We start from the raw sequence: 54,677 nt of genomic DNA, 5'->3' as shown, positions 1-54,677 counted from the left end.
AGCACCTGGGACCGGACCGATGGCTACGGGCAGTGGTTCGTGCCTGCATCCGAGGACGAGGTCGTCACACCGCTCGGCGTCACCAGGCCGGGCTGCGCCGTCCGAGACGTCGACGCCATCAGCGAGGTGAACGCCAAGGTCCTGTGCCGCGACGGTCAGCTGCTCGGCACCAACGACGTCGGTGAGACGTGGATCCTGCTCGGCGCGCTCGACGGTGCCAGCGACATCGCCTTCACCACGATCAGCGAGGGCGTTGCCCTCGCTCCGGCCGAGGGCTGCGAGTCCGCCGTCCACGGCTCCGTGGACGGCGGCGAGACCTGGGAGGTGCGGGGGTGCGCCGACGAGTCCGTCGCCGCCGGGAGCCTGCTGCGTCGCGGGGCACTATTGCTGCTGAGCCTCGAGGCAGGCGGCATCGTCGTCAGCGACGACGACGGCCGGACGTGGGACGTCGCCGGAGCCGAAGAAGCCACGTCCGGCGACGAGGACTCCTAGCGGTCGCTTCTTGCTGCCGTCAGACGTCTCGGCGACGACGGGTGCGCGGCGTACCTGCCGGCACCTGCCGGTTGCGCTGGACGGGCGACGATCCGGTGTCGTCACTCGAGGTGTCACGTGGATGACTCGGGACCTCGTCGACGGGCTGCGCCCGCAACGGTGCCCGGCGAAGCGCGCGGGACCGGTCATCTGAGGACTGCGGGTCCCGTCCGCCTCGACCGGTGGAGTGGCCCGCGGGTTCGTCCACCGGCGGGACGCGCTCGCCGGTCGGGCGAGCTCCGTCCTCCGGTACATCGTCAGTCTCGGTCAGCTGGTCCCACTCAGGCGCCGCCGCGGGCGTGCGACGCGAGCGTCGGCCCCCAGGCGTCACAGCTCCCCGCGCCTCCAGCAGGTTCGCACCCGAGCCCGAGCCCGACCCGTAGCCGTACCCGTACCCGTACCCGTAGCGCGACCCCTTCTTCGCCGGCGGCGTCATCGTCGTGATGGTTCCGAGCAGAGCCGCGCCCACGGAGGCGAGGCGATCTGCCGATCCACGCACCTGGTCGGTCGTGGTGCTGTTGTGCCGGACCGTCAGCAACGCACCGTCGGCCTGCGCTGCCAGCAAGGCGGCGTCCGCCACCGGCAACAGCGGCGGAGCGTCGATCAGGACGATGTCGTAGGCCTGGCGCACGTCGGCCAGCAGCGTCGACATCGCCTCGGACTGCAGCAGCTCGGCGGGGTTGGGCGGGGTGGCGCCCGCCGCGAGGACGTCGCAGCCCCAGGGGGTCTGCTGCACCGCGTCACGCCAGGTGATCTTGCGCAGCAGGACGGTGGTGACGCCCACGGTGCCCACGACGTCGAGGTAGGAGCTGGCCTTGGGCTTGCGAAGGTCGGCCTCGATGAGCAAGGTCCGGTAGCCGGCGTTCGCGAGCGAGACCGCCAGGTTGGCCGCCGTCACCGACTTTCCCTCGGACGGCATCGAGCTGGTGACGACGAGGACGCGGCTCTCGGCGTCGACGTTCACGTACTGCACGTTCGTACGCAGGACGCGGTAGGACTCCGCGCGCGCCGAGTGCGTGTCGTCGGCGGGCGCGATCGGCTGGCCGGACACCTTCTTGTCGAACTCCGTGTGTCCGAGGGCAGGCGCTCCACCGGCGGCCTCCGCGAGGTCGGCCGGAGTCTTGATGCGGGTGTCGAGGACGTCGCGCAGGACCGCCAGACCGACGCCGAGCAGCAGACCGAGCACGAGCGCCAAGCCGACGTTGCGCACCGGTTGCGGTGAGACCGGGGAGGTGGAGACGGTCGCCGGGTCGGTGATGGAGGCCTTGACCGGAGCAGCGGTGCGTCCCGGGGGGGTCTCGAGCTCTGCGATGTACTCGGTGAACACCTCGGCGGTGGTCTGCGCGATCTGTTGCGCCCGTTCCGGAGACGGATCGGTCGCCGAGACCGCGAGCACCACGGTCTCCGGCTCCACCGTCGCGCTGATCTGCTCGGCCAGAGACCGCGCGCCGGAGCCGGGCTCGCCCAGCTCGTCCAGGACCCGCCGGGCCATCTCCTCACCGGTGATGAGACTCGCGTACGACGTCACGCGCTGCTGTGTGAACAACCCGCCCTGGTAGGCGTCGGAGCTGTTGGACTCCGGCGTCGAGATGAACATCCGCGCCGTGCTCTGGTACTGCGGGGTGCTCGTCAGCGTGAGCGCAGTCGCCGCGCCGAGGGCGACGAGCGCGACGGCGGTGATGAGGATCCAGCGCTGTCGCAGGATCCTCAGGTAGTCGCTCAGCTCCATGGTGGTGCCCTCGATTCATCGGTGTGGCGTCGGGTCAGCGTAGAACAACGGTGCCGCAGTCGTGGGGCACCGCTGGACCGGCGGGTCAGTCGACCTGGTCCGAGGGAGGCAGCAGCACGTCCGGGTTGTCGGCCAGGAACGCCGACAGGTTGCCTGCCGCCACTGCGTCGTACAGGCGCTGCCCCTCGACGTCGTCGAGCCGCACGATGCTCCCGGCGGTCGGATCGGTGTCGGTGCCGATGACCGGCACGGTCATGAACGTGATGTCCGACGGACGGATCGACCGCATCGAGAACGCCAAGGAGCGGATCTCTCCGTTCGACCACTCCTCGTCGACCGCGACGCTCTCGCTCACCGCGTCCACCGTGCTGCGCAGCTTCAACGGGTTGGACAGGGTGCCGCGACTCAACGTCTGCGCGACGATCGCGCGGAGGAAGTTCTGCTGGCGCTGGATGCGGCCGAAGTCGCCACCGGCGACGGAGTAACGCTCCCGGACGTAGTCGAGCGCCTCGTCGCCGTCGAGGGTGCTCGTTCCCTCCGGTGTCGGCACCGTGACGCCGCCAAGGGCGTCGGTGATGTCGCGGAACCCGTCCCAGTCGAGCATCGTGACGTGGTCGACCCGAAGGCCCGTCAGGTTCTCCACCGTGGAGACGGCGCCCGACGGCCCATGCAGGGACAGGGCGGCGTTGATCTTGTCCGGCCCCGTCAGGTCGCCGCGCTCGTCGTAGATCGGGACGTAGCTGTCGCGCGGGATCGACATCACCACGGCACCGTCGCGGTCGGCCGGCACGTGCACCAGCATCGTCGTGTCGCTGCGGTACTTGCCTGTCGGCCAGTCGCCCGACGCCGCGTCCTCGAGGATGCCGCGGCCGTCGGAGTTGCGCTCGCTGCCGGCGTCCGTACCCAGCAGCAGGATGTTCAGGTCCTCGCCCTGGCCGGCCGGCGGGCGGTCCTGCTCGTCGAGCGTCACCTGCAGGCGGTCGATGTTGCCCAGGCTGCTGTTCAGCCACAGGGCGAACGCGAGCACCACCACCAGCAGGAGCAGGAACAGCCCCATCACCGATGACAGCGCCGGATGGCGGCGCACGAACCCCCGGCGCTCGTCGTCGGTGGGGGCGACGTCGCGTCGACTCATGTCACTCTTCTCCTGGCCGACGGTGACGGGTTCGGGGACGAGCTCGGCCTGGCCGCCCCGGTCGATGGTACGTGGGCGTGGCGCGACGCGGTTGCCGCTCCGCCCGGTTGCGGCCCCGTCTCATCAATTGGGACGGGTGTCCATGCAGCGAGACACATCCGGTCGTGCCGCGCTCGCCGAACTACGGTGAGCACGTGCTCATGACGACGCATCTGACGCGACGCCGCGCGGTGGACCACTGCCGCACGCGATCGTCGCTGTGTCCGGCTCCCTGAGCCGACCGTCCGCGCCGCCCGGCGCCATCCCCAGGAGCCCTCGCATGTCCCAGCCCGACCGCGTCGACCCGCGCGCCCTGCGCTTCAACGCCGCCCTCACGTCCGTCGTGCTCGCCGCTGCCCTCCTGGCGCCCGAGCCGGTGGCGCTCACGCTGCTGACCGCCCAGGCGCTGGTCTTCGCGCTCTCGGCGTTCGTCGACCTGCGACTCTCGCCGTACTCCCTGCTGTTCCGCGCCCTCGTGGCCCGGCGCCTGGATGCGCCGGCCGAGCTCGAGGACTCCCGGCCGCCGCGCTTCGCGCAGGTCGTCGGACTCGTCTTCGCCGTCGCGGGTCTTGTCGGCCTGCTCGCCGGCGTCGGCGCCCTGTTCTACGTGGCGACGGCGTTCGCGCTCGTCGCCGCCCTGCTCAACGCGACCGTCGGCCTGTGCCTCGGTTGCGAGATGTACCTGCTCGTCCGGCGTCTCCAGCCGGCACGCAGCTGAACCACCCACCCACCCACCGCCCCCTCGGGGGCTGATCACGGAGGTCACCCATGAGCCGCGAATCCGCGCTCGTCACCGCAGACTGGGTCGAGGAGCACCTCGACGACCCGTCGGTCGTCCTCGTCGAGGTCGACGAGGACACCGAGGCCTACGACCGGGGCCACATCCCCGGCGCCATCACGCTCGACTGGAAGAAGGACCTCCAGGACGGCGTCCGTTACGACTTCGTCACCAAGGAGCAGCTCGAGAAGCTGCTCGGTGACAAGGGCGTCGGCAACGACGACACCCTCGTCTTCTACGGCGGCAACAACAACTGGTTCGCCGCCTACGCGTACTGGTACCTCAAGTACTACGGCCACCAGAACCTGCGCCTGCTCGACGGCGGCCGCAAGAAGTGGGAGCTCGACGCCCGCGAGCTGACCTCCGAGGTCCCCTCGCGCGAGGCCACCACCTACACCGCGTCGGAGCCCGACGACTCCATCCGCGCCTTCCGCGACGAGGTCGTCGAGGCCATCGGCGTCAAGAACCTCATCGACGTGCGCAGCCCCGACGAGTACGCCGGTCGCCTTCTCGCCCCGGCGCACCTGCCGCAGGAGGCCGCGCAGATCGCCGGTCACATCCCCACCGCCGGCAACGTGCCGTGGAGCAAGGCCGCCAACGACGACGGCACCTTCCGCTCCGACGACGAGCTCAAGGAGCTCTACGCAGAGGTCGGCTACGACGAGGCCAAGGACACCATCGCCTACTGCCGCATCGGTGAGCGCAGCTCGCACACGTGGTTCGTCCTGCACGAGATCCTCGGACACCAGAACGTCAAGAACTACGACGGCTCCTGGAGCGAGTACGGGTCGCTGCGCGGCGTCCCGGTCGCTTTGGGCGACGAGCGCGGGGAGGCCTGACATGTGCGGAGCGATCAAGGGAGGCCCGAGCCTCGAGGGCGTCGACGTCGCCCACCAGGCCGTCATCCAGGGCGTCGTCGTCCGCGGTGACGACCCCGTGCCCAACGCCTACGTGCGCCTGCTGGACCGCAACGGTGAGTTCACCGCCGAGGTCCCGACGTCGGCCACCGGCCAGTTCCGGTTCTTCGCCGGAGCGGGGGAGTGGACGCTGCGCACCCTCGCGCCGCGCTCGGAGGCCGTCGACACCACCGTGACGGCAGCCATCGGAGTCGTCGCGGAGGCCGTCGTCGACCTGCAGAAGGTCAGCGTCCACGCCTGAGCGTCGACCACAGCAGGGGCCCGCCGGAGGATCGGCGGGCCCCTGCTGCGTCCGCGACGACCCCGTGGCACCGTCGCCCAGATTCCTCGCCGTCGGGCCATGGCCTTTGCCGGGCACACCCGTTGGAATGGATGACACGGGTGGTCCGCCGACCGCGCAGACCGCCAGGTCGACAGCAGCGTGCGGACACGGTCCGCGATCACGATCAGGAGCTCGGACATGAAGAAGCACACCCTGGGGGTCGTCTCCGCCCTCCTCGCCGCCATGGTGGTGCTCCTGCCGGGCCACGGTGCCCACGCCGCCCAGGATCCGTACCAGGACGCCATCTGCTCCGTCGGCCTCAGCGCACCCCGCGTCGTCAGCGGGCAGAGCTTCACCGTCACCGTCACGGCCGACCGGCCGGCCGACCTGAGCGTCACCTTCAGGGGCGAGACGCGCAGCCGGGCGAACGCCGCGCCGGGGCAGGACGGGCGTCCGGTGCTGACGACGACCCCCGGGATCGCACCGGCCGTCAACGACGTCCGCTCGCCCAGCGCGTGCCGGTGAGCGGTCGGCGGTCAGCCGATCTGGTCCTCGTCGGCCAGGGTGTCCTCGGGATACCGCTCGATGTAGTCGCGCACGCGATCGCGCGCGACCGCCTCGAACAGCTCCGCCGACCGGGCCTCGTCCAGCCGGACGACGTTGCCCAGCCCCGGGACGTCCTCCGTCGCCGCGACCGGTGCCGTGAGGAACGAGACGTCCTCGGCGCGCGTGCCGCGCAGCGCGAGCGCGAGGGCGCGCATGTCGGCGGTGCTCCAGTCCTGGTCGACCGTGAGGTTGCGCGTCACGGCGCCCAGGGTGCGCGTGAGACGGACGGGATTGCTCGTCGTGCCGCTGGCGAGCATCTCGTTCATGAGCGAGCGCATGAAGTTCTGCTGGCGGGCGATGCGGTCGATGTCGCCGCGCAGCAGGCCGTACCGCGTGCGGACGTAGGCGAGGGCCTGCTCACCCTCGAGCACCTGCTCCCCGGCCTCCCAGCTGACGCCCTGCTGCGGGTCGCGGAACGACTCGGGGATGGTGACCGGGACGCCCCCCACGGCCGAGGACAGGTCCTTGAACCCGTCCCAGTCGATGATCGCCAGGTGTGCCATGTCCAGGCCGGTCAGTGCCTCGACGGTCGTGATGGCGCCGTTCGGCCCGTACTCGGAGAAGGCGGCGTTGACCTTCTGCTCCGAGGTCGGCTCGCCGTTCTCGTCGTAGATCATCGTGAGCGTGTCCCGCGGGATCGAGACGATCTGCACGCTGCGACGGTCGGCGGCGACGTGGACGACCATGATCGTGTCGCTGCGGTACTTGCCGCTCGGCCACTCCGCGGCGGCGGTGTCCTCGGCGATGCTGGTGCCGCGCTGGTCCCGCGACTGCGGCTCGCCCGCGTCGGAACCGAGCAGGAGGATGTTGATCGCCTCGCCGGCGTCAGGATCCGGCCGGTCCAGCAGCGATCCGGTGTCGACCCTGTCGACGTCGCCGAGCTGGGAGTTCAACCAGTACGCGTAGCCGGTCACGACGGCCAGGAGCAGGGCGAGCGTCGTCCCGACGGTGACGACGGCGCGGCGGTGCCGACGGTGGAAGGGCGGACCACCGGCACGGCGCTTGCCCGCGACCTGCCGGTGCGCGCGTGACGGTCGCGCCATGGATCTCCCGATGGTGAAGGGCGTCTCCGCCGTAACCCACCCATCGTAGGGCGAGAACCTGAGGGCCCGTCTCAGGTCTCGACGATCAGCGTGACGGGCCCGTCGTTGACCAGGTGCACCGCCATGTCGGCCCCGAAGACCCCTTCCGCCACCTCGACGCCCTCGCCGCGCAGGGCCGCGCAGAAGGTGTCGTAGAGCGGCTCGGCGACCGGGCCGGGGGCCGCGGCACCCCACGACGGTCGCCGTCCCTTGCGGGTGTCGCCGTAGAGCGTGAACTGGCTGACGACGAGCACCGCGGCCCCGGTCGTCGCGACCGATGCCTCGTCCCGCAGGATGCGCAGGCCGTGGATCTTCGCGGCCAGCGCCCGGGCACGGGCCTCGGTGTCGTCGTGCGTGACGCCGAGCAGCACGACGAGCCCGACATCGATCGAGCCGACCGTCTGCTGCTCCGCCTCGACGCGAGCACTGCTGACTCGTTGGACCACGGCGCGCACTGCCGCAGCCTACTGGTCGGCGCGGCTTCGGCCTGTGGATACGATCGAGTCCATGGCCTTCGAGATCCCCGACGACCTCCACCCGGACGCTCGTCCGCTGGCCTGGCTGCTCGGCACGTGGCACGGCAGCGGCCGCGGCGAGTACCCGACGATCGAGGCCTTCTCCTACGAGCAGGACGTCGCCATCGCGCACGACGGCCGGCCCTTCCTGCACTACTTCAGCCAGACCTGGATCACCGGCGACGACGGAGAGCGTCTGCGTCCGGGGGCTCTCGAGACCGGGTTCCTGCGCCCCGCCGGAGACCCGCCGGAGGGAGAGGGCACGGCCGTCGAGCTCGTCCTCGCCCATGCCACCGGCTACGCCGAGATCTGGTACGGCGTCGTGGACGGGCCCCGGCTCACCCTCGCGACCGACATCATCGCTCGCACCGAGACGGCCAAGGAGTACACCGCGGGCCAGCGGATGTACGGGTTGGTCGAGGGGCACCTGATGTACGCCTACGACATGGCCGCGGAAGGTCAACCGATGCAGTCGCACCTGTGGGGGAAGCTCGCCCGTGCCTGATGATGTGAGCGCTGCATGGCGCAGCCCCCTGCTCGACCTCGACGGCGCGGTCGAGGCCGATCCGCCCGACGCCGGCGTCGCCGCGCACTACGGTGGCATCGCCCGCGAGCAGCGACGCCTCGAGGCGGGGGAAGGCTTCGTCGACCTCTCCCACCGCGACGTCGTCACGATCCACGGTCCCGACCGTCTCACGTGGCTGCACTCGCTCACCACGCAGCACCTCGTCGACCTCGCCCCTGGCGTGCCCACCGAGGTCCTGCTGCTGAGCCCGCAGGGACGCATCGAGCACGGGTTCGCCGGGATCGACGACGGTGAGACCTTCCGCGCGCACACCGAGCCCGGTGCCGGAGCAGCGCTCGTGGCCTTCCTGGACTCGATGCGGTTCATGATGCGGGTCGAGGTGGCCCTCGCCCCAGATCTGGCAGTCGTCGGCCTGCCCGGCCTGCAGTGGCGTCTCGTCGAGCGCGACGCCCTCGGGGGTCTCGTGGACGAGCTCGGCGCCCCCTCGGGAACCTGGGCCTGGGAGGCCTTGCGGATCGCCGACGGACGCGCTCGCGTCGGCCTCGACACCGACGACCGCACCATCCCGAACGAGGCGGGCCTGCTCGAGCGCGCCGTGCACCTCGACAAGGGGTGCTACCGCGGTCAGGAGACCGTCGCGCGCGTCCACACCCTGGGCCGTCCGCCGCGACGCCTCGTGCTCCTGCACCTCGACGGCTCGGCCGAGCACCTGCCGTCCGCGGGCACGGAGGTGTTGCTCGGTGAGAAGGTCGTGGGGTCCGTCGGCAGCTCGGCTCGCCACCACGAGCTCGGACCGATCGCGTTGGCGCTGGTCAAGCGCAACGTCGACGTCGCCGCGACGCTCCTGGCCGACGGGGTCGCCGCGAGCCAGGAGCCCGTCGTGGACCCCGAGGTCGGGTTGCACGTGCGTGCGCGGTTGGACGGATGAGGCAGCGCTTCGCGATCCTCGTGGTCTGCACCGCCAACATCTGCCGCTCGCCCCTCGCCGAGCTGCTCCTCACCGACCGGCTCGACCCACGACGCTTCGAGGTCGCGAGTGCCGGGGTCCGCGGGTGGCGGGATCACCCGATGGACGACGCGGTCCAGCAGGAGGCGCGTCGTCTCGGGCTCGACCCCACCGAGTTCCGGTCGCGCCCGCTGCGGGCCGAGCACATCGCCTCGGCCGACCTCGTGCTCACCGCCACCAAGGAGCACCGCGCGGGTGTCCTCGAGCTCGTCCCCACGGCGCTGCGCCGGACGTACACGCTGCGGGAGTTCGCCGCCGTCGGGTGCGAGGTGCCCGTCGCGGCGCCCGAGGAGGTCGTCGCAGCCGTCTCGCGCAACCGCAGCCATGCCGGACCCGACATCGACGTCCCCGACCCCTTCCGGGGTGACGCCGCCGCCCACCGGCTGGCCGCCGACCTCATCGACGCGGCCACCGACGGCGTCGTGGAGGCGTTGGACGGGTGACCTCGTCGCCGTAACCTTCGCCCCGGCCTCCCGTTGGTCCCAGCAGACCCTCGCAGGGTCCGAAGGGAGCACGAGGTGAGCCAAGGACTGGGCGACCGGGCACCGGTCCAGGCCGCGCGCGCCCCCTCACCCTTGCCCCACGAGATCGAGCGGCTGCCACGGAGGCCACGCGTGCTCCCCGCGCTGGAGCTCCCCGACCCGTCCGTCCCGGCTCCGCCGCCACGCACCGTGACGGGCGGACGGCGACGCTGGCAGCGCAAGCTGGCGCGTTCGATGGCCGTGACCGACGCCCTGTCGGTCCTCGTCGCGGTCTCGACGGCTTTCGTGGTCGTGATCCTGCCGCAGGCAGGCACGGTCGTCCCGCCCGCGGGCGACTACGTTCTGATCAGCATCGGCCTGGTCGCGGCCTGGTTGCTCGCCACGTCGCTGTACCGGACGCGCGACCACAAGCTTCTCGGCGCCGGCCCCGCCGAGTACCAGGCGCTCGCACGAGCCACCTTCTTGGTCTTCGGGTGGACGGCGATCGCCTCGCTCGTCTTCACGTGGAGCCTCTCGCGCGGCTTCCTGGTCATCGCCCTCGGGCTCGGCTTCGCGCTGTTGCTCCTGACCCGCAAGGCGTGGCGGCTGTGGCTGCGGTCGCGGCGCAGCCACCACCGCCTCGTTGCCCGCACCCTCGTCATCGGCGGCGTCCGCAGCGCCCGCACGATGGCGTCGCGGTTCTCCGCCGACCCTGCGAACGAGTTCGCGGTCGTCGGCCTCTGGGTCCCGGACCGCACCGCCGTCCCCGGTGAGGCCATCCACGTCGAGGAGACCGAGATCCCGGTCCAGGGCATGGAGACCCCTCTGCCGGCCATCCTCGACTGCGGTGGCGTCGACACCGTCGTCGTCACCGACACCGAGCACCTCGGCAGCGACGGCATCAGCGAGCTCGCCTGGGAGCTCGAGGGTCGCGACATCGACCTGCTCGTCGCTCCGAACATCGCCGACGTCGCCGGTCCTCGCATCCACGTCGACGCCCACAGTGCGATGCCGCTGATCTACCTCTCCCGGCCCACCTACTCCGCCGCAAGGACGCTGCGCAAGGCCGCCTTCGACCGTGCGATCGCCCTCGGCGTCCTCCTGGTCAGCCTGCCGGTGCTCGTCGTCGCCGCCCTGGCCGTGCGGCTGTCCGGAGCGGGCCCGATCTTCTACCGGTCCGAGCGCATCGGCGCCGGCGGTGTGCCCTTCCAGATGATGAAGCTGCGCACCATGGTCGACGGTGCGGACCGCATGCGCGCCGCGCTCGAGGTGGACCACGACGGTGCCGGTCCGCTCTTCAAGAAGGTCGACGACCCCCGGGTCACGCCCGTCGGACGGTTCCTGCGTCGCTACAGCATCGACGAGCTGCCCCAGTTCATCAACGTGCTGCGCGGGGAGATGAGCGTCGTCGGGCCGCGTCCGCCGCTGCGCTCGGAGGTCGACCTCTACGACGACACCGTTCGTCGTCGGCTCCTCGTCAAGCAGGGCATCACCGGCCTGTGGCCGGTCAGCGGCCGCTCGGACCTGTCGTGGGAGGACTCGGTGCGGCTCGACCTCACCTACGTCGAGAACTGGTCCATGCTGCGCGACCTGCACATCATGGCCAGGACGGCGAAGGCCGTGCTGTTCGCGCGCGGCGCCTACTGACCGAGCGCGGCACCCGTCCCCACCGGTGGGCCGGTCGGGACGATGGGCGAGAATGGGCGTGGCTCGTCGACCTCGCGAGTGCCGAGCACAGGAGTGAACCGACCATGACCTCATCCGACGACGCCCCCCACCAGCCGGAGGACACGGCGCAGCCCGAGGGTCCCGACTTCGCCGGTCTCGGCCTGTCCGAGGACATCGTCCGCGTCCTCGGGTCGCTGGGCTACGAGCGCCCCACCCCGATCCAGGCGGCGGCGGTGCCCGTCCTGCTCGAGGGTCGCGACGTCGTCGGACTCGCCCAGACCGGCACCGGGAAGACCGCAGCGTTCGCCCTTCCGATGCTGCAGCGCCTCGACGTCTCACGGCGCTCCACCCAGGCCCTGGTGCTCGCCCCGACGCGTGAGCTCGCGCTGCAGGTCTGCGACGCGCTGACCTCCTACGCAGCCGCCCTCCCGGGCCTCCGGGTGCTTCCCGTCTACGGTGGCCAGGGCTACGGTGCCCAGCTCGCCGGCCTGGAGCGCGGCGCGCACGTCGTCGTCGGCACGCCGGGCCGTGTCATCGACCACCTCGAGCGCGGCAGCCTCGACCTCACCGGTCTCGACGTCCTCGTGCTGGACGAGGCCGACGAGATGCTCGCCATGGGCTTCGCCGAGGACGTCGAGCGGATCCTGCGCGACACGCCCGAGTACAAGCAGGTCGCCCTGTTCTCGGCCACGATGCCGGCGCAGATCCGCCGGCTCGCCAAGCGGTACCTGCACGAGCCGGCGGACATCTCCACCCCGGCCGCGACCACGACCACCTCGACGGTCCGCCAGCGGTGGATCCAGGTCTCCCACCACGCCAAGCTCGACTGCCTGACGCGCGTGCTGGAGGTCGAGTCCGGTGGAGCGATGATCGTGTTCGTCCGGACCAAGCAGGCCACCGAGGAGGTCGCTGCGTCGCTGCGGTCGCGCGGATTCGCTGCCGCGGCCATCAACGGCGACCTCGTGCAGGCCCAGCGTGAACGCACCATCGGCGCCCTGCGCTCCGGCGAGCTCGACCTGCTCGTCGCCACCGACGTCGCCGCGCGAGGGCTGGACGTCGAGCGCATCACCCACGTCGTCAACTACGACATCCCGCACGACACCGAGGCCTACGTCCACCGCATCGGCCGCACCGGTCGCGCGGGCCGCAGCGGCGAGGCCATCTTGTTCGTCACGCCGCGGGAGCGTCGCATGCTCTCGGCGATCGAGAAGACGTCCGGCCGTCCGATCGAGCAGATGCCGGTACCCACGGTCGACGAGGTCAACGCGCGCCGCACCGAACGGTTCGCCACCGCGATCACCGAGGCCATGGGGTCCTCGCAGTTCCACGTCTTCCGCGGCCTGATCGATGAGTACGCCTTCACGCACGACGTCCCGATGATCGACGTCGCCGCGGCACTCGCAGTGATGGGCAACGACGACAAGGAGTTCTTCCTGCGACCGGACCCGCCGCGACGCGAGCGGCGAGAGCGTCCCGAGCGCCAGGGCGGGGGCGGCCGTCCCGATGGCGGTGGTCGGTCGCGGCACTCCTCGGAGGGGATGGCGCCGTACCGCATCGCGGTCGGCAAGCGGCACAAGATCGGTCCGTCGGCCATCGTCGGCGCCCTCGCCAACGAGGGCGGCCTGCGCCGCGCGGACTTCGGCAAGATCACGATCGGTGGAGCCCACTCGGTCGTCGAGCTGCCCGCCGACCTGCCGCAGAGCGTGTTCGACGCCCTGCGCGACACGCGGATCTCCGGTCGTCGCATCGACCTGCAGCCCGACGACGGACCCCCCGCTGCGCACCGCAAGGGTGGCAGGCCCCATGCGAAGCCGAGTGGCAAGGGCGCACCTCAGCGCGCGGCCCGCAAGCCACGCCACTAGCTCCCAAGGCGTCGTAGGCTGACGCCGTGGAGAGCACCGCATGAGGCGCCTGCAGAACCCTCGCCGCAGCTACGACTGGGGATCGCTCCTGGCGATCCCGCGCTTCCTCGGCGAACCGATCTCCGCCGACTCCGTCGCCGAGATCTGGATGGGCACCCACCCGATCGCTCCGTCGCGCGTGGACGACGACAGCACGCTGCGCGAGCTGGTCGGCGACCTGCCCTTCATGCTGAAGATCCTCGCCGCCGACCGGCCCCTGTCGCTGCAGGTCCATCCGGACGCCAAGCTCGCCGAGGTGGGGTACGCCGAGGAGGAGCGCGCGGGCGTGCCGCTCGATGCTCCGCACCGCGTCTTCAAGGACCCCCGACCCAAGCCGGAGATGGTGCTCGCCCTGACCACCTTCGACACGCTCGTCGGCTTCCGGCCCACTGCCGAGATCCTGCGCATCCTCGGCGCGCTGCCGACGGACCTGACGCGCTCGCTCGCCGAGCAGCTCCGCGCGAGGCCGGGCTTCGCGGGCATCGTCGCCCTCGTCGAGCGGCTCGTCACCGACCCGCCCGCCGCCGAGCAGGTCGCGGAGGTCGTGCGCTGGTGCATCGTCGGGCTCGACCAGCGGCTCGACGTGAAGCGCGCCTACCAGACCGCCGTGGAGGTCAACGAGCACCATCGCGGGGACGTCGGCGTCATCGTCTCCCTGCTGCTGAACCGCCTCACCCTGCAACCGGGGGAGGCGGCCTACCTCGCGACGGGCATCATCCACGCCCACCTGCGAGGGATGTGCCTGGAGGTGATGGTCTCCTCCGACAACGTCCTGCGGGCCGGCCTGACGAGCAAGCACCTCGATCCGCAGGGCCTCATCCGGTGCCTGTCGGAGGGCATGTCCAAGGTGGCACGGGTCGAGCCGGTCCAGTTCGGGGAGTCGACCGACCTGTTCGTCCCCGGTCTTCGGGAGTTCGCGCTGGCGATGACGCAGGTCTCGGCCGCCGAGACCGACGGCGTCGTCCTGCCCGACGAGGGGCGTCGCATCCTCGTGTGCACCGGGGGCGAGGTCGAGCTGGTGAACGACGACGGCGAGCGCGTACTGCTGCACCGCGGCGACGCGGTCTTCGCCGACGCGGGTGACGGCACGATCCGCGCCGTCGGGACCGGCGAGGTGGCGCAGGCCTACACGCCCACGGCGGCGGACCGCGCGACCCCGCTCGTCCCGCTCGTCTGAGCGAGACGCGATGTCCCTCAGAGCAGGTCGGGCCGGCCGCGCTCGACCCAGGCGGCCGGTGCCTTCTTGACGTCCTGCGCGTCCTCGATCGAGGTGACGAGCACCGCGTCGGCGGTGTGCACCACGACGACGTCGCGCAGCCCGACCACGGTGATCGCGGTGCCCTCGGTGCTGACCGCGAAGCCGTCGGCGTCGATCCACACGGAGTCGTCGTCGGGCTCCCGGAGGCCGGCCAGGGCGGCGAAGTCGCCGACGTCGTCCCAGTCGAACGTGCCGGGCACGACGGCGATGCCACCCTGCAGCGAGACCGGCTCGGCGACGGCGTGGTCGATGGCGATCCTGGTCAGCGTCGGCCAGGTCTCGCGCAGCACCTGCTCCCGCTCGTCCGCCGGCGCGGCCGCGATCCGGCGCAGGCCGTCGTGGAGGGAGGGCTGCAGGAGGGCGAGATGGTCGAGCAGGACGTCGGCGCGGGTCACGAACATGCCGGCGTTCCAGCTGAAGGACCCGTCCTCGACGTACTCGCGGGCCGTCACCTCGTCGGGCTTCTCGACGAACCTCAGCACGCTGCGGGCGTCGGGGGCCTCGGGCACGCCGAGGCCCTCGCCGGCCTGGACGTAGCCGAACGCGGTCGAGGCCGACCGGGGCGTGATGCCGATCGTCACGACCTTGCCGGTCCGCGCGGCGCCGACGGCCTGGCGCACGCTGGCGCCGAACGCCCGCTCGTCGGCGATCACGTGGTCCGCGGCGAAGGAGGCGACGACCGCGTCCGGGTGCTGCTCGGCGACGACGGCGGTTGCGAGACCGATCGCGGGCATGGAGTCCCGTGGGGACGGCTCGACGTGCAGGTGCCGCAGCTGTGGCAGCTGGTCGGCGACGGCTGCGGCATGGGCCGGGCCGGTGACGACGTGGACCCGTTCGCCGGGGACGAGGGCCGCGAGGCGGTCCCACGTCTGCTGGAGCAGGGTGCGGCCCGAGCCCGTCAGGTCGAGCAGGAACTTCGGGTGGGACGCGCGCGACAGCGGCCACAGCCGGGTCCCGGCTCCACCGGCGGGGATCACGACGTGCAGGTCGTCCAGGTCCATCGAGGATCCTTCAGGTCGGCGTCCGGGCTTCCCCGGATCCTAGTCGCGCTCGACCGGAGCCGCGGCGATCCGCGGCTCGCTGCCGACGCGTCGACGACGGTCCTAGGGTGGGCGTCATGGACGTCGTGGTGGAGGTCGTGCGGTCCGGTCTGGTGGAGAGCGAGCACCGGGGGAGCGCGGTGCTCGTCGATCCCGGGGGCCGGCCGCTCTGGACGATCGGCGACCCGTCGCGGGTGATCTTCCCGCGGTCGGCGAACAAGCCGTTCCAGGCCGTGGGGATGGTGCGCGCCGGACTTCCGCTCGAGAGCCGGCTGCTCGCGCTGGCGGCCGCGAGCCACTCGGCCGAACCGGTGCACCTGGCCGGCGTCCGCGAGATCCTGGCTGGCGTCGGTCTGGACGAGAGCGCTCTGCAGACTCCGGCCTCGTACCCGCTGGACCCGCACGAGCACGCCGCCGTGATCCGCGCCGGAGAGGGCCGAGCGCCCATCCGCATGGACTGCTCCGGCAAGCATGCCGCGATGCTCGCCACGTGCGTGCATCGCGGCTGGGACGTCACCTCCTACCTCCGAGCGGACCACCCGCTGCAGGTGCAGGTGCGCGAGACGTTCGCCGAGCTCGTCGGCGAACCGGTGGTGACGGGCGTCGACGGATGCGGTGCACCGCTGTTCTCGGCGCGGCTGACCGATCTCGCCCGCGCAGTGGCACGCTTGACGTCCGCTGCCGCGGGCAGTGCCGAGCGTCGGGTCGTCGAGGCGATGGTGGCCCACCCCGAGCTCGTCAGCGGCACGCGCCGTGACGACCTCGCGCTCGCGCGTGCGGTCCCCGGCAGCCTCGTGAAGTCCGGGGCCGAGGGCGTCCTCGTGGTGGGTCTGCCGGACGGTCGAGCCCTCGGAGTCAAGGTCGACGACGGTTCCGAGCGAGCGCTCTTCGTCGTCGCCCGCAGGGCGCTCGAGCTGGCCGGCCTCGACGACCCGTGGCTGCACGAGCGGCCGGCCGTCCTGGGCGGCGGGGAGCGCGTGGGCGAGATCCGCCCGGCGTTCTGACGCCGGCGGACGCATCGGCGGGATGTGAGCGACCTCGCATGCTCGCCTGCTTGCAGATGCTTGCAAGAGCAAGCATGATGGAGACATGGCCAAGCTGAACGTCCAGGACACCATGGGGAACCTCGGTGACTACCTGCGCGAGCAGCGACGCCAGGCGCAGATGTCCTTGCGACAGCTGGCCGAGGTCTCGGAGGTCTCCAACCCCTACCTCAGCCAGATCGAGCGAGGCGTGCGTCGTCCCTCGGCAGAGGTCCTCGGGCAGATCGCCCGGGCATTGCGCATCTCCGCCGAGTCGCTCTACGTCAGGGCCGGGATCCTCGACATCGACGAGACCGGCACCCGGATGGTCGAGGATGCGATTGCTCTCGACACTCGCCTGACCGAGCGGCAGAAGACCGCTCTGCTGGACATCTACCGCTCGTTCGTCGGTCCCGAGCACGTGGCGGACGACCAGCTCGCCACCACGGTCACCGAAGCCAACCAGGAGGAGAACTCATGAGCATCACCGATCAGATCAACGCCCAGGTCAAGTCCCTGGTCGACGAGGTCAAGAACCTCGCCGACACCCTCAAGGGCCTCGACGTCGACGAGCTGCGCACGCAGGCCAACGACGCCGTCGCCACCTCGAGCACCGTCGCCAAGGCCCGCTACGAGGAGCTCATCGCCAAGGGCGAGGAGCTCGTCGCCGAGGCTCGCTCCCTGCGGCTCGAGGACGTCCAGAAGCGCGCCGAGAAGTTCGTCGAGAGCCTGCGCAAGGACGCCTCCAAGAACATCAAGGACGTCCGCAAGGCCGCGGAGGAGACCGCCGCCGACGTCCAGAAGCGTGCCGAGGACATCGTGTCCGAGGCGCAGGCGACCGTGTCCAAGGTGACCGGCCGCGGTACCTCGAAGGCTTCCTCGGCCGCCAAGAGCGCCCCGGCCAAGACCAGCGCCGCTGCGCGCTCCGTCGCCGACTCGGCGTCGAAGACCGCCGACACCGCGGCCAAGAAGGCCCCGGCGAAGAAGAGCACCGCCAAGAAGTCCAGCTCCTCGACCGCGGCCAAGAAGAGCCCGACGAAGAAGAGCACCGCCACCAAGAGCACCGCCAAGAAGAGCACGGCCAAGAAGAGCGCCTCGTCCTCGAGCAGCGCGTCGACGGCCAAGAAGAGCCCGGCGAAGAAGACCACCGCCAAGAAGTCCAGCTCCTCGACCGCGGCCAAGACGACCACCGCCACGAAGGCGCCGGCCAAGAAGAGCACGTCCTCCGGATCCTGATCCCCGCGACCAGCGCCGGACCGCAGGGCCCCTCCCGCTCGGGAGGGGCCCTGCGGCGTGCTGGGCGACCGGTAGCCTTGCCGCGTGCTCGAGATCCAGTCCGCCCTGTCCCTGGCCATCACCGTCGGGCTGTTCGTCGTCAAGGTCTTCGCGCTGATCGACTGCGTCCGTCGGCCGCGGATCGACTTCGAGATCCGTCAGACGCTGGAGAAGAACGCCTGGCTGGTCATCCTGGGGCTCACGGTCGCCGCGCACCTCATCTTCTGGTCCCCGCTCGGCCTGCTCAACCTCATCGGCACCGTCGCCGCCCTGGTCTACCTGGCGCAGCTGCGCAGCCCCGCTGCCTGAGCCCCCGGGAGGGTTCAGAGCGCCTCGCGCAGCCCTGTCTCCAGCGGGTCGACAGGGTCGAGCCGGCCCGGGTGCAGCCAGCGCGTCACGATGACGCGCAGGGTGCTGAGCGTGTCGTCGGAGCGTGACTCCGCCGGCTGCAGGGCGTGCAGGCTGTGCACGAGAGTCGCGAGCCACCGCCCGCAGTCGGCCGGGTCCAGCTCACGGTCGGCCATGCCGTCGGCCATCGCCGCGGCGACCCGCGCGGTGAGCTCCTCGGCCAGGTCCGCCGAGAGCGGCTCCGGCGAGCAGGCCAGGTCGTCCAGTCGGTCCAGCAGACGGTCCCAGGGGCTCACGACGAGGAGTCTCCCACGCCGGCGTCGTCCGGTTCCTCCGGTGGGTCCTCGCGGGCCCGGATCTGGGTGGGGTCGATCCATGGATCACGTGATCGACGTCCAGGGTCTGGTGAAGCGCTTCGGTGCCACCACCGCGCTCGACGGGCTCGACCTGGAGGTCCGGACCGGTGAGGTGCACGGGTTCCTCGGCCCGAACGGATCGGGCAAGTCCACGACCATCAGCATCCTCCTCGGTCTCATGCGCGCCGACGGTGGTCGCGCGAGGCTGTTCGGTGAGGACCCCTGGCGCGACGCCGTCCGATGCTCGCGACCGTCCCGGTGGAGCCGGTCGCGGTCGTGCCCGTCGCGTCCCTGCTGGCCGTCGCCGCCGGACTCGTCGCAGCCGCGGCGTGGCGGTTCGAGCGACGCGACCTCGCCACGACCTGATGCGATAGAACATGCGTTCGACATCGCGTACGATCGGGACATGTACTTCCAGGGCTCGCTGCTCGACGGTGGTGCCGGCGCCACCGTCGGTCCGCTCGATCGCGGGTTGCAGCGGCGCGAGCTCGCCGGCGGCGCCTGGGTCGACGTGCGGCCCGGATGGGTCGGCGGGGCCGATGGGCTGTTCCTGAGGCTCCAGACCGAGCTGCCGTGGCGGGCCGAGCGGCGCGAGATGTACGACAGCACGGTCGACGTCCCGCGCCTGCTGTGCTCGTACGGCGTCCGCGACCCGTTGCCGGACCCTGTCCTCCAGGTCGCCCGGGACGCCCTCGACGACCACTACGGACCCGACCTCGGGGAGCCCTTCGTCACCGCCGGGCTGTGCCTGTACCGCGACGGTCGCGACAGCGTCGCCTGGCACGGGGACCGCATCGGCCGGGGTCGCAGCCAGGACACGATGGTCGCGATCGTCTCGCTCGGCGCTCCACGCCGGCTGAGCCTGCGTCCGCGTCCGGGCGGCCCGGCCGACGTGCCGGGGGAGCGGTCCATCGGTTTCGTCGTCGGTCATGGCGACCTCCTCGTCATGGGCGGCTCGTGCCAGCGCACGTGGGACCACGCCGTCCTCAAGACCACCAAGCCCGTGGGTCCACGCATCAGCGTGCAGTTCCGGCCGGCGGGGGTGCTGTGAGGCCTGCGACCCCCGTTCCGCGCGTAGGCTCGGTGAGGTGAGCAGGATCTTCACGATGCCGGTCGCATCGGTCTACCCCCTCTACGTCGCCAAGCTCGAGCGCAAGGGGCGGACGCGCGAGGAGCTCGACGAGGTCATCGCCTGGCTCACCGGCTTCGACGACGCCGAGATCGCCCAGCACCTGGAGTCCGAGGCGACGTTCGAGGAGTTCTTCGCCGCCGCGCGTCTCAACCCGGCCGTCTCGCAGATCACCGGCGTCGTCTGCGGGGTGCGGGTCGAGGACGTCGAGGACCCGCTCATGCAGCGGATCCGCTACCTCGACAAGCTCGTCGACGAGCTCGCCCGCGGCAAGGCGATGGAGAAGGTCCTGCGGTCCTGACGCTGGATCCGCGGGTGTGATCTGCGCCGGATGCCCTGCGCGGCGACGGCCTCGGTTCGACCATGGACTCGTGAGCACGTCGCTGGATCCCCACGGACCGCCCCTGGTGGGTCCGCGGCTCATGCGGCAGACGTGGTCGGACCTGACCTTCCTGCACTGGGCGGTCGAGCCCGAGCGCGTGGCGCCGCTGCTACCACGAGGTGTGCGACCCGACGTCCACGACGGCGCGACCTACGTCGGGCTGATCCCGTTCGCGATGCGCCGGGCCGGGTTCGGGCGCGGTCCCGCGATCCCGTTCGTCGGCGACTTCCTCGAGACGAACGTGCGCCTGTACTCCGTCGACGACGAGGGCCGCCACGGCGTCGTCTTCCGGTCGTTGGAGTCCGACCGCCTGGCCGTGAGCCTCGGCGCACGCCTCGCGTTCGCGACGCCCTACACGTGGGCGCGGATGTCGATGCGTCACGACGGCGACGTCTGGGACTACGCGACGCGCCGCCGCTGGCCGTCGCCTCGCGGTGCCGGGGGCCGGATCGTCGTGCGCAAGGGTGCGCCGCTCGCCGAGCCCGACGACCTCTCGGTCTTCCTCACCGCCCGGTTCGGCCTGCACACCCGCCACCTCGGCCGCACCTGGTGGGTGCCGAACACGCACGTACCGTGGGGTCTGAACGCCGGTGAGCTCCTGCACCTCGAGGACGACCTCGTCGCGGCAGCCGGCCTGCCGGGCGTCGTCGACGAGCCACCCGTCTCGGTCCTCGTCGCCGATCCGGTCCACACGACCTTCGGTCTCCCGACGCTCCTCGGGGGTGCGTGATGGGGCCTGAGCAGGCACTGCTGGTCGTCACGGCAGCCCACCTCGGGTTCCAGCTGACCGTCTCGGCCGTTGTGTACCCGGCGCTGGCCGACGTCGCCGACGACCTCTGGCCGCGAGCACACGCCGCGCACTCGCGAAGGATCGCAGCGCTCGTGGTGCTCGTCTACGGCGCGCTGCTGCTGGTGCTCGGGTGGGCGCTGGTCGTCCTGCCGCTCGGCACGGGGCTGGTGCTCGCGGTCTGCGGCAGTGGATCGTCGCTGCTGACGACGGTCGCGGTCGCGGCTCCGACGCACGGCCGGCTCGGCGGGGGACGGACCCCGGAGCTCGTCCGGCGTCTCCTGCGGGCCGACAGGGTCCGCACCGTCGGAGCGACGGTGGCGCTCGTCGGCGCGCTCCTCGTGTGAGGGAGGAGAGCTCAGGGCTGCCCGGCGACGATGGCGAGCCCGGTGGCGTCCGAGGCCTGCTGGAGGCCGCCGGCATCCGTGAGGTCGGTGAACCCGAGTCCCTCCATGCGCTCCACGGCGTCGGCCGAACGGATCCCGCTGCGGCAGTAGACGACGACCTGGGCGTCGGTGTCGAGCTGCGTGACCCTCTCGTCGAAGTCGTCGGCGCTCACGTCGATGTTCTGCGCGCCCGCCAGGTGCCCCTCGACGAACTCCTCGGGCGTGCGGACGTCGAGGATCACGGTCTCGTCGGTGACGTCGACGGACTCCCCCGAGCACGCCGTGAGTGCCCCGACGGCCACGAGCGTGGCGAGGACGAGGACCACGGGTCGACGAAGGACGGGACGGGGCGAACGGTTCGGCACGGTCAGGCTCCTCGGGACGTCGTCTCGACGGGTCGGGCACCAGCCTAGGCAACCGCACCACGAGCGGACCGGTGGACACCTAGACTGCGGGCGTCGTCGGCGAGGCCGGCAGGAGGAGGGGCGCCGTGGGCGGCTACGTGGTGACCGGGGCAGCAGGGTTCATCGGACGGACGCTCGTGGCGCGCCTGCGGGCTGCGGGGCACGACGTCCGGGGAGTCGACGTCCGCGCCGACGTCGCCCTCGGGGTCGAGGCCGGCGACATCACCGACCCGGGGTCGTGGGCGCACCTGATCCGCAGCGGTGACGTCGTCGTGCACACCGCAGCACTCGTCTCCAACCTGCCGACGCTGGAGGAGGCGTGGCGGGTCAACACCCTCGGCACGCGTCGGGTGATCGAGGCGGCGATGGCGGCAGGGGCGTCGAGGGTGGTCTACCTGTCGTCCGTGCGCGCCTTCTCCGACACGGGCTTTCCCGACGGGGTCAGCGAGGACCACCCGGTCCGCCCCGACGGGAACCCGTACGTCGACACCCGGATCGCGGCGGAGCAGGTGACGCTCGCTGCGCACGCGTCGGGACAGATGGAGACCGTCGTCGTCCGCCCGGGCGACGTCTACGGTCCCGGGTCGCGGCCGTGGACCGTGCTTCCGGTGCAGATGATGCAGGCGCGGCAGTTCCTCCTGCCCGCGTTCGGGCGCGGTGTCTTCAGCCCGGTGTACGTCGACGACCTCGTCGAGGGTCTCGTGCTCGCCGCGGACCGTCCGGAGGCGGCTGGCCAGGTATTCACGCTCGCGGGCGGTGTCGGGGTCTCGTGTCGGGAGTTCTTCGGTCACTACCAGCGGATGGTGGGGCGTCGAGCGGTGCTGCTGCCGACGTGGGTCGCACTCGGTCTCGCCTGGGCCAAGAGCGTCCTGGTCCGCGTCCGCGGGCTCGACGACGAGACCAACACGACCGCCGTGCGCTACCTGTGCCGTACCGGCACGTACTCCATCGAGAAGGCCCGCCGGATGCTCGGCTACGAACCGCAGGTGGGGCTCGAGGAGGGGATGCGGCGGACCGCAGAGTGGCTGCGTGAGGAGGAGCTGGTGTGTCGACCACCGGGGACCTGCACGTGAGCGACGCCGAGATCCACGTGTGGGCGGCTGACCCCTCGAGCGCTCCCGACACGTAGTCAGTGCGGTCCCACAGGGCCGTCATCGCTGCCTCATTCAACCCCGCCAGCGCGCTCAGTGGGCTGTCGGTGGTCGCACGTATGTTTGATTCATGGAGATCGGGGAAAGCACGAGCGACGAGGCCATGGTCTCCGCGACTCGTGCTGTGGCGCGGGCCGAGGCGGCTCAATTCTCGGCGATGCTCGCGTTCCGCGACGCCGAAGAGGCGCGCATCAGTCGGCTCGACGGCTCGATGCGTCAGCTCGTGGAGCGGTCGGCGATCCCGATGTCGATCGGGCAGGCGATGGGCCTGTCGGAAAATCAGGTCTGGTCCCGCCTCGCGACCGCGGACCGGATGGTCGCCCACGCACCTGCCTGCTGGGCCGCGTTCACCGAGGGCCTGATCGACGCCGCCCGCGTCCGGGAGATCTCTGCGGGGCTGGACCGGCTCGAGCGGGAGTCCTCGTGGGCGCTGCTCGACTCCAAGGCCCTCGCCTACGCCACCACCCACACCACCGCTGAGCTCCGCTCGTGGATCAAGCGATTCGTCACCCGCATCGAGCCCGACGAGGCCCTCGATCGGGCCGAGAAGGCCCGCGAGCAGCGGCACGTGTCCCTGCACCACCTCGAGGACGGCATGTCCTGGCTCTCGGCCTACCTGCCGTCCCACCAGGCAGCCGCGGTGATGAAGCGCCTCGACCGCGCAGCCCGCCAGCCTGTCAACGATTCCGACGACCGGACGCTGCCGCAGCGCACCGCCGACCTGTACGTCTCCTGGCTCACCCACGGCCAGACCACCGACCTCCCGACCGTGACCGGTGACGTCGCCGTCACCATCGAGGCCGACGTCCTCACCGGACTCACCGACGGACACGCCGAGTCCAGTGATGGCGAATGGTCCGTCCCCGCCTCGTGGATCCTGACCGACGTCGACGCAGATGACACCTTCTGGCACCGCATCATCACCGACCCGGTGAGCGACAACATCCTGGCTCACGACTACGTCGGACGCTTCGCCCCCGAGACCCTCGCCAAGGCCATCAGATTCAGAGACGCCGTCTGCCGAGCACCCGGATGCCGGGTACCTGCCGAACGGTGCGACCTCGACCACCGAGAACCCTGGCCCACCGGGGCGACCAACGGATCGAACATGTGGGCACTGTGCAGGAGACACCACTCCATGAAGGGCCACGACGTCCTGCGATGGATCCTGCCCACTGGACGCGAGGTCCCCATCGAAGCCGCCCTCACCGGCTGATCCTCATCTACCCCTGCACTCGCGCAGACGTCGACACCGAGGGATGTTCGGTTGAGCGGGCCGTTCCTGCGGGCGATCAGCGACGCTGCTTGGCGGCCCGCATGCGCTCGGAGGCGTTGAGGATGACCTTGCGGATCCGCACGTGGTTCGGGGTCACCTCGACGCACTCGTCCTCGCGGCAGAACTCCAGGCACTGCTCGAGCGAGAGCTTCTTCGGGGGGATGACCTTCTCGAAGTTGTCCGACGTCGCCGAGCGGATGTTGGTCTGCTTCTTCTCCTTGGTGATGTTGACGTCCATGTCGTCGTCACGGGAGTTCTCGCCGACGATCATGCCCTCGTAGACCTCGGTGGAGGGCTCGACGAACAGCACGCCGCGCTCCTGCAGGTTGGTCATCGCGAACGACGTGACGGCACCGGAGCGGTCGGCCACGAGAGAGCCTGACGGGCGGGTCGAGATCTCGCCGAACCACGGCTCGTAGCCCTCGGAGATGTGGTGGGCGATGCCGGTGCCGCGCGTGTCGGTGAGGAACTCGGTGCGGAAGCCGATCAGCCCGCGGGCCGGCACCAGGAACTCCATGCGCACCCAGCCGGTGCCGTGGTTGACCATCTGCTCCATGCGACCCTTGCGGACGGCGAGCAGCTGGGTGATGGTGCCGAGGTACTCCTCGGGCGCGTCGATCGTGAGGCGCTCGACGGGCTCGTGGACCTTCCCGTCGATCTCCTTGGTGACCACCTGCGGCTTGCCGACGGTCAGCTCGTACCCCTCGCGGCGCATCTGCTCGACGAGGATGGCCAGGGCCAGCTCGCCACGTCCCTGGACCTCCCACGCGTCGGGGCGGTCGGTGGGCAGGACGCGGATCGAGACGTTGCCGATGAGCTCGGCGTCGAGACGGTCCTTGACCAGGCGCGCCGTCACCTTGGTGCCCTTCTCGCGACCCGCGAGGGGGGACGTGTTCGTGCCGATCGTCATGGAGATCGCCGGCTCGTCGACGTGGATGAGCGGCAGGGCCACCGGGTTCTCCGGGTCGGCGAGGGTCTCGCCGATGTTGATGCTCGCCATGCCCGCGATGGCGACGATGTCGCCCGGGCCGGCGGACTCGCCGGGCTTGCGCTCGAGCGCCTCGGTCACGAGCAGCTCGGTGACCTTGACCCGCTCGACGGACCCGTCGCGCTTCATCCACGCGACCTGCTGGCCCTTCTTGAGGGTGCCCTCCTTGACGCGCACGAGCGCGAGGCGTCCGAGGAAGGGGGACGAGTCGAGGTTCGTGACGTGCGCCTGCAGGGGTGCGCCCTCGGTGTACTCGGGGGCGGGGACCGTGTCGAGGATGGTCTGGAACAGCGGGACGAGGTCCTCGTTGTCGGGCAGGCCGCCGTCGGCCGGCTTCTCCAGCGACGCGCGACCGGCCTTGGCCGAGGCGTAGACGACCGGGAAGTCGAGGGCGTCGTCGCCGGCGTCCTCGGGCAGCAGGTCCATGAACAGCTCGTAGGACTCGTCGACGACCTCGGCGATGCGCGAGTCCGGACGGTCGACCTTGTTGACCACGAGGATGACCGGCATCTTGGCCGCGAGGGCCTTGCGCAGGACGAAGCGCGTCTGGGGCAGCGGTCCCTCGGAGGCGTCGACGAGCAGCACGACGGCGTCGACCATGGACAGGCCGCGCTCGACCTCGCCACCGAAGTCCGCGTGGCCGGGGGTGTCGATGATGTTGATGGTGACGCCGCCCTCGGGAGCACCGGGTCCGGCGTAGCGGACGGCGGTGTTCTTGGCGAGGATCGTGATGCCCTTCTCGCGCTCGAGGTCGCCGGAGTCCATGACCCGGTCGGTGACCTCCTGGTGCTCGGCGTACGCACCCTGCTGCTGCAGCATGGCGTCGACGAGGGTGGTCTTTCCGTGGTCGACGTGGGCGACGATCGCGACGTTGCGCAGATCGGAACGGGTGGGCATGCCAGGATTCCTTGCTTCGAGAGACGGGGCGGCAGCAGGCGGATCGGCCCGGCAGCCTCTCGCAGTGTAGTGCCGCCCGGCGAGATTCCCGACCGCGCGGGGGCGCTCGCGTCCCGATCCGGTGTGACCTTGCGAACAGTTCTTGCCTGCAACAGTTGCACTGGCGTTAGTATCTGGTTGTGGACAGCAACCGAACCAGCCTGCACGAGAGACTGGAGCTCTTCGTCCAGCTGCTCATGAGCCGCGTCCACGCGCAGGGACTCGACCAGCTCGTCGACCTCGACCTGTCCCTGTCCCAGGCGCGCACCCTGTTCGCCGTCGCCCAGCAGGCGCGTCCGCTGCCCATCGCCGAGGTCGCCGCGGCCATCGGCCTCTCGCCGGCAGCGGCGGGCCGCACCGTCGACTCCCTCGTTCGGCTCGGCGCCCTCGAACGTCGGGAGAGCTCGGACGACCGCAGGGTGAAGCTCGTCCAGGTCACCCCTCGCGGGTTCGACTTCGTCGACGCGCAGTTCGAGCACAAGCGACGCGCCCTGCGTGACGTCGCCGACCGCCTCAGTCCCTCCGACGCCGAACGCCTCGACGAGGTGCTCGGCCACATCCTCGCCGGCGACGCGCTGGCCGTGCCCCACCACCAGGAAGAGCAGTCATGACCGACTCCACCCCACCGGCGGCGACCACCGACGTCACCGCCCCCGTCCCCGACGACGACCGCATCACCGCCGACATCCTCAAGGTCGCCGGCGTGGTCGTGCTCGGTGCCATCATGTCGATCCTCGACGTCACGGTCGTGAACGTCGCGCTGCCGACCTTCCAGACCGAGCTCGCCTCGGGCAACGAGCCGCTGGCCTACTCGACCGTCGCCTGGACCGCGACCGCTTACATGCTCGCGCTCGCCGCCGTCATCCCGCTCACCGGCTGGGCCGCGGACCGGTTCGGCACGAAGCGTCTCTACATGACGGCGATCGGCCTGTTCACCCTCGGCTCGGTGCTGTGCGCCGTGGCCTGGAACATCGAGACGCTCATCGCCTTCCGCGTGGTGCAGGGGCTCGGTGGCGGCATGCTGATGCCGCTCGGCATGACGATCATGACCCGCGCCGCCGGCCCGCACCGCATGGGCCGGCTCATGGCGATCCTCGGCATCCCGATGCTGCTCGGCCCGATCATGGGCCCCATCCTCGGAGGCGTCATCATCGACTCCGCATCCTGGCACTGGATCTTCCTGATCAACCTGCCGATCGGTCTCGCGGCGCTCGTCTACGCCGGCCGCGTCCTGCCGCGCGACCACGCCGAGCCCAGCGAGCGGCTCGACGTCCGCGGCATGCTGATGATGTCGCCGGGCCTGGCGCTCCTGCTGTTCGGCGTCTCGAGCATCCCCGAGACCGGCACCGTGGCGGCCGTCCGGGTGCTGGTTCCCGGCATCTGCGGCGTGCTGCTGATCGTCGCGTTCGTGCTCTACTCCTTCCGCCCGGAGCACCCGCTGCTCGACCTCCGCCTGTTCGCGAACCGCAACCTGGCCGTCGCCACGATCACGATGTTCCTGTTCGCGGGGGCGTTCTTCGGTGCCCTGCTGCTCGTGCCCACCTACTTCCAGCAGGTGCGCGGGGAGAGCGTCCTGATGGCCGGCCTCCTCGTCGCGCCGCAGGGGCTCGGCGCGATGCTGACGATGCCGATCGCCGGCACCCTCGTCGACCGGATGCCGGTCGGACGGATCGTGCCGTTCGGACTGTCCGGCATCCTCGTCGGGCTCGGCGGCCTGTCGCTCAGCACCGACCCGTCGACCTCGTACTGGCAGATCTGCGGGTTCCTGTTCGTCATGGGTCTCGGCATGGGTGCCACGATGATGCCCATCTTCACGTCGGCCCTGAAGACGCTGCGCGCACCGGACGTCGCCCGCGGCTCGACGCTCATCAACGTCGTGCAGCAGGTGGCGAGCGCGACCGGCATCGCGACGATCTCGGTCGTGCTCACGAACGCGATGCGCTCCGGGGCGGTCCTGCCCGGCTCCGAGCAGCTGCCTGGCGTCGACGGCGGACTCACCGCCGCCCAGCTCGCAGCCAGCGCCCAGACCAGCCAGGGCGAGCAGCTCGTGGCGGCGCTGCGGGTGCCGGCCGAGGTGCTGCAGCAGGGCGTCGTCGACCTCGCCGACGCCTTCCAGCGCTCGTTCTGGGTCGCGCTCGCCGTCCTCGTGGTCACGATCGTGCCGGTCGCGTTCCTGCCCCGCCGACGCGAGGCCGCGCGCCTCGCCGAGGACGAGGGACGCCCGCCGGTCGTCGTGCACTGAGGAACGAGAGACGCCCCGGTCGACGACCTCTCGGTCGTCGGCCGGGGCGCGCTCGTGGTGGGCGCTAGCCGCGGTCTCCCCAGCGCTTGCCGCCCTTGCCCCTGCCGTTCTTCAGGGCGTGGTCGATCCGCTCGTCGACGGGGTCGGCCAGGTGCTCCTCGAAGTTGTCGACGAGCTCCTCGGCGACCTGCCCGGACAGCTCACGCTGCCACTCGCGCTCGCGGGCTCGTCGCGCCAGGCGCACGATCTCGCGGTGCTCGTGGCTCAGGGCACGGTAGGTCGCAATCGCCATGAGGATCATCACGACGCTGAACGGCACCGCCGTGAGGATCGCTCCCGTCTGCAGGGCCTGCAGACCACCGGCCAGGAGGAGGCCGATGGCGACCGCGCCGGTGAGCACGGCCCACATGATGCGGCTCCAGCGCGGCGGGTCCTGGCGGCCGCCGGAGGCGAGCATGTCGACCACGAGCGAGCCGGAGTCGGCCGAGGTGATGAAGAAGATCGTCACCAGGATGATCGCGATGCCGGCGAGCAGCTCGCTCGCGGGCAACGTGTACAGGAGGTCGAACAGCACGTTCTCGCTCGTGATCGAGCCGTCGTCGTTGAGCAGGTCTGCGTCGCTCATCTGGCGCATGATGGCCGTGCCACCGAGGACGGTGAACCACAGTGCGGTCACGAGGGTGGGCACCAGCAGCACGCCGGCGACGAACTCGCGGATGGTCCGCCCGCGCGAGATGCGGGCGATGAAGACGCCGACGAACGGCGCCCAGCTCATCCACCAGCCCCAGTAGAACGTGGTCCAGAAGCCCTGCCACTCGACGCCCTCCGGCCCCTGGAGGGCGGAGGTGTTGAAGCTCAGCGAGACGATCGACGCCAGGTAGTTGCCGATGTTCTGGACGAAGTCGCGCAGCAGGAACAGCGTCGGACCGAGCGCGAGGACCAGGACCAGGAACACGCCCGCGAGAATGAGGTTGGCGTTCGACAGCCACTTGATGCCGCGCGCGACGCCGGAGACGGCCGAGACGATCACGATCACGGTGATGGCGACGATCACGCCGACGCGCAGGCCGTCCGTCGGCTGGTCGACGACCCCGATGCGTGCGAGACCGGCGGTGATCTGCTGGACGCCGAGCCCGAGGGACGTGGCCACGCCCGCGACGGTGCCGACGACGGCGATGACGTCGACGGCGTCACCGAGCCGGCCCTTGGCCCGTTCGCCGACGAGCGGCTCGATCGTCCAGCGCAGCGAGACCGAACGTCCCTTGCGGTGGATGGCGTAGGCCATGGCGAGTCCGACGACCACGTAGATCGACCAGGCGTGGAAGCCCCAGTGCAGGAAGACCTGCGTCATGGCGCTGTTGGCGAGCTCGGCGCTGTCGCCGGTGGTCCCGGGCTTGGGATCGACGAAGAAGGTCAGCGGCTCGGCCGCGCCCCAGAACACCAGGCCGATGCCCATGCCGGCGGCGAACAGCATCGCGAACCAGGCGGGGAGGCTGAACTCCGGCTTCTCGTCGTCCTTGCCCAGGGTGATGTCGCCGAAGCGGCTCAGCCCCATGATGATCGCGAAGACCACGAACCCGCTCACGAGCAGGACGTAGTACCAGCCGATCCCCGCGATGACCGAGCCCTGTGCCGCGTCGAGGGCGTTCTGGGTGGCCTGCGGAGCGGCGATCGAGACGATGACGACCGCCGCGATGATGACGACGGACGGGACGAACACGGCCGGCGCGATCGTGGAGAAGAAGGGTTTCTTGCCGCCTTCGGTCTCGGCTGGTCGCTCCTGGGTCGTGGACATGACGGGTCCTTCCGAACGGCAAAGGGGGGCGACATGACCATTCCAGCGGTCTGTTGACCTGTCAAACGCTGCGGCGGGCCACCTTGTGCGGAGCGGCCTGGTCGAGGGGCTTGACGACCACCAGGTCGACGTTGACGTGGGGTGGCCGCGTCGCGGTCCAACAGATGACGTCGGCGACGTCCTCGGCCGTCAAGGGCGTCACGCCCTCGTACACCGCCTCCGCGCGCTCGGCGTCGCCGCGGAAGCGCGTGAGCGAGAACTCCTCGGTCCGCACCATGCCGGGCGCCACCTCGCACACCCGGACCGGGCGGCCGTTGAGCTCCAGGCGCAGGGTCTCGGTCATGACGGCGAGGGCGTGCTTGGCCGCGGTGTACCCGCCGCCGCCCTCGTAGGCCAACCGGCCCGCGATCGACCCGACGTTCACGACCGTGCCCCCGCCGTCGGCCTCCAGCGCGGGCAGCAGGGCGCGCGTCGTCTGCAACGTGGCGACGACGTTGACCTCGAACATGCGGCGCCAGTCGTCGGGGTCGCCGTGCTCGACCGGCTCGAGCCCGATGGCGCCTCCGGCGTTGTTGACCAGGAGGTCGAGCCGGTCGCCGACCGCGCCGGCCATGCGGGCCACCGCGTCGGCGTCGGTCAGGTCGCACGTGACGGCGCGTCCGTCGATCTCGCGGGCGAGGGACTCGATGCGGTCGGTGCGCCGCGCCACGCACACCACCTCGTGGCCCGCGGCGGCGAGCGACCGGGCGGTGGCGGCACCGATCCCCGAGCTCGCTCCGGTCACGACGGCGAGAGGACGAGAGGTCATGACGTCATCGTGGCAGAGCACGCGTGCCGGGCCCACGTCCCAGGCCCACGTCATGGGGGAGACGTGCGCTCTCGGAGCAGCCTGAGACGATGGAGGTCCGTGTTCGTGAGGGAGATGTCGATGACCCAGCAGGTCGGACCGCTGTCCGGACCCCGTCGCGTGGCCCTGCTGTCCGCCCACACCTCGCCGCTCGAGCAGCCGGGGACCGGCGACGCCGGCGGGATGAACGTCTACGTCCTCGAGCTGTCGCGCCGACTGGCCGAGCGCGGGGTCGCGGTCGACGTGTTCACCCGGTCCACGTCGCGCCACCAGCCCGAGCGGATCGACGCGGCGCCGGGCGTCACCGTCCACCACGTCTCCGCGGGACCGTTCGACGGCCTCGGCAAGGAGGACCTGCCGGCGCAGCTGTGCGGGTTCGTGCGCGACGTCCTGCGCGAGGAGGTCGAGCGCGGCCCGGGTCGGTTCGACCTCGTGCATAGCCACTACTGGCTCTCGGGGCAGGTCGGCACCGTCGCCGCCGAGCGCTGGGACGTCCCGCTCGTGCACTCGATGCACACCATGGCCAAGGTCAAGAACGCGCGCCTCGCCGAGGGTGACCGGGCCGAGCCCGCGGGTCGCATCGCGGGGGAGGAGGAGATCGTCCGCCTCGCCGACACCCTCGTCGCGAACACCGAGGACGAACGGTCCGAGCTCATTCACCTCTACGGGGCACGCCCCGACCAGGTCGAGGTCGTGCACCCCGGTGTCGACGTCGAGGTGTTCCGGCCCGGACGACGCGAGGAGGCCAGGGCCCGGCTCGGGGTCGCCCCGGCCGCCCACGTGCTGCTCTTCGCCGGCCGCATCCAGCCGCTCAAGGCCCCCGACGTCCTGGTCGAGGCGGCGGCGGAGCTGCTCGCTCGCGACCCCGCCCAGCGCGACCGTCTCGAGGTCGTCATCGTCGGGGGAGCGTCCGGCTCCGGTCTGGAACGACCGTCGGCGCTGCAGGACCTCGTCGAGCGCCGCGGCCTGGGCGACGTCGTGCGGTTCGTGCCGCCGGTCGACCAGGCCACCTTGGCCGACTGGTACGCGGCCGCCACGGTGGTCTGCGTGCCGTCGTACAACGAGTCCTTCGGTCTCGTCGCCCTCGAGGCGCAGGCGTGCGGCACGCCGGTGGTCGCCTCGCGTGTCGGGGGTCTCGTGACGGCGGTCGCCGACGGGGTGACGGGCCTGCTCGTCGACGGCCACGACCCGCGCGACTACGCCGAGACGTTCGGTCGGCTGCTGCGCGACGAGCAGCTGCGCGCCGACCTCGGCGCGAAGGCCGTCGCGCACGCTGCCGCGTTCGGCTGGGACGTGACCGCCGAACGGACGCTCGAGACCTACCGCCGCGCCATGCACCGGCACGGTGCGCGGACCACCACCCCAGGGAGGCCGTGATGTCGACAGCCCGCGAGACGATCCTCGAGACCCTCTCCGCAGCGGAGCTGGAGTTCACCGAGCACCGGCCCGGCGTCTTCGACGTCGACCTCCCGGGGGAGCGCAAGCTCAAGACGACCGTTCGTCTCGAGGTCGGCCAGCACTCCCTCGGGGTCCACGCGTTCGTGGCGCGCAAGCCCGACGAGAACCACGAGGCCGTGTACCGATGGCTCCTGGAGAAGAACCTCAAGCTGTTCGGGGTCGCCTTCGCCGTCGACGCCGCCGGCGACATCTACCTCGACGGTCGCCTGCCGTTGTCGTCGGTCACCCCCGACGAGCTCGACCGCCTCCTGGGGTCGGTGCTCTCCTACGCCGACGAGTCGTTCAACTCGATCCTCGAGCTCGGCTTCGCGTCGTCCATCCGCAAGGAGTGGCAGTGGCGAGAGCTGCGCGGAGAGCCGACCCACAACCTCGAGGCGTTCCGGCACCTGCGCCCGAAGGACTGAGGCGGGCTCAGACCACCCGTGCGCCGTTGGCGGCGAGGACCTGGGCGAGCTCGCGTGCGTACGTCGGTTCGCGCAGGGACTTGAGGGTGTTGCGGGAGTACCTGTTGACGTGCTCGCGGCTGACGGTCATCCGTAGCTCGCCTGCTGGCGTCCAGAGAGTGACCGTCGCACGGCTGTGCGCCCCGTGGGTGCGGACGGCGACGTCGGCACATCGGTAGGACCAGGCGGGCATGATGGCGCCGTCCTGGAGCAGGCTGAGCGAGCCGTGCTCGACGACCACGACGCCGCCGGTGGACCCGAGCGTCCCACCGAGGACGGCCAGCGGGCCGTCGAGGAGCAGCGCGTTCCACCGTCCCTCGGTGGCGGAGCGGGGTCCGAGGCCGGGCTGCGGGCGGGCCCGTCCGGCCAGCACGATGATGCCGATCACGAGTGCGAACACGGCAGGGACGCCGATCATCAGGCCGACGGCGATGACCAGCGTCGTCTGGTCGACGCTCTCGAGCATGGCTCGACACTAGGGGACCCGTAGCGTGGAGCCATGCAGGTCTCCGTCTTCTGCGACGTCACCGATCCCTGGTCCTACGTCGGGGTCACCCGGTTGAACCGCGGGGCAGCGGTCTTCACGCTCATGACCGGCGAACCCGTCGTGGTCTCGCTGCGCGCCCACCTGCTCGCCCCCGACGAGCCGAACGACGCGCGACCCCTCCTCGAGGCCAAGGCCGACGAGCTGGGCGGGCTGGACCGGGCGCACACGTTCTTCGAGCAGGTGACGGCGGCCGCGAAGATCACGGGCATCGAGCTGAACCTCACCGACGCGGTCCGGGCGAGCTCCTTCGACGCCTGGCGGCTGCTGTCGTGGGCCGAGGAGCAGGGGCCCGGCGTGCAGCAGGACCTCGCCCAGCAGCTGTGGCGCGGGCACTTCCTCGAGGGCGCGGACATCGGCGACCCGATGGCGCTCGCGTCGCGGGCGGCGCTCGTCGGTCTCGACCTGGAGCGGGCCGACGCGATCCTCGCCGGCGACGACTACGTCGACGTCGTGCGGACCCAGCACGAGACGGCGGAGGCGCTGCACGTCACCCAGCACCCGTTCGTCGTGGCGGAGTCACGCTGGACGCTGGCCGGACCGCAGTCCCAGGACGACTACGTGCAGGGCCTGCAGCAGATGTACGCCCAGTGGCGCGACGAGCTCGGCTCGTCCTGAGCACCGTTAGGCTCGACCCATGACCTACACCCTCGTCCTGCTGCGCCACGGGCACAGCGAGTGGAACGCCAAGAACCTGTTCACCGGCTGGGTCGACGTCGACCTCAACGAGCAGGGCGTGGAGGAGGCCGGACGCGGTGCGCAGCTGTTGTCCGAGGCCGGTATCACGCCCGACGTCTCGCACACGTCGCTGCTGCGTCGTGCCATCCGCACGTCGCAGATCGTGCTCGACGGCATCGACCGGCACTGGATCCCGGTCAAGCGCTCCTGGCGTCTCAACGAGCGCCACTACGGCGCCCTGCAGGGCAAGGACAAGAAGGCCACCCTCGAGGAGTTCGGCGAGGAGCAGTTCATGACCTGGCGCCGCTCCTACGACACCCCGCCCCCGGCACTCGCCGACGACGCGGAGTTCAGCCAGGCCGCCGACCCGCGCTACGCCGACCTGCCCGACGAGCTGCTGCCGCGCACCGAGTGCCTGGCCGACGTGCTCGACCGGATGCTGCCCTACTGGTACGACGCGATCGTGCCGGACCTGCTCGGTGGCAAGACGGTGCTCGTCACCGCGCACGGCAACTCCCTGCGCGCCCTGGTCAAGCACCTCGACGGACTCGGTGAGGACGAGGTCGTCGGTCTCAACATCCCCACCGGCATCCCGCTGGTCTACGAGCTCGACGCCGACCTGCGCCCGGTAACGAACGGCGGGCAGTACCTGGACCCCGACGCCGCGGCCGATGCGATCGCGGCCGTGGCGAACCAAGGTCGCTGAATTCGCCGAACCAAGGACGGGGCGGGCCTCGGCGGACGACGATGGGGGCGTGAGCAAGCGACCCCCGGTGAAGCCTCGTCGGCCCGGCGTTGTTCGGCGCAAGCCGGGACGCGTGGCCCGGGGCGCTGCGCTCGGCACGCTGGCGGTCTCGCCGATCGTGCTGGGCGCGATCGCCCTCTCGGCGATCTTCGGCGGGCGACCGGTGGCCGGTCGCACGTCGGTGGAGCTGCGGGCGTTCGCCCGTGACGCGAGTGGCGCGACGGGCTTCCCCGCCGAGGGCGCCGCGGTCCGGAGCACGTCGGTCGTGACCGTCGACGTCGACGACGGCCGCATCGACGCCGCCTACCACCTCGGTTCGAACCTGGTGCACGGGCTGGCCGCGCTGCTGGTCGTCCTCGCCGTCGTCACGGCCGTCGGGGTGCTGCGACGTCGTCCGGTGGGCCTGGCGAGCGTCGTCGTCGCCGGCTTCATCGCGGCGTACTGCGCCGTTGCTGCGTTCGCCGTCCCGTGGGCGCGTGGCTGGGCGGTCGACCGGGTCATCGCGGACTACGGGCTGCCGGTGTCCGTCGAGCAGGCCCAGGCGCTCGGCGTCGGCTTCCACGTCGCCGCGCCGCAGGTCAGCTCGTTCGCGTGGACGGCGGGTCTGCTCGGATGCGCCGTCGTCGCGCTCGGCGCGGTGCTGTGGGCCCTGCACCTGCGGCGGCTGCTCGGCCGACGCTGAGCGGACCTCTCAGGCGTCGAGCTTGTAGCCCAGGCCCCGGACGGTCGTGAGGGTGATCGGGTTGCCCGGGTCGGGCTCGATCTTGGCGCGCAGGCGCTTGACGTGGACGTCGAGGGTCTTGGTGTCGCCCACGTAGTCCGCGCCCCACACGCGGTCGATCAGCTGGCCGCGGGTGAGGACACGCCCGGGGTTGCGCAGGAAGAACTCGAGCAGCTCGAACTCCTTCAGCGGCAGGCGCACCGTCTCCCCGCCGACGGAGACCAGGTGGCGCTCGACGTCCATCCGGACCCGACCGGCCTCGAGCACCGCGTCCTCGTCGACCTCCTCGGTGACACCGCGGCGCAGCACCGCCCGGATGCGGGCCACCAGCTCGCGGGGGGAGTACGGCTTGGTGACGTAGTCGTCGGCGCCGAGCTCCAGGCCGACGACCTTGTCGACCTCGGTGTCCTTCGCGCTGACCATGATGATCGGCACCTGCGAGGACTGCCGCAGCTGGCGGCACACCTCGGTGCCGGGCAGGCCGGGGAGCATGAGGTCGAGCAGCACGATGTCGGCGCCCCCGCGCTCGAACTCGTCGAGCGCGTCGGGACCGGTCTCCGCGACGACGACGTCGAAGCCCTCCTTGCGGAGCACGTACGACAACGCCTCGCTGTAGGACGTCTCGTCCTCGACCACCAGAACGCGTGTCACGCGATCTCCTCTTCCATGTCGAGCCGGTGCTGCGGCAGCACCAGCGTGAAGGTGGACCCGGCGCCCGGCTCGCTCCAGACCTCGACGCTGCCGTTGTTGCTGGCCGCGACGTGCTTGACGATGGACAGTCCGAGGCCGGTCCCCCCGGTGGCGCGGGCCCGGGCGGGGTCCACGCGGTAGAACCGCTCGAAGATGCGCTCCAGCTCGGTCTCGGGGATCCCGATGCCGTTGTCGGCGACGGTGATCCGCACCGCGCCGTCGCCGAGGCGGGCCGTCACGGCCACGCGCGAGCCCTCCGGGCTGTACGCGACGGCGTTCTCGACGAGGTTGCTGACGGCGGCGTGCAGCTGACCGCGGTCGCCGTGGACGAGCAGGTCCGGCTCGACGTCGCGCACGATCGCGATGCCCTTGCTCTCGGACTCGGTCAACGAGTGCTCGCACGCCTCGGAGACCAGCTCGTCGACCTTGACGACGACGGCGTTCTCGCTGATCTGGTCGTTCTGGAGTCGGGCGAGGTCGATGATCTGCTGCACGAGCCGGTTGAGCCGCTCGCTCTCGCTCTGCATGCGTGCGGCGAAGCGGACGACCGCCTCGGGCTCGTCGCGTGCCTCCGAGACCGCCTCGGCGAGCAGGTTGATCGCGCCGACCGGCGTCTTCAGCTCGTGGCTGACGTTCGCGACGAAGTCGCGGCGGATCGCCTCCACCTGACGCTCGCGGGTCTGGTCGAGCGCGAGGATGAGCATGAAGCGCGACGTCAGTGGCCCGATGCGCACCCGCACGTGGGCGGTGGAGCCACGTCGGGGCTGCAGGTCGAGGTCGAGCTCGCGGACCTGCCCGTCGCGGCGCACCCGCCGGACGAGGTCGAGGATCTCGGCGTTCTCCACCCGCCCGTCGTGCACGATGCCGAGTGCGACGGCGGGGGCCGATGCCTTGACGACCTCCTCGGAGGAGTCGAGGACGACGGCCGAGGACGACAGCACCGACAGGACGGCGTCGACGCCGTCCGGCACCGCCGGGGCGGGCGGCGCGGCCGGCACGGGCTCCTCCTGGCGCCGGCCCCTCCAGGCGAGGGTCGCGACCACGCCGAGCAGGACGCCGACCAGCACGGCGGCGAGCAGACCAACGGCGTTCTCCACGCCTGTGATGGTACGACCCCCGAGCGGGTGGACCCGGCCGCGAAGCCCGTCCAGGCCTGTCCTTTCGGGCGCTGTTCACCGCTGGTTCACCGTGGGTCGCGCCCCGTTCACCGATTCGGCATAGGTTGGGGTCCATGCGCGATCAGTACTACGAACAGCTCGACTCCATCGTCGACGACCTCGTGACCCTCACCGGAACCGTCCGCAAGGCCGTCGCTGCGGCCACCGCGGCCCTGCTGAACGCCGACGGCCCGCTGGCCGAGTCGGTGATCGCCGGCGATCGGGAGGTCGAGGAGACCGTGGAGGCGATCGAGGAGCGCACGCTGCTGCTGCTCGCCACGCAGCAGCCGGTCGCCAGCGACCTGCGCCAGCTCGTCGCGACGCTGCGCATGCTCACCGACCTGCAGCGCATGGGTGCCCTGTCGGTGCACGTGGCCAAGGTCGCGCGGCTGCGCATCCCCGACGTCGCGGTGCCCACGGCCATGCAGCCGACCATCATGGCGATGGCGTCCACGGCCGACCAGATGATCCACGCCGCCTCGCGCATCGTCGCCGAGCGCGACGTCGACGCCGCGACGCGCCTGGAGGACACCGACGACGAGATGGACCGCCTGCGCAAGCAGCTGTTCCGCACCCTGCTCGGCGGGAACTGGGAGCACGGCATCGAGCCGGCCATCGACCTCGCGCTGCTGGGCCGTTACTACGAGCGCCTCGGCGACCACGCCGTCTCGATGGCGCGGCGGGTCGTCTACCTCGTCACCGGCGAGATGCAGTCCTCCTGACCTGACGCCGAACGACGAGGCCCCCGACCGGACCGGTCGGGGGCCTCGTCGTTCGGCGGGGGACCGTCAGGGCACTGGGACGAGCTCGGCCTGCTCGTCCTCGCTCGGCTCGACCTCCAGCGGGGCCTCGTCCTCGGGGGAGGACTCGGGAATCTCGGCGTAGCGGGCCGCGCGGTTCACGACCGGGGCGTTGATGACGACGTCGCCGACGCCGTCGAACGTCAGCGTGATGGTGGCGAACCGGCCCTCGCCGAGGCCGTCGACCTCGAAGCCGGCGAACTCGCCCGCGGGACCGAGCGTGTACAGGCCACCGGCCGGCACGGAGACGTCCACGGCCGGCTCGAGCTCGGACAGGGCGCCCTCCTCCGACAGCGGGACGAAGGTCGCTCCCGTGAGCTCCTGGTCAGTGTCGGTGGTGTTGACGATGCCGACGCTCAGGGAGAAGGTCCCGTCGGTGTTCTGCACCAGCAGCGTGTTGTAGAGGCGGACGTCGCCCTCGCGCTGGTTCGTGCCGACAGCGGGCTGGTACTGCTGGCTCGTGGCGGCGTCGAAGCCGGTGCCGCAGGCGGCCAGCCCGAGGGATGCGGCGAGAAGGATGGAGGCGGCCGCAAGGCGGCGGGGACGGTCCGTGGTCACCGGATTCCTGCTTCCCGTCGAGGAGGGGCGTGAACGCGCACATCGTATCGGAGGGCGGCGCTGGACAGGTGACCGGCCGGGTGCTATGGGCGCTCTGCCCACTGATCGCAGGAAATTGCCGTCCGACGCCCGTGTTAAACTGGTCACCTAGGAAAGGTGCGCCTTATATGACTTTCACTGTCGGAGAGACGGTTGTGTACCCCAACCACGGGGCCGCAGTCATCGAAGACATCGAGACCAGGACCATCAAGGGGGAGGAGCGCGAGTACCTCGTTCTCCGGATCGTCGCACAGAACGATCTGGTCGTCCGCGTCCCAGCGTGCAACGTCGATCTGGTCGGTGTCCGCGACGTCGTGGACCAGGCCGGGCTCGAGAAGGTGTTCGGGGTCCTGCGGGCCGAGCACGTCGAGGAACCGACCAACTGGTCGCGTCGCTACAAGGCCAACCTGGAGAAGCTGCACTCCGGCGACGTGCTCAAGGTGGCCGAGGTCGTCCGTGACCTCTGGCGCCGCGACCACGAGCGCGGCCTGTCGGCCGGTGAGAAGCGGATGCTGGCGAAGGCTCGCCAGATCCTCGTCTCCGAGCTGGCGCTGGCCGAGAAGACCAACGAGGACAAGGCCGAGATCCGTCTCGACGAGGTCCTCGCCTCCTGAGAACGCCTTCAGCCCCTCGACGACCCCGGTCGTCGAGGGGCTGAGTCGTTCCCGGGGTGGCCTCAGGGCGCGGTGAGCAGGGCGGTCGCCACCGCGGCCACGCCCTCGCCGCGTCCGGTGAGGCCGAGACCGTCGGTCGTCGTCGCCGAGACCGACACGGGGGCGCCCAGCACGTCGCTCAGCACCGCCGCGGCCTCGTCGCGTCGTGGACCGAGGCGCGGGGCGTTGCCGATGACCTGCACGGCGACGTTCGCGACCTCCCAGCCGTCCGCGCGCACGAGGCGTGTGGTCTCGGCGAGGAACTCCGTCCCCGCGGCGCCGGACCACCGCGGGTCGGCCGTCCCGAACCGCGAGCCGATGTCACCGAGGCCGGCGGCCGACAGCAGGGCGTCGACGATCGCGTGGCAGGCCGCGTCGCCGTCGGAGTGTCCCTCCAGGCCCGCCGGCTCGTCGGGCCAGTGCAGGCCCGCCAGGTGCATCGGCCTGCCGGCCACGAGGCGGTGGACGTCGGTGCCGATCCCGGTACGCAGGCGCATGCCCTCATCCTGCCGGAACGGTGTGGCCTACCAGCGCAGCGTGTCCGCGGGCAGGGCCGTGCCGGGGGCCCTCACGACGTAGGTGATGCCACCGCTGCCGCGCAACCACGCACGTTCGAGCTGGGCACGGTCGTAGGCGCGTCGGACCGCGGAGTTCGTCGCCCCGGCCGGGTCGTTGGCGATGACCCGGCCGTCCTTGGTGAAGCCGCGGATGACGAGCAGGTGCCCGTTCGTCGAGGAGATCGGCGCGCCGGAGAGCTCGCCGCGACCGAACCGCACCGAGACCACCAGCGGGATGCCGGCCCTGATGAACGCCTCGGCGTCGCGCAGGTCGCTCAGGCGCGTCACGAAGGCGTCGGCACCGTGGTGCGCGGCGTAGGCCGTCGAGAAGCCCCAGTTGCCGGTGCCGCGATAGCGGTGGTCGTAGGAGTAGCGGGCCGCGTGGTCGACCTGGCCGTCGGTGCCGGCCCACTGGTACTTCGAGGCTGCGGGACCACGGCCCGCGTAGCGCAGGACCATCGCGATCGATGTCGGGGAGCACCACGCCTCCCCGCCGCCACCCCACTGCGGGAAGTGGCCGCGGTGGGTCATCTGCGAGAACGACGGGACCCGGAGCTCCCGGGTCGCGGTCATGGTCGTGCGGCTCGTCGCGACCGAGCGGGTGCCGTAGGAGGACACGGCCGCGCTCACCGAGCGCAGGCGCGGCGTCGCGCTCGATCCTGGCTTGCGCAGCAGCTCGACCCGCACCTGCCACGAGGAGAAGCGCTTGTTCGGGTTGGCGCGCACGGTGTCGACGGCGACCTTGGCGAGGTCGTCGGTCTGGGCGAGGCCGGAGGCGCGGTTGATGCTGTTCGGTCCGTACGCCCACTCCCCGACGACGTCCCAGCTGCCGGTGCTGGAGCCTCGCTTGACGCGCACCAGCACGCGCAGCCAGGTGCCGTGCGGCATCGTCGCGCCCCACGACGGCACCAGGTGGTTGGCCTGGGTGCCGGAGGAGGTCCATGGCGAGGTCCACGACCCGTAGCTCCAGCGCACCGGCTTCTTCGCCCCGAAGGGGTCGGTGTGGGTACGCGTCCGCGTGGGGGAGGACAGGACGACGGCGTTGCCGTCGAGCCGGACGCCGTCGAACGCACCGGCGGCGAGCCGGGCGGGGGTCTCCCACCGGACGGTGCGGGTGTGGTCGGCGACCGCCTGGGCGGAGGAGACCGTGAGCAGGGGCATGAGCAGGACCGCGGCCACCAGCCAGACCGCGAGCCGGGGAAGGCGGCACATGCGGTCATCGTAGGGCTTTTCGGGCCGGTAGGGTTGCGGAGTGAGTCTTCGCCTGTACGACACCGCGACGCGCCAGGTGCGCGAGCTCGACCCGGTCGTCCCCGGGCACGTCGGCATCTACCACTGCGGGCTCACCGTGCAGGGGCCGCCGCACATCGGACACATCCGCAAGGAGGTCGTCTTCGACGTCCTGCGTCGCTGGCTCGAGCGCGACGGCTACGACGTCACCGTCGTCGCCAACGTCACCGACATCGACGACAAGATCCTCACCAAGGCGCTCGAGCAGGACCGTCCGTGGTTCGCCGTCGCCTACGAGAACGAGCGCGCCCTGCACGCGGCCTACGAGGTGCTCGGGTGCCGACCGCCCACGTACGAGCCTCGTGCCACGGGCGTCGTGCCGGAGATGATCGAGATGATGGCCGAGCTCATCGAGCGTGGCCACGCCTACCCGGCCACCGACGACTCCGGCGACGTGTACTTCGACGTGCGCTCGTGGCCGCAGTACGGCGAGCTCAGCAACCAGCGCGTCGAGGACATGCAGGACGCGCCCGACGCGCCGCCGGACGGCAAGCGCGACCCACGCGACTTCGCGCTGTGGAAGGGCAGCAAGGCCGACGACCCCGAGTCGGCGTCCTGGCCCACCCCCTGGGGTCGTGGTCGGCCCGGCTGGCACCTGGAGTGCTCGGCGATGGCCGGCAAGTACCTGGGCGCGGAGTTCGACATCCACGGCGGGGGTCTCGACCTGCGCTTCCCGCACCACGAGAACGAGCTCGCGCAGTCCCGTGCCGCAGGGCGGCCGTTCGCGCGGCTGTGGATGCACAACGCGATGCTCAACCTCAGCGGCGCCAAGATGTCCAAGAGCGTCGGCAACACACTCATGGTCAGCGAGGTCGTCAAGCGGGTCCCGGCCATCGCGCTGCGCTACTACCTCGTCGCGTCGCACTACCGCTCGATCGTGGAGTTCACCGAGGAGTCGCTCGCCGAGGCGGCCGTGGCGTTCGAGCGCATCGAGGGGTTCGTGCGGCGCGCGGCCCAGCGGGTCGGTGCCGGCGAGCCGGGCGACGTGACCCCGGCGTTCGTGGCGGCGATGGACGACGACCTGGCGGTCCCGGCGGCGCTCGCGGAGGTCCAACGCGTCATCAGCGCGGGCAACAGCGCGCTCTCCGGCGACGACGACGCCACGACCGGCGAGGCCCTGGCGCAGGTGCGGGCGATGCTCGACGTCCTCGGCGTCGACCCGCTCGCCGAGCAGTGGCAGGCGCAGGGTGCCGACGACAGCTCCCGACGTGCGCTGGAGCCGCTCGTGCAGGGTCTGCTCGAGCAGCGCCAGGAGGCGCGCGCGACCAAGGACTTCGCCACCGCCGACCGCGTGCGCGACCAGCTGGCCGCGGCCGGCATCGAGATCGAGGACACGCCGCACGGCCCGCGGTGGTCCGTGAGGAGCAGCTGATGGCCGGCAACAGCAACCGTCGAGGCGCGATCAAGAAGTCCGGCAAGGGCAACCCGACCGCCGGGTCGGGAGGGCGCCGACGCAAGGGGCTGGAGGGCAAGGGGCCCACGCCCCGCGCCGAGGAGCGCCCGAACCACAAGGCCTACAAGATGGCGCGTGCGGCCGACAAGCGCGAGGCCGCGCGACCCAAGCGCAAGAGCGACGGCGGGCCCGAGTGGGTGGCCGGGCGCAACAGTGTCCTCGAGCTGCTGCGGGCCACGGTCCCGGTCATGGGGTTGTACATCGCCGAGGGCCTCGACCGCGACGACCGGGTCCGCGAGATCTTCAAGCTCGCCGCCGAGCAGCACGTCTCGCTGCTGGAGGTGGGCCGGGTCGAGCTCGACAAGCTCACCGGCGGCGCCGTGCACCAGGGTGTGGCCGCCAAGCTCGACGCCTACGACTACGCCGACGCCGACGCCGTCGTCGCCCAGGCGATCGCCGACGGGGAGGTGCCGCTCATGGTGGTCCTCGACGGCATCACCGACCCCCGCAACCTCGGTGCCATCGTCCGGTCCGCGTCCGGGTTCGGCGCGCACGGCGTCGTCGTGCCCGAGCGTCGCGCCGCGCAGATGACGGCTGCTGCGTGGAAGACCTCCGCCGGTGCCGCCGCTCGCGTCCCGGTGTGCCGGGCGACGAACCTGACCCGGCAGATCACGTCGTTCAAGAAGGCCGGGCTCATGGTGGTCGGGCTCGCCGCCGACGGCGACGTCGACCTGCCCGACCTCGACCTCGCCGACGGGCCGCTCGCCATCGTCATCGGCTCGGAGGGCAAGGGCATCTCCCGCCTCGTGGGGGAGAACTGCGACGCGACGGTGTCCATCCCGATGGCGTCGGGACTGGAGTCGCTCAACGCCGGCGTCGCCGCCGGCATCTCCCTCTACGCGGTCGCTCAACGCCGCCGCTGAACGCCCCGGTCGGGCTGGGCCTCGGTGGTTGAGTAGAGACGAGGGCGACGGAGGAGCGTCTCGGCTCGTATCGAAACCACGGCTGGGGGTCGTGGGTCGGCTGTATCGCGGGTGGTGGGCCTGGTCTCGATATGCGGGGTCCTGCTCCTTCGTCGCGGTCCCCGCTACTCGACCACCGAGAGATGGTCCAGTTCTCGGTGGTTGAGTGGAGACGAGGGTGACGGAGGAGCGCCTCGGCTCGTATCGAAACCACGCCCCGCCCCGACGCCTGCTCAGCCGTCGTAGCCGTTCGGGTTCTGCGACTGCCACCTCCAGGTGTCGCGGCACATGTCGTCGACCGAGCGGGTGGTCGTCCAGCCGAGCTCACGCTCGGCCTTGCCCGGGTCGGCCCAGAAGGCGGGGAGGTCGCCGTCGCGTCGCTCGACGACGTCGTAGGGGATCGCGCGGCCGCTGGCCCGCTCGAACGCGCCGATCATCTCCAGCACGGACGTTCCGGTGCCGCTGCCGAGGTTCCAGGCGTGCACGCCGGCCTCCCCGGCCGCGATGGCGTCGAGGGCCACGACGTGCCCGTCGGCGACGTCCTGCACGTGGATGTAGTCGCGCTCGCAGGTGCCGTCGGACGTCGGGTAGTCACCCCCGAAGACCGAGAGCCGCTCGCGCCGGCCGACCGCGACCTGGGCGATGAAGGGGACGAGGTTGTTCGGGACGCCCCGGGGGTCCTCGCCGATGCGCCCGGACGGGTGCGCACCGACCGGGTTGAAGTACCGCAGCAGCGCGATGCGCCAGGTGGGATCGGCTGCGGCGACGTCGGTGAGGATGCGTTCGGTCATCACCTTGGTCTGGCCGTAGGTGCTGGCGGAGTCCAGTGGCTCGAAGTCCTCCACGTACGGGACCGGGGCGGCCGCGCCGTAGACGGTGGCCGAGGAGGAGAAGACGATCGTCGTCACACCCGCGTCGCGCATCGCCGCGAGCAGGGTGAGCGTCGCCCCCATGTTGTTGGCGTAGTACTCCAGCGGCTTCTGCGTGCTCTCCCCGACGGCCTTGAGGGCAGCGAAGTGGATGACGGCGTCGAAGCGGCCCTCCTCGAGCACGCGCCGGGTCGCTGCGTCGTTGCGCAGGTCGACGACGTGGAGCGGGACCGACGTGCCGGTGAGCTCCTCGACCCGTCGGACGGCCTCGGCCTTGCCGTTGACGAGGTTGTCGACCACCTCGACCTCGTGCCCGGACTCGACGAGCCGCACGACGGTGTGGGATCCGATGTAGCCGGCTCCGCCGGTGACCAGGACGCGCATGGCGCCACTCTAGGCAAGGATGGACCCATGGCATGGTTCGAGGCGAGCAGGGAGTCGACGGCGGTGGTCGACGCGACCCCCCAGCAGGTGTGGGAAATGCTCGCCGATCCCGACCAGGTCGTCGCGATGACGCCGTTCCTGCAGCGCATCACCGAGGACGGCGACCACTGGCACTGGGAGATGATCTCGATGTCGCGCATGGGGATGTCGTTCAGCCCGGCGTTCACCGTGCGGATGCACCTCGACGAGCCGCGCTGCATCGAGTTCGAGCACGACCCGCCGGACGGGGTGCGCGAGCGGGCGGGCGCCGACGGCTGGTACCGACTGCGCGAGGTCGACGCCGGGACGGAGCTGTCGATCGCGTTGACGGTCAAGGTCGACCTGCCGCTGCCGCGTCACGCGAAGCCGGCGGTGCGCACGGCGATGAAGGGCGTGCTGGCCGAGATGGGACGCCGCTTCGGGGCGAACCTCGAGACGCACCTCGCGGCCCAGAGGTAGGTGCAGCGGTAGACCGGGTCAGCGGCCGAACAGGCGGCTCATGAAGCCCGGCTTCGGTGCCTCAGGGTGCTTCCCGTCGCACCAGTTGGACGCGGGCACCATCGACCTGACCTGGGCGACGTGCTGGCCGCAGCCGGCCCAGGTGGTCTTGCCGCAGGTCCTGCAGGTGGTGGGTCGACACATGGTGGTCCTCCGTGGTCAGGCCGGCTGCTCGCCGGCGTCGTGGGCGTCGGCGAACTCGCAGAACGCGTCGTAGGCGCGGGGGCCGTGGATGGTGGCCGGTCCGCCCTTCATGAGGAAGGTGACGCCGATGGCCTCGGCGGCCTCCTGGCGCGTGGCGCCGGCGCGGACGGCGGCCTGGGCGTGGGAGGCGATGCAGCCGTCGCACCCCTCGGCGACGCCGAGGGCCAGGGCGATGAGCTCCTTGGTGCGGACGTCGAGGGCGCCGTCGGCGAAGGCGGCGGAGTGCAGCTCGCCGAACCCGCGGTAGACGTCGGGGACGGCCTTGCGGAGGCGGCGGTGTTGGGGGGACAGCTCGGTCAGGACGGACTTTCCGTGCGACATGAGACTCCTTTCGATTATCCCCCGGGGGGGATCGAGGTCGACGCTACCACAGAACCCCCTGGGGGGATATGATGTGGTGATGCACCTGGAACCTGAGGACACCGCCGCGATCACCCGTCGCATGAAGCGCGCGCACGGCCACCTGGCCAGCGTCATCCGCATGCTGGAGGAGGGTGCGGACTGCGAGGCCGCCCTCACCCAGCTCGCCGCCGTGAACAAGGCGATCAGCCGCAGCGGCTATGCCCTCGTCTCCACCGGTCTGCAGAAGTGCCTCGTCGAGGGCGACGAGGTCGACCAGGCCAAGCTGGAAAAGGTGTTCCTGGCGCTGGCCTGAGGGCCCGCGGGGGCGGCTACTCCCCGACCTGGCCGTCGATGGCCTCGCGCAGGAGATCGGCGTGGCCGTTGTGGCGGCTGTACTCCTCGACCATGTGCACGACGATCCAGCGCAGATTCAGGTCGCCCTCGACCCGGCGCGGAGGTCGGACCGCTCGGGTGTCGAGACCCTCGCCCGCCGAGGTCAGCGCGTCGTCGGAGCGAGCGATGGCGTCCTGCCAGAGTGCCAGGACGTCCTCGACGCTCTCGTCGGCAGCCGAGCGCCAGTCCCAGTCCGGGTCGCCGGACCAGTCCACGTCGGCCCACGGCTGAAGACTCACGCCGCGAAGGACCTCGCCGAACCAGTAGTCCTCCACGTAGGCGAGGTGCTTGACCATGCCGAGCAGCGTCATCGTCGACGGCGGGTGGGTGCGCAGGAGCGCGTCGCGGTCGAGTCCGGAGATCTTCCACATCAGCGTCTGGCGGTGGAACTCGAGGAACCCGCGCAGCACGTCGAGCTCGCTCCCGCTCGTCGGGGGGGTTGCGCCTGCCCTGCTCGTCGAGGTCGTGGTCGCTCGGTTCCATGACCTGACTATGGCACCACCGGCCGGAAGTCCGCCGCGAGAGGCGCATTGTCGACATCCAGTGGCGCACAGTGACTCGCGAGTGGCGCAAACTGGGGCGACACGCCGTCTCAGAAGCCCCGGTTCGCGCCACTCGCGGGTGGGTTCGCGCCACTCGCGGGTGGGTTCGCGCCACTCGCGGGTGGGTTCGCGCCACTCGCGGGTGGGTTCGCGCCACTCGCGGACGCGGCTGCCGTGGTCAGGGACCGAGGACGCGCTGCAGGTAGGGGTTGGCGAACGTGCGGTGCGGGTCGGCGTCCTCGCGGACGGCGAGGAAGTCCTCGAACCTCGGGTACCGCTCGGCCAGGTACGACGCGTCGAGGGTGTGCATCTTGCCCCAGTGCGGTCGGCCCTCGTGCGCGGTGAAGATGTCCTGCGTGGCCGCGAAGTAGGCCGTCGGGTCCGTGCGGTGGTACTGGTGCACCGCGACGTAGGCGCTGTCGCGATCGTGCGCGGTCGACAGCCAGACGTCGTCGTCGGCGGCGAACCGCACCTCGATCGGGAAGGAGACCCGCTCGTCGGTCCGGGAGAACCAGCGCTGCAGCGCGGCGATGAGGTCGGGCAGCGCCTCGCGCGGCACGGCGAACTCGCTCTCGACGAACCGCACCCGGCGCGGAGAGACGAACACGGCGTGGGAGTGGTCGACGTACTCGCGTGCGCCGAGCAGCGACCCGGACAGCTCGTTGGCGCGCGGGATGACCGACGGCCGCAGCCGGACGGCGCGGTTCAGCAGCTCGAAGGCGCCGTTGCTGAGCAGCTCGTCGTCGAGGAGGTGGCGGACCCGCCCGACCGGGCGACGTTCGGTGCCCTCGGGCACGCGGTCGTTGCGCTTGAGCAGGGCGCGGTCGGTGTGCGGGAACCAGTAGAACTCCATGTGGTCGTGGGCCTCGACCAGCTCGGGCAGGGCCGCGAGGAGGGCCGGCAGGCGCGCCGGTTCCTCGCGGGCGCGCAGCAGGAACGCGGGCACGCACTGCAGCGTGACCTCGGTGAGGACGCCCAGCGCGCCGAGACCGACGCGCACCGCCCCGAACCAGGGGTGCTGCTCGTCGACGTCGACCACGTCGCCCGTGCCGGTCACCAGGCGTGCACCCACGACGGCGGCCGCGATCCCGCGCAGCCGCGCGCCGGTGCCGTGAGTCCCGGTGGAGACGGCGCCGGCGACGGACTGCGGGTCGACGTCGCCGAGGTTGGGCAGGGCGAGCCCGAGACCGTCCAGCACACGGTTGAGCGCATGCAGGGAGATGCCGGCCTGCACGGTGACGCGTCCGGTGGCGACGTCGTGGTGCAGCAGCCGGTCGAGGTGGCGCAGGCTCGCCAGGATGCCGTCGGTGGCGGCGATGGGCGTGAAGGAGTGGCCGGCGCCGACGGCCTTGACGACCAGCCCGGCCTCGGCGCCGGCGCGGACGACGGCGGCGACCTCGTCGCTCGACCGGGGCTCGACGACGCGCGTCGGGTGGGAGCGGACGTTGCGGCCCCAGTTCTGCCACGTGCTGCTCTGCCAGGTGGTGCTCATCCGAAGGCCTTCCCCTCGCCGCGGTAGGTGGGCAGCTGCTCGACGGTGCCGTCGCCGCGCACGAGGGCGACGGTGTCGAACCGCTCGCACATCTCGCCGGCCTTGGCGTAGCGCAGGAGCACGCGGTCGCCGACGGACAGGTGGCGGGCATTGCTGCCGGTGACGGGGGTCTGCACCTCTCCGGCGCCCTCGGTGCCGAGCAGGCTGAGCCCGGTCGGCCACACCGGCGTCGGCAGGCGGGAGTCCGACGCCGGCCCCGACGCGACGTACCCGCCGGCGTGCAGGGTGGCGACGGATCGGCTCGGGCATCGCGTCACCGACAACGCGAAGTAGGCGGCGGGCCGGGCCTCGAAGGCGTCGTAGCCGTCGAACAGCGTGGGGCAGAAGAGCCCGGAGCCGGCGGTCAGCTCGGTGACGACGGGGTCGGCGCCGGTGGTCTCGAGGCTGCCGGTGCCGCCGGCGTTGACGAGGGTGAGGTGCGCGTGCTGGCTCACGGCGTCGACGACGGCGCGGCGGCGTCGGTGCAGCTCTGCGTTGGAGGCCTTCTTGACGAGCCGGACGGCGGGGGAGGTGTCCGGGAGCCCGGCGATCTGCGCGTCGTAGAACATCAGTCCGACGAGCTCGAAGCCCGCGCGGGCCTCGATGGTGCGCGCCATCGCCCTGGCCTGGCGCGCGGTGTGCACGGGGGAGCGTCGCACCCCGAGGTGCGCGGCGAGCCCGGGCGGACCGATGCGCAGGGACGCGTCGACGTCGAGACACAGCCGCAGCGTCGGGTGACCGCTGCCGAGGGCGGCGTCGATGACGTCGAGGTGCTCGATCGAGTCGACCATGAGGGTGATCGCCGCGCGACCGGCGTCGTCGGCGGCGAGCGCGCGCAGGGCGTCGGGGTCGACGCTGGGGTAGGCCAGGAGGACGTCGTCGACGCCGTGCTCGACGAGCCACAGGCTCTCGGGGAGGCTGTAGGACATCACGCCGGCGAAGCCCTCGCGCGCGAGCGTCTGCTCGACGATCTCGCGCACCCGGACGGACTTGGTGGCGACACGGATCGGGGTGCCGGCCGCGCGCTCGACGAGGTCGTCGGCGTTCGCCCACAGGGCTTGCTCGTCGAGGATCGCCAGGGGCGTCGGGAGGTGCGACGTGGCGGCCAGGAGGGCGTCGGCGGGAGTGGGCACGCGCTCAGTATGCCCGCGCCCGCGCCTCGACGGTGTAGTTCTTGGTCAAATGTCCAAGAAGGTGTGGCGGGTGCCGGCTCAGGCCGAGCGGGTGAGGGCCGCGACGTGGTCGGCGGCGAGGTCGAGCACGGCGGCGGCGGTGGTGTCGTCGCCGAGCAGCAGCCAGTTGAGGGTGAGGCCGTCGAGGACGCTCAGCAGGTAGCGCGACAGGCTGGCAACCGGCACAGTGAAGGTGACGCCCAGGCGGTCGGCGGTCGTGACCATCGCCTCGGTGTTGGTGTGCAGGTAGAGCTCGTACTGAGCGCGCGCCACCCCGGCGAGGGCGGGATCGTGCAGGGCGGCCTGGGTGACCTCGTAGGTGAGGCGGTGCTCGTCGCGGTGGGTGATGACGTGCTGCCAGTAGGTCTCGAGCGTCGCGCGGACGACGTCGCGGACCGATCCGGTGGTCGGGGGCGTGGCGAGGACGCGTTCGACGGAGCGTTCGTGCAGGGTCGCGACGACCCGCTCGAGCAGAGCCGCCTTGGAGTCGAAGCAGTAGTGGAACACCCCGAGCGGCACGCCCGCCTCGGCGACGATCGCGCGCGTCGTCGCCTTGGCGAGGCCGTCGCGGGTCATCACGGCGATGGCCGCCTCGACCAGCTGCGCTCGACGTTCGTCGGCCGACATGCGAGCCACAGGTGCCGCCTCTCCACGGTGATGCTGCTCGGACCCGCGTCAGCGTAGTGGTCGTCCCCGCTGACCCGGCGACGCCTCGCTACGATGGCCGAGCGGTCCGCCGCACGCCTCCGTAGCTCAGTTGGTAGAGCGCCTCACTTGTAATGAGGATGTCGCGGGTTCGACTCCTGTCGGAGGCTCAGAAAGTGACTCTGACCTGCGGTGATGTGAAGGCTGGTCTCCGAGCCGGAGGGCTCGTCACACGAATGGTCACGCGGATGAACTGTCTACGACGAAGTCGAGCTCGTCATTGCGCCCATTGGAGCGAGTTGCCGAGGACGATCGTCACTGATCTGCTCCACGCTGCCGAATTTTACGGTTGTGAACGCGCCGTTCAAGGGTGGATCAGCTGAGCGCCTGTAGCGTTCGAGCATGGACTCTGTGCGACGGTCGTCCTCGCCTCGCGTCCCTCCCCGCACTGGGACCAGTCGGCTCGTATGAGGATGTGCGACTCCCACCGCCTTAAGGGTTGGTGGTTCCTTCCCAACGCACCCGAGGTGCGACGACCGGGTTTCTTAATGTGGAATCCCCAGAGCGGTGCCGAACTGGAGCTCATTGGTGGTCTTCAAGGACCCGGCTGTGACAACGCCGATGCAGGGCTCGCCGGCGGAGAGGCAGCCGAATTTGGCGAGGGCACGGTCTACGGTGAGATCGATGGCGGCAAACGGGTCACGCTATGGGATGCCGAGCGCCGTAGGTACACAACCGATCTTGTCGGAGAGTTGCGGGAGGAATATTGGTGCAGCTCCTGGGTGTGTGTCGGCGCGCATATTTCCTCTGCAGATCAGCAGTCCCTTTCCAACTTCAGGGTGGTGGTGGACGATCTCTATTATCTGACCAACGACAGTCGCTTTGCCGCACCCCGCTGGGCCAAGATTGAGGGTGTGGAGGATGCCGGCGAGCATAAGCCGGACGGATCGTTCCTGGCCCCTTATGTTTTGCCCGTAGTCGGTGGCGTAAGAGCTGATGTCGCTACTGGGGCGACTTCATCGGCGAGTTACAGTGTGTTCACGAACGTGACTCGCCCGTGGATCAGCGAGGCGACTGAAGCTATGCCTGATCTCAAGCTCGATTTCATGATCCGCCGCACCCGCGCGGGTCCAAGCATCACGATCGGAGTCGACACATGGACGCGAATCGAGCCCACTTCATCTCCAGCTAGTGCTCGAGACCTACTCGGAGAAGCGCAGCCGCTTCTCGCGCTGATGCGGCTGTCGACGTACGGCGTCTGTGGCGCCGCCTCCATGTCGGCGGTATGCGACGGAAACGAAGTGTCGCTCCTTTCCCACCTCGGAAGCCCCAGCTCTCCTGAATCGCCCGCAACGGCGAATGTGATTTTCACCTTTGCTGACGTGAGTCTCGAGTCCTTCATGCGGACATGGGAACGGCTTGGTCACACGCCGCAGGCGCGCTACGCGAGGGACATGACCGTGGGTCAGATCGGCCACTCCCCTGTGATGGTTGAGGAGCACATCAGCCAGGTCCTGGGATCTGCGGAAGGGTTCCAGCGATGGTGCCTGGGAGGAGGCAAGGGCCCGAGTCTGAACCAACGTCTCCTGGACCTACTAGATCGACTCTCAGTGCCGATACAGACCCAAATCGGTCTAGACGAAAGAGCAGAGAAGTGGGCGACCTGGGCGGTGTGGGCCCGCAACAACGTGGACCATGGCGGAGCGGAAAAACATCGACCGGTCGCTGACTTCTACCACTTCAAGGTGATTGCCGATTCCGTAAGGCTGGTCACTTACCTCGTTGCGTTGACAGAGTTCGGCGTCGACAACGAGACGATCGAGGAGGCTCTCCGCAACCACCCCAGGCTCAGCGTCATCGCGAAGCGATGTTCCCAGATCGCTGATCTTCCGAGCGTGTAGTCACGCTGAACAGGGACGTTTGCGAGCCATCGTTTGGAACCCAAGACGAGGCGCGTACCCGACACCGCGGTAGGTGCTAACTGGAAGGCTGACGATGGATCTCGCAACGGCAATTCTGGCCGGGGTGCTCGCTATCTGCACTATATGGATGGCGAATCGAACTCAGAGGGCGGCGAGGGTGACGCGCGCCGCGGTGGAGAGCGCAGAACGTCGGGCAGAAGAAATTCGTCAGCCATCCATGCTTGCGGACGTTCGGTCTGATAGAGGTCAGGGCACTCTGTTGCACTTCACGATCGGCAACGCTGGACCCACCATCGCCCGTACCGTTCGAGTCAGCGGCGAGCCACCGCTGCCCGTCGAAGGATCTGTCGCCGAACATACCGAGAAGGCGATGGCACGAATCGCTAAAGGCATGGACTACCTCGCTCCCGGCGTAGAACATAGTTGGTCACTCGGACGAGGGTCCAAGTTGCTGGAGCACGACTTGCCGATGCGGCACGAGGTGACGATAATGGCGGATGGGCCATATGGGCCGATTGATTCGCCCAGGTCCCACATCAACCTGGCCGACTTCTGCTAGTCGCAGGACCGCCCTTCCGGCAATCTTCACTACCTTCGACAGGTGATCGAGGACCTAGCGCAGAGGTTCTCGAAGGAAGGGACCATGAGGGTCGAGCTCGAGAAGTCCGAACGCGACTCCCTGACTGAGCAGATCACCCGTGATCCGGCGGGTTCTAGCTCATTCCTACCGCCCCCCACACGTTGCCAGGCGCCGGACTGCTCTCGACGTTGGCAGCGGTTCGTCGACGTTCCCGCCCTCTGAAGGCGAGGCACGCTCAGACATTGTGAATACTGGAGCTCGGAGCTTCGTGCTCACGGGATCGGGCGATTACGAACGGAGCAACAATGATCTGGGTTCCTCTTGGCCAGCGATCGACGAGGTGGCTGATGATCGCCGCATCCTTGCTCGCAACAGCGCTCGCGTCCCTCCTGGGCTATTTCTACTGGGCTCTTGATGGCCCATCCTGGATGAATGCGTTGGGCTTTGGCTTTACGCTGTCGGGCGTCGCTCTTTCTGTAGGCATTTTCACCTGGTCTGCCCAGACCGCGGCAAGGCGGGTGCAGGGCCCGGTCGCTGAAGACACCTTCTCCGCCTTGGCGTTGACGGAACTCGAGTCGGCGCACCCGACGAACGAACATCTAACCGCGATCGCGGAACGCCGCGGACTGGGAGAAACGGCCGACGCCCTGCGGGGGTTATTGGTGGACGTTTGGCGACCAAAGGGGGCCGGGCGCGCCGCGCGGGCGTACCTCCTTGAAGGCCCCGACTTGTGGTTCGTCAACTCACAGGCACAGCGGCACAAGCCGGACGCGGGACTGCGTGTTGAACGGACTCCTACCGGCGACAAATGGAAACAGCACACCAAGGGTTAACGGGCCTCCCGCGCGGGTCGGCGTGGGTAGCTTTCGGCGATCGGCGCAGGATCAGCTCTCAACGGGCATCGTGACACCACGTGTCACAGAGGCTTCGTGCCCACCGCTCTTCGAAGTTCTATCCCTAATGCGTTGGGCTATCCGCGAGATCGACGGATTCGATCTGGTGTCGAGACTGAGTGATATCACGGCAGCCCCGTCCGCCCGGGTTTTTCCACCGCACTGGTGTCAGCGAGTAATCGATGTTTCGGTCCCGATCGCCTTGTCGTGCGGGCCTATGCTGGTCTGTGAATCCCGGTATCTCGAGGACAACATCGGGACTGCTGCACGGATAGGTGACATCTGATCTGTGGTGCTGAGAGGTGCTGCAGGAGAGGATGTGCAGCATGCCTAAGCCCTATCCCCGTGAGTTCCGCGATGACGTGGTCAAGGTCGCCCGGAACCGTGAGCCGGGTGTGTTGTTGAAGCAGATCGCGACCGATTTCGGGATCAGTGAGTCGTGCCTGACGAACTGGCTGAAGACAGCGGATGTCGAGGACGGTCTCAAGCCCGGGACGAGCGCTGTGGACCATGCGGAGCTGCGTGAGGCCAAGAAGCGCATCCGTCTGCTGGAGCAGGAAAACGAAGTCTTGCGGCGAGCGGCGGCTTACCTGTCTCAGGCGAACCTGCCGGGAAAAGGCTCTTCCCACTCGTGAGGGACCTGGCCGCCGACGGGATCGCCGTCGCAGTCAGTGCTCGGGTGCTCGGGCTGTGCCGTCAGCAGTACTACCGCTGGTGCGCGTGTCCGGTCACCGACTCCGAGTGGGACGAGGCTCTGCTGACGGACGCGATCTTCAACGCCCATCGCGACGATCCGGAGTTCGGATACCGCTTCATCGTCGATGAGGTCCGCGCTGGTGGCTTCGACGTCGCCGAGCGGACCGTCTGGCGGATCTGCTCGGCCAACCGTTGGTGGTCCAGCTTCGGCAAGAAGCGCAGCAAGCATGGCAAGAAGCCGGGCCCGCCGGTCCATGACGACCGCTGCGCGAGCACCGATGAGCACGGCGTGATCCGTCACAAGTTCGCCGCGGGACGGCCCAACGAGTTGTGGGTCGGTGACATCACCGAGCACCCGACCGAGGAGGGAAAGCGGCTCTTCACAGATGACGGTGTAGCGGCTGGGGTGGGGGCAGTGACCGGGTAGACGTCGAGGTCTCCCGATGATGGAAGTTCTGACGCTCGCCATCTGGAAGACCTCGACTTGTCTCACGCTACCTT

At 70.5% G+C, this 54,677-nt stretch carries 60 protein-coding genes and 1 tRNA gene (1 of these 61 running past the window's edge); 39 read left to right on the top strand and 22 right to left on the bottom strand.

Going from position 1 to position 54,677, the window contains the following annotated elements; translation table 11 throughout:
- Nucleotides 1–492 carry the 3' portion of a beta propeller repeat protein gene (locus tag ABD213_RS13665; protein ID WP_344329715.1) on the top strand. 438 nt of this gene lie to the left of the window's left edge, so the window shows 492 of its 930 coding nt (coding positions 439–930); its start codon lies beyond the left edge, outside the window; it ends in the stop codon at nt 490–492.
- 19 nt (nt 493–511) lie between these two features.
- On the opposite strand, the gene ABD213_RS13660 is transcribed toward ABD213_RS13665, so the two are convergent.
- Both ABD213_RS13660 and ABD213_RS13655 read right to left on the bottom strand, forming a co-directional pair.
- Entirely contained in the window at nt 512–2,260 is a 1,749-nt protein-coding gene (locus ABD213_RS13660; protein ID WP_344329713.1) for a tyrosine-protein kinase domain-containing protein, read from the bottom strand.
- Between the two features lie 85 nt (nt 2,261–2,345).
- Nucleotides 2,346–3,395, bottom strand: a complete 1,050-nt coding sequence (locus ABD213_RS13655; RefSeq protein WP_344329711.1) for an LCP family protein — start codon at nt 3,393–3,395, stop codon at nt 2,346–2,348.
- A 319-nt stretch (nt 3,396–3,714) separates the two neighbouring features.
- Here ABD213_RS13655 and ABD213_RS13650 point away from each other — a divergent pair, with 319 nt between their 5' ends.
- From ABD213_RS13650 to ABD213_RS13635, 4 genes are all read left to right on the top strand, one after another.
- A complete protein-coding gene (locus ABD213_RS13650; protein ID WP_344329710.1) occupies nt 3,715–4,152 on the top strand; it encodes a DUF4395 domain-containing protein in 438 nt (145 codons plus the stop codon).
- 50 nt (nt 4,153–4,202) lie between these two features.
- Nucleotides 4,203–5,051 carry a sulfurtransferase gene (locus ABD213_RS13645; protein WP_344329708.1) on the top strand — a complete coding sequence of 283 codons (849 nt, stop codon included), beginning with the start codon at nt 4,203–4,205 and terminating at the stop codon, nt 5,049–5,051.
- A gap of 1 nt (nt 5,052) precedes the next feature.
- Nucleotides 5,053–5,370: a DUF1416 domain-containing protein gene (locus ABD213_RS13640; protein ID WP_344329707.1), complete on the top strand. Its 318-nt coding sequence runs from the start codon at nt 5,053–5,055 to the stop codon at nt 5,368–5,370.
- 219 nt (nt 5,371–5,589) lie between these two features.
- Complete coding sequence (locus tag ABD213_RS13635) at nt 5,590–5,916, top strand: hypothetical protein (protein WP_344329705.1); 327 nt, start codon at nt 5,590–5,592, stop codon at nt 5,914–5,916.
- Between the two features lie 11 nt (nt 5,917–5,927).
- On the opposite strand, the gene ABD213_RS13630 is transcribed toward ABD213_RS13635, so the two are convergent.
- Entirely contained in the window at nt 5,928–7,040 is a 1,113-nt protein-coding gene (locus ABD213_RS13630) for an LCP family protein (RefSeq protein ID WP_344329704.1), read from the bottom strand.
- 71 nt (nt 7,041–7,111) lie between these two features.
- Entirely contained in the window at nt 7,112–7,534 is a 423-nt protein-coding gene (gene dtd / locus ABD213_RS13625; protein ID WP_344329702.1) for a D-aminoacyl-tRNA deacylase, read from the bottom strand.
- A gap of 52 nt (nt 7,535–7,586) precedes the next feature.
- Between dtd and ABD213_RS13620 the strand changes: the two genes are divergently transcribed.
- The 6 genes from ABD213_RS13620 (at nt 7,587) to manA (ending at nt 14,333) form a co-directional block, all read left to right on the top strand.
- Complete coding sequence (locus ABD213_RS13620; RefSeq protein ID WP_344329700.1) at nt 7,587–8,099, top strand: heme-binding beta-barrel domain-containing protein; 513 nt, start codon at nt 7,587–7,589, stop codon at nt 8,097–8,099.
- A 4-nt stretch (nt 8,100–8,103) separates the two neighbouring features.
- Nucleotides 8,104–9,048 carry a CAF17-like 4Fe-4S cluster assembly/insertion protein YgfZ gene (gene ygfZ / locus ABD213_RS13615; RefSeq protein ID WP_344329699.1) on the top strand — a complete coding sequence of 315 codons (945 nt, stop codon included), beginning with the start codon at nt 8,104–8,106 and terminating at the stop codon, nt 9,046–9,048.
- Nucleotides 9,045–9,569 (top strand): arsenate reductase/protein-tyrosine-phosphatase family protein, encoded by a 525-nt coding sequence (locus ABD213_RS13610; RefSeq protein ID WP_344329697.1) that lies wholly within the window; start codon nt 9,045–9,047, stop codon nt 9,567–9,569. Before ygfZ ends, ABD213_RS13610 begins: the two co-directional genes overlap by 4 nt.
- Before the next feature lie 75 nt (nt 9,570–9,644).
- Nucleotides 9,645–11,234 carry a sugar transferase gene (locus ABD213_RS13605; RefSeq protein WP_344329696.1) on the top strand — a complete coding sequence of 530 codons (1,590 nt, stop codon included), beginning with the start codon at nt 9,645–9,647 and terminating at the stop codon, nt 11,232–11,234.
- 104 nt (nt 11,235–11,338) lie between these two features.
- On the top strand, nt 11,339–13,117 hold the full coding sequence (locus tag ABD213_RS13600) for a DEAD/DEAH box helicase (RefSeq protein ID WP_344329694.1): 1,779 nt from the start codon (nt 11,339–11,341) through the stop codon (nt 13,115–13,117).
- A 40-nt stretch (nt 13,118–13,157) separates the two neighbouring features.
- Entirely contained in the window at nt 13,158–14,333 is a 1,176-nt protein-coding gene (gene manA / locus ABD213_RS13595) for a mannose-6-phosphate isomerase, class I (RefSeq protein ID WP_344329692.1), read from the top strand.
- A 17-nt stretch (nt 14,334–14,350) separates the two neighbouring features.
- Here the strand turns inward: manA and ABD213_RS13590 are convergent, their stop codons facing one another.
- Nucleotides 14,351–15,415, bottom strand: a complete 1,065-nt coding sequence (locus ABD213_RS13590) for a mannose-1-phosphate guanylyltransferase (protein WP_344329690.1) — start codon at nt 15,413–15,415, stop codon at nt 14,351–14,353.
- A 116-nt stretch (nt 15,416–15,531) separates the two neighbouring features.
- Between ABD213_RS13590 and ABD213_RS13585 the strand changes: the two genes are divergently transcribed.
- The 4 genes from ABD213_RS13585 to ABD213_RS13570 all read left to right on the top strand — a co-directional run bounded on the left by ABD213_RS13585 (nt 15,532) and on the right by ABD213_RS13570 (nt 18,060).
- Nucleotides 15,532–16,458: an asparaginase gene (locus tag ABD213_RS13585; RefSeq protein WP_344329688.1), complete on the top strand. Its 927-nt coding sequence runs from the start codon at nt 15,532–15,534 to the stop codon at nt 16,456–16,458.
- An 85-nt stretch (nt 16,459–16,543) separates the two neighbouring features.
- On the top strand, nt 16,544–16,957 hold the full coding sequence (locus tag ABD213_RS13580; RefSeq protein WP_344329684.1) for a helix-turn-helix domain-containing protein: 414 nt from the start codon (nt 16,544–16,546) through the stop codon (nt 16,955–16,957).
- Entirely contained in the window at nt 16,954–17,712 is a 759-nt protein-coding gene (locus ABD213_RS13575) for a hypothetical protein (protein WP_344329681.1), read from the top strand. Before ABD213_RS13580 ends, ABD213_RS13575 begins: the two co-directional genes overlap by 4 nt.
- Before the next feature lie 84 nt (nt 17,713–17,796).
- Entirely contained in the window at nt 17,797–18,060 is a 264-nt protein-coding gene (locus tag ABD213_RS13570; protein WP_344329679.1) for a DUF2516 family protein, read from the top strand.
- Nucleotides 18,061–18,074: 14 nt separating this feature from the next.
- Here the strand turns inward: ABD213_RS13570 and ABD213_RS13565 are convergent, their stop codons facing one another.
- Nucleotides 18,075–18,395 carry a hypothetical protein gene (locus tag ABD213_RS13565; RefSeq protein ID WP_344329675.1) on the bottom strand — a complete coding sequence of 107 codons (321 nt, stop codon included), beginning with the start codon at nt 18,393–18,395 and terminating at the stop codon, nt 18,075–18,077.
- A gap of 79 nt (nt 18,396–18,474) precedes the next feature.
- Here ABD213_RS13565 and ABD213_RS13560 point away from each other — a divergent pair, with 79 nt between their 5' ends.
- The 4 genes from ABD213_RS13560 (at nt 18,475) to ABD213_RS13545 (ending at nt 21,100) form a co-directional block, all read left to right on the top strand.
- Nucleotides 18,475–19,506 (top strand): alpha-ketoglutarate-dependent dioxygenase AlkB, encoded by a 1,032-nt coding sequence (locus tag ABD213_RS13560; protein ID WP_344329670.1) that lies wholly within the window; start codon nt 18,475–18,477, stop codon nt 19,504–19,506.
- Nucleotides 19,507–19,543: 37 nt separating this feature from the next.
- Nucleotides 19,544–19,885 (top strand): DUF2200 domain-containing protein, encoded by a 342-nt coding sequence (locus ABD213_RS13555; protein WP_344329667.1) that lies wholly within the window; start codon nt 19,544–19,546, stop codon nt 19,883–19,885.
- 70 nt (nt 19,886–19,955) lie between these two features.
- Complete coding sequence (locus ABD213_RS13550) at nt 19,956–20,696, top strand: YqjF family protein (RefSeq protein WP_344329663.1); 741 nt, start codon at nt 19,956–19,958, stop codon at nt 20,694–20,696.
- Entirely contained in the window at nt 20,696–21,100 is a 405-nt protein-coding gene (locus ABD213_RS13545) for a hypothetical protein (RefSeq protein WP_344329659.1), read from the top strand. The genes ABD213_RS13550 and ABD213_RS13545 overlap by 1 nt, the downstream gene beginning before the upstream one ends.
- Before the next feature lie 11 nt (nt 21,101–21,111).
- Here the strand turns inward: ABD213_RS13545 and ABD213_RS13540 are convergent, their stop codons facing one another.
- Nucleotides 21,112–21,504, bottom strand: coding sequence for a rhodanese-like domain-containing protein (locus tag ABD213_RS13540; protein WP_344329656.1), 393 nt, complete (start codon nt 21,502–21,504; stop codon nt 21,112–21,114).
- 125 nt (nt 21,505–21,629) lie between these two features.
- On the opposite strand from ABD213_RS13540, the gene ABD213_RS13535 reads away from it, so the two are divergent.
- A complete protein-coding gene (locus ABD213_RS13535) occupies nt 21,630–22,616 on the top strand; it encodes an NAD-dependent epimerase/dehydratase family protein (RefSeq protein WP_344329652.1) in 987 nt (328 codons plus the stop codon).
- Nucleotides 22,617–22,764: 148 nt separating this feature from the next.
- Nucleotides 22,765–23,910: an HNH endonuclease signature motif containing protein gene (locus ABD213_RS13530; RefSeq protein ID WP_344329647.1), complete on the top strand. Its 1,146-nt coding sequence runs from the start codon at nt 22,765–22,767 to the stop codon at nt 23,908–23,910.
- Nucleotides 23,911–23,986: 76 nt separating this feature from the next.
- Here ABD213_RS13530 and typA read toward each other — a convergent pair whose 3' ends face one another.
- The gene (gene typA / locus ABD213_RS13525) at nt 23,987–25,855 is read right to left on the bottom strand and encodes a translational GTPase TypA (RefSeq protein WP_344329645.1); all 1,869 of its coding nucleotides are present in this window, start codon (nt 25,853–25,855) and stop codon (nt 23,987–23,989) included.
- A gap of 179 nt (nt 25,856–26,034) precedes the next feature.
- Between typA and ABD213_RS13520 the strand changes: the two genes are divergently transcribed.
- The gene (locus ABD213_RS13520; RefSeq protein WP_344329644.1) at nt 26,035–26,505 is read left to right on the top strand and encodes a MarR family winged helix-turn-helix transcriptional regulator; all 471 of its coding nucleotides are present in this window, start codon (nt 26,035–26,037) and stop codon (nt 26,503–26,505) included.
- Nucleotides 26,502–28,136 (top strand): DHA2 family efflux MFS transporter permease subunit, encoded by a 1,635-nt coding sequence (locus ABD213_RS13515; RefSeq protein ID WP_344329642.1) that lies wholly within the window; start codon nt 26,502–26,504, stop codon nt 28,134–28,136. The genes ABD213_RS13520 and ABD213_RS13515 overlap by 4 nt, the downstream gene beginning before the upstream one ends.
- A 64-nt stretch (nt 28,137–28,200) precedes the next feature.
- Here the strand turns inward: ABD213_RS13515 and ABD213_RS13510 are convergent, their stop codons facing one another.
- Together ABD213_RS13510 and ABD213_RS13505 are read right to left on the bottom strand one after the other, a co-directional pair.
- Nucleotides 28,201–29,931: a BCCT family transporter gene (locus tag ABD213_RS13510; protein ID WP_344329640.1), complete on the bottom strand. Its 1,731-nt coding sequence runs from the start codon at nt 29,929–29,931 to the stop codon at nt 28,201–28,203.
- A 61-nt stretch (nt 29,932–29,992) separates the two neighbouring features.
- The gene (locus ABD213_RS13505) at nt 29,993–30,739 is read right to left on the bottom strand and encodes an SDR family NAD(P)-dependent oxidoreductase (protein WP_344329639.1); all 747 of its coding nucleotides are present in this window, start codon (nt 30,737–30,739) and stop codon (nt 29,993–29,995) included.
- 120 nt (nt 30,740–30,859) lie between these two features.
- On the opposite strand from ABD213_RS13505, the gene mshA reads away from it, so the two are divergent.
- Together mshA and ABD213_RS13495 are read left to right on the top strand one after the other, a co-directional pair.
- Nucleotides 30,860–32,155 carry a D-inositol-3-phosphate glycosyltransferase gene (mshA, locus tag ABD213_RS13500; protein WP_344329637.1) on the top strand — a complete coding sequence of 432 codons (1,296 nt, stop codon included), beginning with the start codon at nt 30,860–30,862 and terminating at the stop codon, nt 32,153–32,155.
- Nucleotides 32,155–32,640, top strand: a complete 486-nt coding sequence (locus ABD213_RS13495) for a type III secretion system chaperone family protein (RefSeq protein WP_344329636.1) — start codon at nt 32,155–32,157, stop codon at nt 32,638–32,640. The genes mshA and ABD213_RS13495 overlap by 1 nt, the downstream gene beginning before the upstream one ends.
- Nucleotides 32,641–32,647: 7 nt before the next feature.
- On the opposite strand, the gene ABD213_RS13490 is transcribed toward ABD213_RS13495, so the two are convergent.
- A complete protein-coding gene (locus ABD213_RS13490) occupies nt 32,648–33,145 on the bottom strand; it encodes a hypothetical protein (protein ID WP_344329634.1) in 498 nt (165 codons plus the stop codon).
- 33 nt (nt 33,146–33,178) lie between these two features.
- Here ABD213_RS13490 and ABD213_RS13485 point away from each other — a divergent pair, with 33 nt between their 5' ends.
- Genes ABD213_RS13485 through ABD213_RS13475 form a run of 3 tightly spaced genes read left to right on the top strand, consistent with a single transcriptional unit; the run spans nt 33,179 to nt 35,328 of the window.
- On the top strand, nt 33,179–33,841 hold the full coding sequence (locus tag ABD213_RS13485; RefSeq protein WP_344329633.1) for a DsbA family oxidoreductase: 663 nt from the start codon (nt 33,179–33,181) through the stop codon (nt 33,839–33,841).
- Nucleotides 33,842–33,860: 19 nt separating this feature from the next.
- Nucleotides 33,861–34,607, top strand: coding sequence for a phosphoglyceromutase (locus ABD213_RS13480; protein ID WP_344329632.1), 747 nt, complete (start codon nt 33,861–33,863; stop codon nt 34,605–34,607).
- A gap of 49 nt (nt 34,608–34,656) precedes the next feature.
- On the top strand, nt 34,657–35,328 hold the full coding sequence (locus ABD213_RS13475; RefSeq protein WP_344329630.1) for a hypothetical protein: 672 nt from the start codon (nt 34,657–34,659) through the stop codon (nt 35,326–35,328).
- A gap of 9 nt (nt 35,329–35,337) precedes the next feature.
- Here ABD213_RS13475 and ABD213_RS13470 read toward each other — a convergent pair whose 3' ends face one another.
- Complete coding sequence (locus ABD213_RS13470; protein ID WP_344329628.1) at nt 35,338–36,018, bottom strand: response regulator; 681 nt, start codon at nt 36,016–36,018, stop codon at nt 35,338–35,340.
- Complete coding sequence (locus tag ABD213_RS13465; protein WP_344329627.1) at nt 36,015–37,154, bottom strand: sensor histidine kinase; 1,140 nt, start codon at nt 37,152–37,154, stop codon at nt 36,015–36,017. The genes ABD213_RS13470 and ABD213_RS13465 overlap by 4 nt, the downstream gene beginning before the upstream one ends.
- 134 nt (nt 37,155–37,288) lie before the next feature.
- On the opposite strand from ABD213_RS13465, the gene phoU reads away from it, so the two are divergent.
- Entirely contained in the window at nt 37,289–37,936 is a 648-nt protein-coding gene (gene phoU / locus ABD213_RS13460) for a phosphate signaling complex protein PhoU (RefSeq protein ID WP_344329625.1), read from the top strand.
- 66 nt (nt 37,937–38,002) lie between these two features.
- On the opposite strand, the gene ABD213_RS13455 is transcribed toward phoU, so the two are convergent.
- Entirely contained in the window at nt 38,003–38,572 is a 570-nt protein-coding gene (locus tag ABD213_RS13455; protein WP_344329624.1) for a copper chaperone PCu(A)C, read from the bottom strand.
- Between the two features lie 167 nt (nt 38,573–38,739).
- Between ABD213_RS13455 and ABD213_RS13450 the strand changes: the two genes are divergently transcribed.
- Entirely contained in the window at nt 38,740–39,225 is a 486-nt protein-coding gene (locus tag ABD213_RS13450; protein WP_344329623.1) for a CarD family transcriptional regulator, read from the top strand.
- Between the two features lie 62 nt (nt 39,226–39,287).
- Here the strand turns inward: ABD213_RS13450 and ispF are convergent, their stop codons facing one another.
- Together ispF and ABD213_RS13440 are read right to left on the bottom strand one after the other, a co-directional pair.
- A complete protein-coding gene (gene ispF, locus ABD213_RS13445) occupies nt 39,288–39,761 on the bottom strand; it encodes a 2-C-methyl-D-erythritol 2,4-cyclodiphosphate synthase (protein ID WP_344329622.1) in 474 nt (157 codons plus the stop codon).
- 27 nt (nt 39,762–39,788) lie between these two features.
- Nucleotides 39,789–41,033: a peptidase C39 family protein gene (locus ABD213_RS13440; RefSeq protein ID WP_344329621.1), complete on the bottom strand. Its 1,245-nt coding sequence runs from the start codon at nt 41,031–41,033 to the stop codon at nt 39,789–39,791.
- Between the two features lie 40 nt (nt 41,034–41,073).
- Here ABD213_RS13440 and cysS point away from each other — a divergent pair, with 40 nt between their 5' ends.
- On the top strand, nt 41,074–42,483 hold the full coding sequence (gene cysS, locus ABD213_RS13435; protein WP_344329619.1) for a cysteine--tRNA ligase: 1,410 nt from the start codon (nt 41,074–41,076) through the stop codon (nt 42,481–42,483).
- A complete protein-coding gene (gene rlmB / locus ABD213_RS13430) occupies nt 42,483–43,427 on the top strand; it encodes a 23S rRNA (guanosine(2251)-2'-O)-methyltransferase RlmB (RefSeq protein ID WP_344329618.1) in 945 nt (314 codons plus the stop codon). Before cysS ends, rlmB begins: the two co-directional genes overlap by 1 nt.
- Before the next feature lie 272 nt (nt 43,428–43,699).
- On the opposite strand, the gene galE is transcribed toward rlmB, so the two are convergent.
- Entirely contained in the window at nt 43,700–44,719 is a 1,020-nt protein-coding gene (galE, locus tag ABD213_RS13425; RefSeq protein ID WP_344329616.1) for a UDP-glucose 4-epimerase GalE, read from the bottom strand.
- Between the two features lie 27 nt (nt 44,720–44,746).
- Between galE and ABD213_RS13420 the strand changes: the two genes are divergently transcribed.
- Nucleotides 44,747–45,217, top strand: a complete 471-nt coding sequence (locus ABD213_RS13420) for an SRPBCC family protein (RefSeq protein WP_344329615.1) — start codon at nt 44,747–44,749, stop codon at nt 45,215–45,217.
- 198 nt (nt 45,218–45,415) lie between these two features.
- Here the strand turns inward: ABD213_RS13420 and ABD213_RS13415 are convergent, their stop codons facing one another.
- Complete coding sequence (locus ABD213_RS13415; RefSeq protein ID WP_344329613.1) at nt 45,416–45,781, bottom strand: carboxymuconolactone decarboxylase family protein; 366 nt, start codon at nt 45,779–45,781, stop codon at nt 45,416–45,418.
- Nucleotides 45,782–45,860: 79 nt separating this feature from the next.
- Here ABD213_RS13415 and ABD213_RS13410 point away from each other — a divergent pair, with 79 nt between their 5' ends.
- A complete protein-coding gene (locus tag ABD213_RS13410) occupies nt 45,861–46,115 on the top strand; it encodes a metal-sensitive transcriptional regulator (protein ID WP_344329612.1) in 255 nt (84 codons plus the stop codon).
- Nucleotides 46,116–46,131: 16 nt separating this feature from the next.
- On the opposite strand, the gene ABD213_RS13405 is transcribed toward ABD213_RS13410, so the two are convergent.
- The 4 genes from ABD213_RS13405 to ABD213_RS13390 all read right to left on the bottom strand — a co-directional run bounded on the left by ABD213_RS13405 (nt 46,132) and on the right by ABD213_RS13390 (nt 50,067).
- Nucleotides 46,132–46,605, bottom strand: a complete 474-nt coding sequence (locus tag ABD213_RS13405) for a DinB family protein (RefSeq protein WP_344329610.1) — start codon at nt 46,603–46,605, stop codon at nt 46,132–46,134.
- Between the two features lie 310 nt (nt 46,606–46,915).
- A complete protein-coding gene (locus tag ABD213_RS13400) occupies nt 46,916–48,229 on the bottom strand; it encodes a D-arabinono-1,4-lactone oxidase (RefSeq protein WP_344329608.1) in 1,314 nt (437 codons plus the stop codon).
- Nucleotides 48,226–49,401, bottom strand: a complete 1,176-nt coding sequence (locus tag ABD213_RS13395) for an alanine racemase (RefSeq protein ID WP_344329606.1) — start codon at nt 49,399–49,401, stop codon at nt 48,226–48,228. Before ABD213_RS13395 ends, ABD213_RS13400 begins: the two co-directional genes overlap by 4 nt.
- A 78-nt stretch (nt 49,402–49,479) precedes the next feature.
- Nucleotides 49,480–50,067: a TetR/AcrR family transcriptional regulator gene (locus ABD213_RS13390; RefSeq protein WP_344329744.1), complete on the bottom strand. Its 588-nt coding sequence runs from the start codon at nt 50,065–50,067 to the stop codon at nt 49,480–49,482.
- A gap of 115 nt (nt 50,068–50,182) precedes the next feature.
- Between ABD213_RS13390 and ABD213_RS13385 the strand changes: the two genes are divergently transcribed.
- From ABD213_RS13385 to ABD213_RS13365, 5 genes are all read left to right on the top strand, one after another.
- Nucleotides 50,183–50,255 (top strand) — tRNA-Thr (locus ABD213_RS13385).
- Between the two features lie 297 nt (nt 50,256–50,552).
- Nucleotides 50,553–51,986 carry an ApeA N-terminal domain 1-containing protein gene (locus ABD213_RS13380; protein WP_344329604.1) on the top strand — a complete coding sequence of 478 codons (1,434 nt, stop codon included), beginning with the start codon at nt 50,553–50,555 and terminating at the stop codon, nt 51,984–51,986.
- 948 nt (nt 51,987–52,934) lie between these two features.
- A complete protein-coding gene (locus tag ABD213_RS13375; protein WP_344329601.1) occupies nt 52,935–53,420 on the top strand; it encodes a hypothetical protein in 486 nt (161 codons plus the stop codon).
- A 386-nt stretch (nt 53,421–53,806) separates the two neighbouring features.
- Complete coding sequence (locus ABD213_RS13370) at nt 53,807–54,115, top strand: transposase (protein WP_344329596.1); 309 nt, start codon at nt 53,807–53,809, stop codon at nt 54,113–54,115.
- Complete coding sequence (locus ABD213_RS13365; protein ID WP_344329592.1) at nt 54,112–54,603, top strand: hypothetical protein; 492 nt, start codon at nt 54,112–54,114, stop codon at nt 54,601–54,603. Before ABD213_RS13370 ends, ABD213_RS13365 begins: the two co-directional genes overlap by 4 nt.
- Nucleotides 54,604–54,677: the final 74 nt, after the last annotated feature.

Origin of the sequence: Aeromicrobium halocynthiae, from assembly GCF_039531385.1 — a bacterium.
In the GTDB taxonomy this organism is placed as follows: domain Bacteria; phylum Actinomycetota; class Actinomycetes; order Propionibacteriales; family Nocardioidaceae; genus Aeromicrobium; species Aeromicrobium halocynthiae.
Note: the sequence above shows the minus strand (reverse complement) of the source record. Positions and strands in the feature narration are given on the sequence as shown.

Coding starts and splice junctions, on each gene's coding strand:
- ABD213_RS13590 (WP_344329690.1), bottom strand. CDS start 15,415: ATGGACCTGGACGACCTGCACGTCGTGATCCCCGCCGGTGGAGCCGGG.
- ABD213_RS13600 (WP_344329694.1), top strand. CDS start 11,339: ATGACCTCATCCGACGACGCCCCCCACCAGCCGGAGGACACGGCGCAG.
- ABD213_RS13630 (WP_344329704.1), bottom strand. CDS start 7,040: ATGGCGCGACCGTCACGCGCGCACCGGCAGGTCGCGGGCAAGCGCCGT.
- ABD213_RS13390 (WP_344329744.1), bottom strand. CDS start 50,067: ATGTCGGCCGACGAACGTCGAGCGCAGCTGGTCGAGGCGGCCATCGCC.
- ABD213_RS13515 (WP_344329642.1), top strand. CDS start 26,502: ATGACCGACTCCACCCCACCGGCGGCGACCACCGACGTCACCGCCCCC.
- ABD213_RS13640 (WP_344329707.1), top strand. CDS start 5,053: ATGTGCGGAGCGATCAAGGGAGGCCCGAGCCTCGAGGGCGTCGACGTC.
- ABD213_RS13485 (WP_344329633.1), top strand. CDS start 33,179: ATGCAGGTCTCCGTCTTCTGCGACGTCACCGATCCCTGGTCCTACGTC.
- ABD213_RS13660 (WP_344329713.1), bottom strand. CDS start 2,260: ATGGAGCTGAGCGACTACCTGAGGATCCTGCGACAGCGCTGGATCCTC.
- ABD213_RS13400 (WP_344329608.1), bottom strand. CDS start 48,229: ATGAGCACCACCTGGCAGAGCAGCACGTGGCAGAACTGGGGCCGCAAC.
- ABD213_RS13655 (WP_344329711.1), bottom strand. CDS start 3,395: ATGAGTCGACGCGACGTCGCCCCCACCGACGACGAGCGCCGGGGGTTC.
- ABD213_RS13530 (WP_344329647.1), top strand. CDS start 22,765: ATGGAGATCGGGGAAAGCACGAGCGACGAGGCCATGGTCTCCGCGACT.
- manA (WP_344329692.1), top strand. CDS start 13,158: ATGAGGCGCCTGCAGAACCCTCGCCGCAGCTACGACTGGGGATCGCTC.
- ABD213_RS13420 (WP_344329615.1), top strand. CDS start 44,747: ATGGCATGGTTCGAGGCGAGCAGGGAGTCGACGGCGGTGGTCGACGCG.
- ABD213_RS13650 (WP_344329710.1), top strand. CDS start 3,715: ATGTCCCAGCCCGACCGCGTCGACCCGCGCGCCCTGCGCTTCAACGCC.
- ABD213_RS13580 (WP_344329684.1), top strand. CDS start 16,544: ATGGCCAAGCTGAACGTCCAGGACACCATGGGGAACCTCGGTGACTAC.
- ABD213_RS13610 (WP_344329697.1), top strand. CDS start 9,045: ATGAGGCAGCGCTTCGCGATCCTCGTGGTCTGCACCGCCAACATCTGC.
- ABD213_RS13440 (WP_344329621.1), bottom strand. CDS start 41,033: ATGTGCCGCCTTCCCCGGCTCGCGGTCTGGCTGGTGGCCGCGGTCCTG.
- ABD213_RS13560 (WP_344329670.1), top strand. CDS start 18,475: ATGGATCACGTGATCGACGTCCAGGGTCTGGTGAAGCGCTTCGGTGCC.
- ABD213_RS13620 (WP_344329700.1), top strand. CDS start 7,587: ATGGCCTTCGAGATCCCCGACGACCTCCACCCGGACGCTCGTCCGCTG.
- ABD213_RS13410 (WP_344329612.1), top strand. CDS start 45,861: ATGCACCTGGAACCTGAGGACACCGCCGCGATCACCCGTCGCATGAAG.
- galE (WP_344329616.1), bottom strand. CDS start 44,719: ATGCGCGTCCTGGTCACCGGCGGAGCCGGCTACATCGGATCCCACACC.
- ABD213_RS13480 (WP_344329632.1), top strand. CDS start 33,861: ATGACCTACACCCTCGTCCTGCTGCGCCACGGGCACAGCGAGTGGAAC.
- ABD213_RS13635 (WP_344329705.1), top strand. CDS start 5,590: ATGAAGAAGCACACCCTGGGGGTCGTCTCCGCCCTCCTCGCCGCCATG.
- ABD213_RS13490 (WP_344329634.1), bottom strand. CDS start 33,145: ATGCTCGAGAGCGTCGACCAGACGACGCTGGTCATCGCCGTCGGCCTG.
- typA (WP_344329645.1), bottom strand. CDS start 25,855: ATGCCCACCCGTTCCGATCTGCGCAACGTCGCGATCGTCGCCCACGTC.
- ABD213_RS13545 (WP_344329659.1), top strand. CDS start 20,696: ATGGGGCCTGAGCAGGCACTGCTGGTCGTCACGGCAGCCCACCTCGGG.
- ABD213_RS13510 (WP_344329640.1), bottom strand. CDS start 29,931: ATGTCCACGACCCAGGAGCGACCAGCCGAGACCGAAGGCGGCAAGAAA.
- ABD213_RS13505 (WP_344329639.1), bottom strand. CDS start 30,739: ATGACCTCTCGTCCTCTCGCCGTCGTGACCGGAGCGAGCTCGGGGATC.
- ABD213_RS13645 (WP_344329708.1), top strand. CDS start 4,203: ATGAGCCGCGAATCCGCGCTCGTCACCGCAGACTGGGTCGAGGAGCAC.
- ABD213_RS13585 (WP_344329688.1), top strand. CDS start 15,532: ATGGACGTCGTGGTGGAGGTCGTGCGGTCCGGTCTGGTGGAGAGCGAG.
- phoU (WP_344329625.1), top strand. CDS start 37,289: ATGCGCGATCAGTACTACGAACAGCTCGACTCCATCGTCGACGACCTC.
- rlmB (WP_344329618.1), top strand. CDS start 42,483: ATGGCCGGCAACAGCAACCGTCGAGGCGCGATCAAGAAGTCCGGCAAG.
- ABD213_RS13380 (WP_344329604.1), top strand. CDS start 50,553: ATGAGGATGTGCGACTCCCACCGCCTTAAGGGTTGGTGGTTCCTTCCC.
- ABD213_RS13375 (WP_344329601.1), top strand. CDS start 52,935: ATGATCGCCGCATCCTTGCTCGCAACAGCGCTCGCGTCCCTCCTGGGC.
- ABD213_RS13415 (WP_344329613.1), bottom strand. CDS start 45,781: ATGTCGCACGGAAAGTCCGTCCTGACCGAGCTGTCCCCCCAACACCGC.
- ispF (WP_344329622.1), bottom strand. CDS start 39,761: ATGCGCCTGCGTACCGGGATCGGCACCGACGTCCACCGCCTCGTGGCC.
- ABD213_RS13575 (WP_344329681.1), top strand. CDS start 16,954: ATGAGCATCACCGATCAGATCAACGCCCAGGTCAAGTCCCTGGTCGAC.
- ABD213_RS13450 (WP_344329623.1), top strand. CDS start 38,740: ATGACTTTCACTGTCGGAGAGACGGTTGTGTACCCCAACCACGGGGCC.
- ABD213_RS13370 (WP_344329596.1), top strand. CDS start 53,807: ATGCCTAAGCCCTATCCCCGTGAGTTCCGCGATGACGTGGTCAAGGTC.
- mshA (WP_344329637.1), top strand. CDS start 30,860: ATGACCCAGCAGGTCGGACCGCTGTCCGGACCCCGTCGCGTGGCCCTG.
- ABD213_RS13495 (WP_344329636.1), top strand. CDS start 32,155: ATGTCGACAGCCCGCGAGACGATCCTCGAGACCCTCTCCGCAGCGGAG.